At 69.7% G+C, this 53,833-nt stretch carries 53 protein-coding genes, 1 tRNA gene and 1 pseudogene; 25 read left to right on the forward strand and 30 right to left on the reverse strand.

The features are described from left to right. Positions 1 to 59: 59 nt before the first annotated feature. The 3 genes from QM638_RS13850 to QM638_RS13860 form a co-directional block, all read right to left on the reverse strand. The gene (locus tag QM638_RS13850) at positions 60 to 185 is read right to left on the reverse strand and encodes a hypothetical protein (protein WP_415142640.1); all 126 of its coding nucleotides are present in this window, start codon (positions 183 to 185) and stop codon (positions 60 to 62) included. Positions 186 to 490: 305 nt separating this feature from the next. Further along, positions 491 to 904: a PPOX class F420-dependent oxidoreductase gene (locus QM638_RS13855; protein WP_415142642.1), complete on the reverse strand. Its 414-nt coding sequence runs from the start codon at positions 902 to 904 to the stop codon at positions 491 to 493. Positions 905 to 1,110: 206 nt separating this feature from the next. Further along, entirely contained in the window at positions 1,111 to 2,148 is a 1,038-nt protein-coding gene (locus QM638_RS13860; RefSeq protein WP_415142644.1) for a metallophosphoesterase family protein, read from the reverse strand. Between the two features lie 112 nt (positions 2,149 to 2,260). On the opposite strand from QM638_RS13860, the gene QM638_RS13865 reads away from it, so the two are divergent. The 11 genes from QM638_RS13865 to QM638_RS13915 all read left to right on the forward strand — a co-directional run bounded on the left by QM638_RS13865 (position 2,261) and on the right by QM638_RS13915 (position 13,773). After that, complete coding sequence (locus QM638_RS13865) at positions 2,261 to 3,145, forward strand: MurR/RpiR family transcriptional regulator (protein WP_415142646.1); 885 nt, start codon at positions 2,261 to 2,263, stop codon at positions 3,143 to 3,145. Positions 3,146 to 3,319: 174 nt separating this feature from the next. Continuing rightward, complete coding sequence (locus QM638_RS13870) at positions 3,320 to 4,429, forward strand: ABC transporter ATP-binding protein (RefSeq protein ID WP_415142648.1); 1,110 nt, start codon at positions 3,320 to 3,322, stop codon at positions 4,427 to 4,429. Positions 4,430 to 4,482: 53 nt separating this feature from the next. Next, positions 4,483 to 5,883 (forward strand): ABC transporter substrate-binding protein, encoded by a 1,401-nt coding sequence (locus tag QM638_RS13875; protein ID WP_415142650.1) that lies wholly within the window; start codon positions 4,483 to 4,485, stop codon positions 5,881 to 5,883. 32 nt (positions 5,884 to 5,915) lie between these two features. Beyond that, complete coding sequence (locus QM638_RS13880; RefSeq protein WP_415142652.1) at positions 5,916 to 6,659, forward strand: tyrosine-protein phosphatase; 744 nt, start codon at positions 5,916 to 5,918, stop codon at positions 6,657 to 6,659. A gap of 26 nt (positions 6,660 to 6,685) precedes the next feature. Next, positions 6,686 to 7,594 carry a metallophosphoesterase gene (locus QM638_RS13885; RefSeq protein ID WP_415142655.1) on the forward strand — a complete coding sequence of 303 codons (909 nt, stop codon included), beginning with the start codon at positions 6,686 to 6,688 and terminating at the stop codon, positions 7,592 to 7,594. A gap of 37 nt (positions 7,595 to 7,631) precedes the next feature. Then, a complete protein-coding gene (locus QM638_RS13890; RefSeq protein ID WP_415142656.1) occupies positions 7,632 to 8,576 on the forward strand; it encodes a carbohydrate ABC transporter permease in 945 nt (314 codons plus the stop codon). Between the two features lie 12 nt (positions 8,577 to 8,588). Continuing rightward, on the forward strand, positions 8,589 to 9,521 hold the full coding sequence (locus tag QM638_RS13895) for a carbohydrate ABC transporter permease (protein WP_415142658.1): 933 nt from the start codon (positions 8,589 to 8,591) through the stop codon (positions 9,519 to 9,521). 804 nt (positions 9,522 to 10,325) lie between these two features. Then, positions 10,326 to 10,907: a helix-turn-helix domain-containing protein gene (locus QM638_RS13900; RefSeq protein ID WP_415142659.1), complete on the forward strand. Its 582-nt coding sequence runs from the start codon at positions 10,326 to 10,328 to the stop codon at positions 10,905 to 10,907. Further along, the gene (locus QM638_RS13905) at positions 10,904 to 12,187 is read left to right on the forward strand and encodes an MFS transporter (RefSeq protein ID WP_415142660.1); all 1,284 of its coding nucleotides are present in this window, start codon (positions 10,904 to 10,906) and stop codon (positions 12,185 to 12,187) included. The genes QM638_RS13900 and QM638_RS13905 overlap by 4 nt, the downstream gene beginning before the upstream one ends. A gap of 452 nt (positions 12,188 to 12,639) precedes the next feature. Further along, the gene (locus QM638_RS13910) at positions 12,640 to 13,359 is read left to right on the forward strand and encodes a hypothetical protein (protein WP_415142662.1); all 720 of its coding nucleotides are present in this window, start codon (positions 12,640 to 12,642) and stop codon (positions 13,357 to 13,359) included. Positions 13,360 to 13,371: 12 nt separating this feature from the next. Further along, positions 13,372 to 13,773, forward strand: a complete 402-nt coding sequence (locus QM638_RS13915) for a hypothetical protein (RefSeq protein WP_415142664.1) — start codon at positions 13,372 to 13,374, stop codon at positions 13,771 to 13,773. A 129-nt stretch (positions 13,774 to 13,902) separates the two neighbouring features. On the opposite strand, the gene QM638_RS13920 is transcribed toward QM638_RS13915, so the two are convergent. Next, positions 13,903 to 13,984: transfer RNA gene (locus tag QM638_RS13920), tRNA-Tyr, on the reverse strand. A gap of 111 nt (positions 13,985 to 14,095) precedes the next feature. Between QM638_RS13920 and QM638_RS13925 the strand changes: the two genes are divergently transcribed. From QM638_RS13925 to QM638_RS13940, 4 genes are all read left to right on the forward strand, one after another. Next, positions 14,096 to 14,587 carry a YajQ family cyclic di-GMP-binding protein gene (locus QM638_RS13925; protein ID WP_415142666.1) on the forward strand — a complete coding sequence of 164 codons (492 nt, stop codon included), beginning with the start codon at positions 14,096 to 14,098 and terminating at the stop codon, positions 14,585 to 14,587. Between the two features lie 36 nt (positions 14,588 to 14,623). Next, positions 14,624 to 14,875, forward strand: coding sequence for a hypothetical protein (locus QM638_RS13930; protein ID WP_415142667.1), 252 nt, complete (start codon positions 14,624 to 14,626; stop codon positions 14,873 to 14,875). Then, a complete protein-coding gene (locus QM638_RS13935; RefSeq protein WP_415142669.1) occupies positions 14,872 to 15,276 on the forward strand; it encodes a PIN domain-containing protein in 405 nt (134 codons plus the stop codon). The genes QM638_RS13930 and QM638_RS13935 overlap by 4 nt, the downstream gene beginning before the upstream one ends. Positions 15,277 to 15,432: 156 nt before the next feature. Further along, entirely contained in the window at positions 15,433 to 15,891 is a 459-nt protein-coding gene (locus QM638_RS13940; protein WP_415142671.1) for an RrF2 family transcriptional regulator, read from the forward strand. A 119-nt stretch (positions 15,892 to 16,010) separates the two neighbouring features. Here QM638_RS13940 and QM638_RS13945 read toward each other — a convergent pair whose 3' ends face one another. From QM638_RS13945 to QM638_RS13960, 4 genes are all read right to left on the reverse strand, one after another. After that, positions 16,011 to 17,006, reverse strand: coding sequence for a sulfate/molybdate ABC transporter ATP-binding protein (locus tag QM638_RS13945; RefSeq protein ID WP_415142673.1), 996 nt, complete (start codon positions 17,004 to 17,006; stop codon positions 16,011 to 16,013). Next, positions 17,003 to 17,854 (reverse strand): sulfate ABC transporter permease, encoded by an 852-nt coding sequence (locus QM638_RS13950; RefSeq protein ID WP_415142675.1) that lies wholly within the window; start codon positions 17,852 to 17,854, stop codon positions 17,003 to 17,005. Before QM638_RS13950 ends, QM638_RS13945 begins: the two co-directional genes overlap by 4 nt. Beyond that, positions 17,847 to 18,623 (reverse strand): sulfate ABC transporter permease subunit CysT, encoded by a 777-nt coding sequence (gene cysT, locus QM638_RS13955; protein WP_415142677.1) that lies wholly within the window; start codon positions 18,621 to 18,623, stop codon positions 17,847 to 17,849. Before cysT ends, QM638_RS13950 begins: the two co-directional genes overlap by 8 nt. 80 nt (positions 18,624 to 18,703) lie before the next feature. Further along, positions 18,704 to 19,726: a sulfate ABC transporter substrate-binding protein gene (locus tag QM638_RS13960; protein ID WP_415142679.1), complete on the reverse strand. Its 1,023-nt coding sequence runs from the start codon at positions 19,724 to 19,726 to the stop codon at positions 18,704 to 18,706. 257 nt (positions 19,727 to 19,983) lie between these two features. Here QM638_RS13960 and QM638_RS13965 point away from each other — a divergent pair, with 257 nt between their 5' ends. From QM638_RS13965 to QM638_RS13980, 4 genes are read left to right on the forward strand one after another with little or no spacing between them, the layout of a single operon-like run. Next, the gene (locus tag QM638_RS13965; RefSeq protein ID WP_415142681.1) at positions 19,984 to 21,894 is read left to right on the forward strand and encodes a 2-oxoacid:acceptor oxidoreductase subunit alpha; all 1,911 of its coding nucleotides are present in this window, start codon (positions 19,984 to 19,986) and stop codon (positions 21,892 to 21,894) included. Next, positions 21,891 to 22,934 carry a 2-oxoacid:ferredoxin oxidoreductase subunit beta gene (locus QM638_RS13970; RefSeq protein ID WP_415142683.1) on the forward strand — a complete coding sequence of 348 codons (1,044 nt, stop codon included), beginning with the start codon at positions 21,891 to 21,893 and terminating at the stop codon, positions 22,932 to 22,934. The genes QM638_RS13965 and QM638_RS13970 overlap by 4 nt, the downstream gene beginning before the upstream one ends. A gap of 10 nt (positions 22,935 to 22,944) precedes the next feature. Then, the gene (locus QM638_RS13975) at positions 22,945 to 25,689 is read left to right on the forward strand and encodes an FtsX-like permease family protein (protein ID WP_415142684.1); all 2,745 of its coding nucleotides are present in this window, start codon (positions 22,945 to 22,947) and stop codon (positions 25,687 to 25,689) included. A gap of 1 nt (position 25,690) precedes the next feature. Further along, on the forward strand, positions 25,691 to 26,413 hold the full coding sequence (locus tag QM638_RS13980) for an ABC transporter ATP-binding protein (RefSeq protein ID WP_415142686.1): 723 nt from the start codon (positions 25,691 to 25,693) through the stop codon (positions 26,411 to 26,413). Positions 26,414 to 26,598: 185 nt separating this feature from the next. Here QM638_RS13980 and QM638_RS13985 read toward each other — a convergent pair whose 3' ends face one another. Beyond that, positions 26,599 to 27,867, reverse strand: a complete 1,269-nt coding sequence (locus QM638_RS13985; protein WP_415142688.1) for an ROK family protein — start codon at positions 27,865 to 27,867, stop codon at positions 26,599 to 26,601. Positions 27,868 to 28,090: 223 nt separating this feature from the next. Between QM638_RS13985 and QM638_RS13990 the strand changes: the two genes are divergently transcribed. Next, entirely contained in the window at positions 28,091 to 29,068 is a 978-nt protein-coding gene (locus QM638_RS13990) for a TauD/TfdA dioxygenase family protein (protein WP_415142690.1), read from the forward strand. Positions 29,069 to 29,207: 139 nt separating this feature from the next. Here the strand turns inward: QM638_RS13990 and QM638_RS13995 are convergent, their stop codons facing one another. From QM638_RS13995 to QM638_RS14070, 16 genes are all read right to left on the reverse strand, one after another. Then, entirely contained in the window at positions 29,208 to 30,224 is a 1,017-nt protein-coding gene (locus QM638_RS13995) for a polyprenyl synthetase family protein (protein WP_415142692.1), read from the reverse strand. Beyond that, positions 30,221 to 31,783: an NADH-quinone oxidoreductase subunit NuoN gene (gene nuoN, locus QM638_RS14000; RefSeq protein WP_415142694.1), complete on the reverse strand. Its 1,563-nt coding sequence runs from the start codon at positions 31,781 to 31,783 to the stop codon at positions 30,221 to 30,223. Before nuoN ends, QM638_RS13995 begins: the two co-directional genes overlap by 4 nt. 2 nt (positions 31,784 to 31,785) lie before the next feature. After that, positions 31,786 to 33,291 (reverse strand): complex I subunit 4 family protein, encoded by a 1,506-nt coding sequence (locus QM638_RS14005; RefSeq protein ID WP_415142696.1) that lies wholly within the window; start codon positions 33,289 to 33,291, stop codon positions 31,786 to 31,788. A 106-nt stretch (positions 33,292 to 33,397) separates the two neighbouring features. Next, positions 33,398 to 35,305: an NADH-quinone oxidoreductase subunit L gene (nuoL, locus tag QM638_RS14010; RefSeq protein WP_415142737.1), complete on the reverse strand. Its 1,908-nt coding sequence runs from the start codon at positions 35,303 to 35,305 to the stop codon at positions 33,398 to 33,400. Next, the gene (nuoK, locus tag QM638_RS14015; RefSeq protein ID WP_415142698.1) at positions 35,302 to 35,604 is read right to left on the reverse strand and encodes an NADH-quinone oxidoreductase subunit NuoK; all 303 of its coding nucleotides are present in this window, start codon (positions 35,602 to 35,604) and stop codon (positions 35,302 to 35,304) included. The genes nuoL and nuoK overlap by 4 nt, the downstream gene beginning before the upstream one ends. Further along, on the reverse strand, positions 35,604 to 36,377 hold the full coding sequence (locus tag QM638_RS14020) for an NADH-quinone oxidoreductase subunit J (protein ID WP_415142700.1): 774 nt from the start codon (positions 36,375 to 36,377) through the stop codon (positions 35,604 to 35,606). Before QM638_RS14020 ends, nuoK begins: the two co-directional genes overlap by 1 nt. Continuing rightward, on the reverse strand, positions 36,377 to 36,994 hold the full coding sequence (gene nuoI / locus QM638_RS14025) for an NADH-quinone oxidoreductase subunit NuoI (RefSeq protein WP_415142702.1): 618 nt from the start codon (positions 36,992 to 36,994) through the stop codon (positions 36,377 to 36,379). The genes QM638_RS14020 and nuoI overlap by 1 nt, the downstream gene beginning before the upstream one ends. Then, positions 36,991 to 38,328 (reverse strand): NADH-quinone oxidoreductase subunit NuoH, encoded by a 1,338-nt coding sequence (nuoH, locus tag QM638_RS14030; protein WP_415142704.1) that lies wholly within the window; start codon positions 38,326 to 38,328, stop codon positions 36,991 to 36,993. Before nuoH ends, nuoI begins: the two co-directional genes overlap by 4 nt. Further along, positions 38,321 to 40,657, reverse strand: coding sequence for an NADH-quinone oxidoreductase subunit G (locus QM638_RS14035; RefSeq protein ID WP_415142706.1), 2,337 nt, complete (start codon positions 40,655 to 40,657; stop codon positions 38,321 to 38,323). The genes nuoH and QM638_RS14035 overlap by 8 nt, the downstream gene beginning before the upstream one ends. Before the next feature lie 147 nt (positions 40,658 to 40,804). Then, complete coding sequence (gene nuoF / locus QM638_RS14040; RefSeq protein WP_415142708.1) at positions 40,805 to 42,112, reverse strand: NADH-quinone oxidoreductase subunit NuoF; 1,308 nt, start codon at positions 42,110 to 42,112, stop codon at positions 40,805 to 40,807. Then, entirely contained in the window at positions 42,109 to 42,903 is a 795-nt protein-coding gene (gene nuoE / locus QM638_RS14045; protein WP_415142710.1) for an NADH-quinone oxidoreductase subunit NuoE, read from the reverse strand. Before nuoE ends, nuoF begins: the two co-directional genes overlap by 4 nt. A gap of 37 nt (positions 42,904 to 42,940) precedes the next feature. Then, positions 42,941 to 44,248, reverse strand: coding sequence for an NADH-quinone oxidoreductase subunit D (locus QM638_RS14050; protein ID WP_415142712.1), 1,308 nt, complete (start codon positions 44,246 to 44,248; stop codon positions 42,941 to 42,943). Then, entirely contained in the window at positions 44,245 to 44,946 is a 702-nt protein-coding gene (locus QM638_RS14055) for an NADH-quinone oxidoreductase subunit C (RefSeq protein WP_415142714.1), read from the reverse strand. Before QM638_RS14055 ends, QM638_RS14050 begins: the two co-directional genes overlap by 4 nt. Then, entirely contained in the window at positions 44,943 to 45,497 is a 555-nt protein-coding gene (locus tag QM638_RS14060) for a NuoB/complex I 20 kDa subunit family protein (RefSeq protein ID WP_415142715.1), read from the reverse strand. Before QM638_RS14060 ends, QM638_RS14055 begins: the two co-directional genes overlap by 4 nt. Before the next feature lie 127 nt (positions 45,498 to 45,624). Further along, the gene (locus QM638_RS14065) at positions 45,625 to 45,981 is read right to left on the reverse strand and encodes an NADH-quinone oxidoreductase subunit A (RefSeq protein WP_415142717.1); all 357 of its coding nucleotides are present in this window, start codon (positions 45,979 to 45,981) and stop codon (positions 45,625 to 45,627) included. Between the two features lie 94 nt (positions 45,982 to 46,075). Continuing rightward, positions 46,076 to 47,017, reverse strand: coding sequence for an EamA family transporter (locus QM638_RS14070; RefSeq protein ID WP_415142719.1), 942 nt, complete (start codon positions 47,015 to 47,017; stop codon positions 46,076 to 46,078). A 71-nt stretch (positions 47,018 to 47,088) separates the two neighbouring features. On the opposite strand from QM638_RS14070, the gene QM638_RS14075 reads away from it, so the two are divergent. Further along, entirely contained in the window at positions 47,089 to 47,982 is an 894-nt protein-coding gene (locus QM638_RS14075; protein ID WP_415142721.1) for a LysR family transcriptional regulator, read from the forward strand. 33 nt (positions 47,983 to 48,015) lie between these two features. On the opposite strand, the gene QM638_RS14080 is transcribed toward QM638_RS14075, so the two are convergent. Further along, positions 48,016 to 48,705 (reverse strand): demethylmenaquinone methyltransferase, encoded by a 690-nt coding sequence (locus tag QM638_RS14080; protein WP_415142723.1) that lies wholly within the window; start codon positions 48,703 to 48,705, stop codon positions 48,016 to 48,018. Positions 48,706 to 48,714: 9 nt separating this feature from the next. Next, entirely contained in the window at positions 48,715 to 49,308 is a 594-nt protein-coding gene (locus QM638_RS14085) for a hypothetical protein (RefSeq protein ID WP_415142724.1), read from the reverse strand. A 215-nt stretch (positions 49,309 to 49,523) separates the two neighbouring features. Between QM638_RS14085 and QM638_RS14090 the strand changes: the two genes are divergently transcribed. Then, complete coding sequence (locus QM638_RS14090; protein WP_415142726.1) at positions 49,524 to 50,804, forward strand: isochorismate synthase; 1,281 nt, start codon at positions 49,524 to 49,526, stop codon at positions 50,802 to 50,804. Position 50,805: 1 nt separating this feature from the next. Here the strand turns inward: QM638_RS14090 and QM638_RS14095 are convergent, their stop codons facing one another. Together QM638_RS14095 and QM638_RS14100 are read right to left on the reverse strand one after the other, a co-directional pair. After that, entirely contained in the window at positions 50,806 to 51,102 is a 297-nt protein-coding gene (locus QM638_RS14095; protein ID WP_415142728.1) for a YciI family protein, read from the reverse strand. Then, positions 51,102 to 51,749 (reverse strand): MBL fold metallo-hydrolase, encoded by a 648-nt coding sequence (locus QM638_RS14100; RefSeq protein WP_415142729.1) that lies wholly within the window; start codon positions 51,747 to 51,749, stop codon positions 51,102 to 51,104. The genes QM638_RS14095 and QM638_RS14100 overlap by 1 nt, the downstream gene beginning before the upstream one ends. Positions 51,750 to 51,825: 76 nt before the next feature. Here QM638_RS14100 and QM638_RS14105 point away from each other — a divergent pair, with 76 nt between their 5' ends. The 3 genes from QM638_RS14105 to QM638_RS14115 all read left to right on the forward strand — a co-directional run bounded on the left by QM638_RS14105 (position 51,826) and on the right by QM638_RS14115 (position 53,315). After that, positions 51,826 to 52,338 carry a DUF1697 domain-containing protein gene (locus QM638_RS14105; RefSeq protein WP_415142731.1) on the forward strand — a complete coding sequence of 171 codons (513 nt, stop codon included), beginning with the start codon at positions 51,826 to 51,828 and terminating at the stop codon, positions 52,336 to 52,338. Between the two features lie 123 nt (positions 52,339 to 52,461). After that, positions 52,462 to 52,833: an ArsR/SmtB family transcription factor gene (locus QM638_RS14110; RefSeq protein WP_415142733.1), complete on the forward strand. Its 372-nt coding sequence runs from the start codon at positions 52,462 to 52,464 to the stop codon at positions 52,831 to 52,833. Then, positions 52,830 to 53,315: an SRPBCC family protein gene (locus tag QM638_RS14115; protein ID WP_415142735.1), complete on the forward strand. Its 486-nt coding sequence runs from the start codon at positions 52,830 to 52,832 to the stop codon at positions 53,313 to 53,315. Before QM638_RS14110 ends, QM638_RS14115 begins: the two co-directional genes overlap by 4 nt. On the opposite strand, the pseudogene QM638_RS14120 reads toward QM638_RS14115, so the two are convergent. Further along, positions 53,300 to 53,833: pseudogene (locus QM638_RS14120) on the reverse strand (MFS transporter); the annotation flags it as partial. The gene QM638_RS14115 and the pseudogene QM638_RS14120 overlap by 16 nt on opposite strands.

The following is a 53,833-nucleotide window of genomic DNA, read 5'->3' on the forward strand; positions in this document are numbered from 1 at the left end:
CCGATCCCGACGACCGGCCGGTCGTCGCCACCACCCCGATCCGTCTAGCTCCGTCTAGCTCAGCAGCACCACTGGTGCTCAGCGGTGACGGCCGTCTGCGGAGCCGCGACGACGGCGCCGACCCCGGCGAGAGCGGCGAAGGTGGCGAAGATGGCGGCGGCGGCAAGCTTGGTGCGAGTGAACATGAGAGCTTCTCCTGAGGGGGGATGTGTGGCAAATTCAGGCAACAGCGTATGGCGAATTTGCCATCCCGTCAGGTCCCCAGGCGCAACTGCACGCTCAAACTGGCCCGAAGATTTACCTTGATTTGACTACGCGGGGGGTCAGATATGACGTAGAGTTCTGTCAACACCGCGAGGCAACCCCTCCCCCGGCTGACCGGTGTTGCGAGAGCGTGAGTTGTGCTCCCAGGCATGAATCCGCAAGACGAAGCCCCCGCCGGCCAGGCGGGGGCTTCGTCTTTCTGCTCGTGCTCACGGTCCATCCGGTGCTATCGATCGACCCGGTGGACGGTGCGATGCGGGGTGAGGTCGCGTCGAGCCTCCGGCGTCTGTCCGCCGAGACTGCTCCATGAGATCGTCGGGGTGATCTTCATGATCAGCGCCGGCCCGAACCGGGTGTCGCGCTCGACCAGTTCGACGGTTCCGTAGACGCGGAGGAAGCGCGGCGTCCACGGGCTCGTGGAGACCAGGTCGTCGATCACGAGGGCGACCTTGGTGTTGCCGGCCTGGATGTTGCGGGTCCGGCGGGTATGGGTCGGATCGAAGCCGCCGACGTAGAAGTGCGTTCCGTCGAACTCGAACCCGACCGGCACCACGTCGGGTTGGCCATCCGCGGACACGGTGGCCACCCGGGCCAGCCGCTGGGAGCGGATGTAGGCGACCTCATCATCAGTGAACGACATCGCGGGATCTCCCTTCGATGACGGCACCCGGGGCCTGGGCGCCTTGGTGACAGCGGTCGGCCATGCCGACCACTGCGGCCTCATGACCCGCCCGGCAGTCTCACCCGACGGGTCCGGCCCTCGGGGGAACCAGGACGGACCAGCGGGACATTCCCGATCCGAAGACGCCGAGCGACGTGCTCCGACCACTCCTCGGGCCGGTCGGCTCAGGGAGCAGGAGCCGGTGCGGCCGGAGCCGCCAGCCTGATCGGCCCAGCGAGTGGCTTGACGTAGTCGAAAGCGCCGCCCTCCGCACCGAAGATCCCCTCCAGCACCACGTTCGCGATCTTCACCCCGTTCCGGGTGAGGCTCACCAGGGTGACGTGGTCCCAGTTGCCGTCCTCCTTGTCGGTCACCCAAACGCCGCCGGTCGAGCCGAGACGGATCCAGTCGCGGCCGTCGATGACCTCGCGCTTGTAGTTGTGGCAGTGCCCGCCGAAGACGGTGTAGTCACGATCACCCAACGCGGCGCACAGGGCCGTGAACTCCTTGCTGTCCTTGTCCTGCCAGCAGGGGATGTGCATGAAGACGAAGGTGTGCCGGACGTCCTGGTTCGCCGCCAGGACCGTGCGGGCCCACGCGAGCTGCTCGTCGGAGAACCGCGCCCCCATCGGACCCTCGACATGGTCCCGCTGCGAGGCGACGAACTCTCGAGGATCCTCCTGCACCTTCTTGTGCATCTTGTCGAGCAGAGCGGTGAACTCCTCCGGCGACATGCCGTGGGTCATCTCCTCGATGCTCGGCGGCGGGTCCTGGGTGTCCAACACGACGAAGAGCGTGTCACGGTAGCGCCACGCGTAGTAGAGCGCGCCGTAGCGACGCAACCACTCCGCGCGCATGACCTCGTTGGACACGTCGTGGTTGCCCGGAGTACGGAACAGCGGGGCATCGAGCGAGGAGGTGATGTCCTCGAACTCACGCCACTGTCCCCAGATCTCGTTGATGTTCTCGGTGTAGCCCTCGATGGTGTCGCCGACCTGCACCACGAAGTCGGGGTTGAACAGGTTGGTCGCTTCGATGGCCCGCTCGAAGACACCCTCGCGCGCGAACCCGGTGCGATCGGACAGGAGCGCGAACGTGAACTCCTCGGGCCGATCGGGCGCTGTGGTCAGGTCGGTATAGGGCCGCTGATCGGGTAGCGGACTCACGGTGAAGAGCGGGTTGGCCGTCGAGGTCTCGACGTGGGCAGGCTGTGGGGTGGTCATGCCTCGGACGCTAGGTCGGCGCCGTGAACGCCACTTCCATTCCATGTGAACATCGACCCAAGGAACGCAGTTCCATACCGCGGCGGACAACAGCCCCTCTTAAGGTACGAGCATGAGCGCCGCACCCCCGCCCCTCACTCCGCCGCTGGGCGGAACAGTCAGCTATATCGAGGCCCATGTCCCGGCCCTGATCCCCAGCGAGCAGCGCGTCGCCCGAGCCTTCGCGGAGCGGCCCGGTGAGATGGCCCTGCTCTCGGTCGCGGAGGTCGCCGAGCGTGCCGACACCTCGCCCAGCACCGTGATCCGGGCGTGCCAGAGTCTCGGCTTCCGGGGGTTCCAGCATCTACGGTTGCTCCTGCTTCGCGACGCGACGAGCAAGTCGCCGAAGATCCGTGAGACCAGCGGCCCCTCCGCCAGTTGGCTGCCCGAGTTCTTCCAGGTCACCAGCTCCGAGCTGCAGAACTCCTTCGGCGCCCTCGACTATGCCAAGTTCGACGAGGTCGTGAAGGCCATCGTCGCCGCCAAGCGGGTCCTCGTCCTCGGCAATGGCGGCTCCGCACCTGCGGCCAGCGTCATCGCGCTCGGTCTCATCTCGGCCGGCAAGGGCTGCGAAGCACCTGCCGATGCCGTCGCCCAACAGCTGACGGCCGCGACCCTGCGCGAGGGCGATCTCTGCGTGGCCCTGAGCAGTAGCGGCACCAACCAGGTCACCATGCAGGCCGCGGAGGCGGCCACCGGCACGGATGCCACACTCATCGGCGTTGCCGGATACGCACGTAGCCCCCTGGACGAGATCAGCACGATCAGCCTGGTCGCGGGCGCCCCGTCACCGCGCTGGGGCAACATCGGTGCCAACCTGGCCCAGATCCTCGTCGCGAATGCGATCGTCCGAGCGGTCGACGGGGCCCTGGGCGGCCGGGTCCTCGACAGCATGCTGGACCGCGTCGCGGCGCTCCTCGACCCCCCGAGCACATCCGAGCCGACCTCGCCCGACTGAGCGGGCCGGCTCCTCCCGGGGCATCACCCGAGGCCGCCAGTACTTCCCTCCCTCGTCACCGAGGCGACCACACGAGGCCTCTGCTCGTTCACTGTGACTCGCTTCCATTCCTTCCGTAACGGCATTCCACAGAACCGATCACTTGTGGAACACAATTTCACGGAAGGAGTCGCTGTGAGTCGTATCGAGATCGTGGGCCTCAGCCAGCAGTTCAAGGGCCACCGTGCCGTCGACGACGTCGACCTCACCGTCGAGGACGGAGACTTCGTCGTACTGCTGGGTCCCAGCGGTTGCGGCAAGACCACGCTGCTGCGGATGATCGCCGGGCTCCTGGATCCCACCAGCGGACGGATCCGCATCGACGGCAAGGACGTCACCCACCTGCCGGCGAAGAAGCGCAACCTGGCCATGGTGTTCCAGAGCTACGCGCTGTATCCGCACCTCAGCGTCGAGAAGAACCTCGCCTTCCCGCTCAACGTGCTCAAGATGTCCCAGGAGAAGAAGCGGCAGCGCGTCCACGAGGCGGCCACGGCCCTCGGACTGGAGGACCTCCTCCAGCGCAAGCCTCGCGAGCTCTCCGGCGGTCAGCGCCAGCGCGTGGCCGTCGGGCGGGCGCTGGTCCGCGAGCCCGGCGCCTACCTCATGGACGAGCCGCTCTCCAACCTCGACGCACGGCTGCGGACCAACACTCGCCAGGAGCTCACCGAGCTCCACGACCGGCTGGCCGCCACCTTCGTCTACGTCACCCACGATCAGGTCGAGGCGATGACCATGGCGACCAAGATCGTCGTCCTCAACGCCGGTCGGGTCGAGCAGATCGGCACTCCCCAGCAGATCTACGACGCCCCCGCCTCGGTCTTCGTCGCCGGCTTCGTCGGCTCGCCGCCGATGAACCTCGTCGACGGCGAGCTCAGTGCCCACGACGGCTTCGTGCAGGCCGACGCGATCGGCACGACCGCACGACTGTGGCCCGGCAGCTGCGAGCGGCACCCGGCGACCATCGGCTTCCGCGCCGAGCATCTCCGCATCGCAGACGCGGCGACCGGTGGCCTCCGTGTCGACGGCCTGGTCCACCAGGTCGAGAACCTCGGCAGCGAGCAGATCGTCTACGTCAAGGTCGGTGAGCTCATGGTCGTGGCGACGTGCGGCCGCGAGGTGCCGGTCGTCCGCGGCGAGAGGTTCGTCGCCGGCGTCGCCGCGAAGAACCTGCACCTCTTCGACAGGGCCACCGGTCGCCGCATGGAGTGGGTCGAGGACCCGATTCCGCTACTCGCCGGCGCCTGAACCTCCCCTCTCCCCTTCATTCCTTCGCTGACGAGATCAAGGAACGCACACTCATGTACCTCTCCACGCGCTTCACCACCGCCGCGGCGATGGCCGTCGCGACCTGCCTCACGCTGGCGGCCTGCGGCGGCTCATCGGTCGGCACCGCCAGCTCTACCTCCAGTGCCCTGCCGACGCTCGGCACCGACGACAAGGTGACCATCACCTTCGAGTCCTACAACGTGGCCCAGGGCGGGACCTGGGCCGACACCGTCGACGAGTTGATCAGCGGCTTCGAGGCCGAGCACCCGAACGTCACGGTCAAGGCACAGGCCCCGGCGAACCTGACCGGTTCGAACACCGCGTACGCCGCGAACCTGCAGGCCGAGATCCTGGCCGGCCAGGCACCCGATGTCGCCCAGGAGACCTTCGACGCACTCGACTGGATGGCGACCCAAGGCGTTGTCGACCCGCTCCAGGACGTCGTCGGAACCCAGGCCATCAAGGAGGCGTTCAACGGGAAGGACCTCAGCACGACCTATCCCGGCACCTGGCCGATGAACCAGAAGGCCCGCACCCTCGCCGACGAGAACGGCAAGACCTACGGCATGCCGTACGTCTTCTCCACCCCGGTGCTCTGGTACAACAAGACCGCTCTGGACAAGCTCGGCATCACGATGCCCGCGGCGCCCACGTGGGATGACATCGAGACGATCGGCAAGAAGCTGGTCGCCGCGGGCCACAAGACCCCGGTCAGCATCCCCTGCACCGTCACCGGGGGCGACTGGTGCATGCAGGGCATCATCAAGTCGGCCGGCGGCCACATCGTCAGCTCGGACAAGAAGACCATCCAGTTCGGCGACCAGGGCTCCATCGACGCGGTGACCGAGATGCGCAAGCTGTACGACGAGGGCATCCTGCTCAACACCGACGTCACCACGATGACCACTGCCTTCGCCAAGGGTCAGTCGCTCATCCAGCTCAACACCTCGAACGCGCTGGCCACCTTCACCGCCGGCGCCCAGGCCGGCGGCTGGGACCTGGCCGCGACCAAGATGCCCGCCTTCTCCGGCAAGACGCCGGCGCCGACCAACTCCGGCTCGGCGCTGTTCCTGGTGCACCAGGACGACCCCGACCAGCAGAAGCAGGCCGCGGCCTGGGAGTTCATCAAGTACATCACCGGTCCCGACGGAGTCGACGCCATCACCAAGGGCATCGGCTACGTACCCATCCGCGACACCATGGCCAGCGCCGCCGACGGTCCGCTGCACAAGTGGTACACCGCCACGCCCGGGGCCGAGGTGAACGTGGCCCAACTGCAGCAGTTGCAGCCCTGGGACGCCTACCCCGGCGACAACTACTCGCAGATCAGCAAGCTCTTCTCCGACGCCGTACAGAACTCCGTCTATCTCGGCAAGGACCCGAAGAGCACGCTGACGCAGGCGCAGAGCGACGCCCAGGCGCTGGTCAAGTAGCGCGAGCACGACGAGCCGAGGATAAGCATCCGATGACCGACATGGAGATCTCCCCGAGCCGGCGACTGCCCGTGGAGGGGACCTACAACCTTCGCCAGCTCGGCGGACTACGAGCCGGCGAGCGGACGGTGCGCCCGGGCAAGTTCTATCGCTCCGACGCGCTGGCGAACCTCACCCCGACCGGCAAGAGGTCCATCGCCGACCTCGGCATCCGGCTCGTCGTCGATCTGCGGACCGACGAGGAGACCGCCGCCGAGCCGACCCGGCTGGCGGAGCCCACGATCGTGCGCGCCCCGATCTTCGACTCCGGGATGCCGACCGTCATGCCGGACGAGCCCCACACCCTGGACACGGTCTACGACGCCATGCTCGACCGTCACGGGGCGCGGCTCACCAACGCGGTGCGCCTCATCGCGCACTCGGGGCAGGACGCCGTGCTCGTCCACTGCACAGCGGGCAAGGACCGCACCGGTCTGGTCGTGGCACTGGCGCTGCTGGCGGTCGACGTGCACCGCGACGACGTCGTCCTCGACTACAGCCACACCGAGCGGCACCTCGCCGGCGCCTGGGTCGACGCTATGCTCGCCAAGATGCACGCGGCCGGCTACTCCGCCGACACCAGTCTCCTCGCCCTGGTGAGCGCCAGCCCAGCCAGCCTCCTCGAGCGCATCGTCGACCGCTGGGAGCGCGAGTGGGGCTCCCCGCTCGGCTTCCTCCGAGCCCACGGCTTCACCGCCGACGACCACGCGGCACTTCGTGCCGCGCTCCTCAACTGACCACCTCTCCAAGGAGAAGAGCCATCATGAGCACCGACTACCCCGAGGCCAAGCACTACCTGCTACACCTCTCCGACACCCACTTCGTCGCCCGCGGCACCCATGGCGGCATGCTGCACGACGTCGTCGACCCCCAGGCCAACCTCGAGAAGATGTTCGAGGGTTTCGAGCGATCGAACTCGATGCCGAAGGCCATCGTGCTGACCGGCGACATCGCCGACACCGGCGAGCCCGAGGCCTACCAGCGCGTGCGCGAGGTCGTGGAGAAGTCCGCGGCCGCCTACGGCGCCCGGGTCATCTGGTGCATGGGCAACCACGACAACCGTGAGGCCTTCTACGAGAACCTGCTCGGCGTCGAACCCAGCGACGCCCCCTACGACACGGTATGGGATCTGGACGGCCTGCGGCTGATCGTCCTCGACACGACCGTGCCCGGCCAGCACTGGGGCGAGCTGAGCGACGCTCAGCTGGCCTGGCTCGCCGACGTCCTGGCCATCCCCGCCGAGGACGGCTCCATCATCGCCCTGCACCATCCGCCTGTCTGGAGTCCGCTCGGGCTCATCCGGCTCTTCGAACTGCGCGACCAGGACAGGTTCGCCGACGTCATCCGAGGCACCGACGTACGCTCCATCCTCGGCGGCCACCTGCACTACTCGACCCACTCGACGTTCGCCGGCATCCCGGTCTCGGTCGCCTCGGCCACCTGTTACACCCAGGACCTCCAGGTCGAGTTCCCCGCCGCCCGCGGCCAGAACGGCGCCCAGTCCTACAACCTCGTGCACGTCTACGAGGACCGCGTCCTGCACTCGGTCGTCCCGATCGGCGACTACCCGACGGCGTACACGATGAGTGGGGAGAAGCTCACCGCCTTCCTGGCGATGACGCCCGCCGAACAGCTCGCCGCGGTGAACGCCTCCGTGCAGAACGAGCACTGACCGCTCACAGCTCGAGGACCGTTGGGAAGGCCCCCTCATGTCGTTCACCATCACGCCCGCGCCCGGCCACGACGCGCACGAGCCGACCGCTACGGTACGACGAAAGCTCACCATCGCGCCGTACCTGTACATCGTGCCCGCCATCGCGCTGCTGATCTTCTGGATCTACCGGCCACTGGTCGAGACGTTCCAGCTGTCCTTCTACCACTGGAACCTGCTCCCGACCGCGGCCAAGCAGTCCGCCGGGCTGTCGAACTACGGCGCCCTGTTCCATGACCGGGAGCTGGGCAGGGCGGTCGTCAACACGATCCTCTACGTCCTCGCCTTCCTGGTCTGCTCCGTCGTCCTCCCGCTGGCCATCGCACTGATGTCCCGGCAGGTCAACGGGCGCGCCAGGACCATCTACCAGGCGCTGATCTTCGTGCCCCTCCTGGTGACTCCGGTCGCCACCAGCGCGGTGTGGCGCTGGCTCTTCGACCCCTACGACGGCATCATCGTGGTCGTCCTGCGCAAGGGTGTCGGGATCGACATCGGCAGCGTCTTCCGCAGCGACCACGGTGCTCTCATCGCGATCATCATCATCGTCGGCTGGCAGATGCTCGGCTTCGGCGTCCTGGTGATGACGGCCGGCATGGCGGGGATCAGCCCCGACTACGCCGAGGCTGCATCGGTCGACGGTGCGGGTGCTGGCCGGATCCTGTGGCGCATCACCGTCCCGCTGCTCTCCCCCACCATCCTCTTCCTGGTCCTGATGACGATCCTGCTCTCCGCGCAGTGGACCTATCCGATGATCGACGTCCTCACCCAGGGCGGTCCGAACAACGCGACCACGAACATCTACTACCTGCTCTACGAGATCGCGTTCAACAACTTCGACGCGGGCATGGCGGGCGCGGCCGGGACGGTCTTCTTCCTGGTCTTCGGTGTGATCGCGGTCGGCCTCGTCAGGGTCGCCGACAAGCTCGCCTTCTACGACAACTGATCGAGGTATCCCATGTCGTTCACCATCACCGAGCCGCACCATCGGAGACTCTCCCCCACCGGCGACGACCGGGTCCCCGAGAGTGTCCGGCAGCCGAAGGACGCCGAGAGCATGCCGGCGAGCGTCCGGGTCCGGAACCCGATCGGCGCCCGCATCACCGGTCACGTGGTGCTCACAGTCGTCGCCTTCGTCAGCATCTTTCCCATCTACTGGCTCTTCGCGACCGCCCTGCGCCGTCCGCAGGACGCCACCCGCTCCACCCTCGTCCCCTGGCCGATCAGCCTCGAGAACTTCACCCACGTATGGCATCAGATCCCGATTGGGGGGATGCTCTATCACACCTTCACCATGGCGCTGTGTGTCTCAGCGTGCCAGCTGTTCGTGGCCGTCTTCGCCGCCTACGGCTTCGCCATGTGGGACTTCCCGGGCAAGAGCATCCTCTTCCTGGTCTTCCTGGGCTCGTGGCTGGTGCCCTTCCAGGTCACGATGATCCCCAACTACGTCACCATCGCCCACTGGCAACTGCTCGGCACACTCGCCGGTGTGGTGGTCCCGAACATGTGCTCCGCCTTCGCGGTCATGCTGATGCGCCAGCACATGCAGGCCTTCCCCCGTGAACTGGTCGACGCGGCCCACATGGACGGGCGCAGCCACTGGGGCGTGTTGTGGAAGGTCGTCATCCCCAACATGCGACCCGCGCTCGCCGCGCTCGGCATCATGCTGTTCATCGAGGCGTGGAACAACTACCTCTGGCCGACCCTCGTCCTGGCCAAGCAGCCCGACTCCCTCATCCAGGTCGGCATCCGCTCGTTCCTCGGCGAGGCCGGCGACGACTGGGGGGCCATGATGGCCGCCGCGGGCCTGGCCTGCATCCCCATCTTCGGGATCTACATCTTCTTGCAGCGCTACATCGTCGACGCCTTCGTCCGCTCCGGCCTGCGCTGATCGGCCCGACGACCCAGAAGTCGCAGCCGACGTTGGCACGCCCCGGGCGACATTCAGATCGAGTTGTCCATCTGAAGCGCTCGGCATCGAGGCCCGCGAGCACGAAGGGAGTCCACCGGGACTGATCTGCGGCACGCCAGCGCCCTCACTCCGCGCCAGACTCCTGTCCGGGCAAGACTTGTACTTGTAGAGGCCGCGGACCGGTAGAGAGCCGGGTCCCAGCCGGCCGAAGGTCGCCACCAATGATGACAGCTGGACTTCGACTCCACCCAGTAGAGCTCTTCGGCCGGCCAGCTGGTCCCAATACCGTCGACAGAGCCTCAGCCAAAGACGATAGCCACACGCAGCGCGATGGCCAGGTGGTTGTTCCGGGTGCCCAGCGGGTCGAGCAGGACGAAGTTGCGGGCCTCGGTGAGGAACCTGCTCGATGCCAGCGCGGCGATCTGTTGCCGGACGCTGGTTGGGCGTCGAAGTCGAAGTCCTCCAGCGTCTTGACGCCAGGGAACCCGGCGGCACGGATCCGCAGGTCGCCGCCGGAGGCGTTGCAGGCCGATGCCTCGCGTTCCAACACCGTAGCGAGGTAGTCCTCGTGGGTCCGGCCCGCATCGCGGGGCCGGCCGGCCAGCCGGGCGGCCGCCTCGATTATCCGCGGGGCCTGTAACGCCGCAGCAAGGTCGGCCGCACCCGGATGCCGCTGGCCCACAGCAAGGTAGGTGATCTGCTTGACCGCCTCCGGACTCGCCACAGTCGCGGAGGATGCCAAGAGCCTTTGCAAATATGTTTTGCAAAGGTAGGTTGGAGCGCGTGACCGCGTCCCGAAGCATGTTCGAGATGACCCAGCCGGCATTCGCGGCCCTGGCGCACCCGATCCGGAGCCGGCTAATGAGTGCGCTGCAGATGGACGGGCCGGCCACCGCCACGAGACTGGCGACGCGGATCGGGGAGTCCAGCGGTTCCACCAGCTACCATCTCCGTCAACTCGCGGCGGTCGGGCTGATCGAGGAGGACACCGAGCGTGGGACGCGGAGGGAGCGCTGGTGGAAGCCGGCCCACGAGGGCGCGACGTGGAGCAACGCAGACTTCCTCGGGGATCCGGTCGCGCACGAGGCCTCGATCGCGGCCAGACGAAACTACTACGCCTGGCAGGCCCGACTCCTCGAGCAGCGGCTGAGGGAAGAGTCGACCTGGGACAAGGCCTGGGTAGACGCCGCCGCTGACTCCGACGACGCGTTTTTCCTTACCCCTGCCCAGGCCACGGCGATGTCGCGCGAGATCTGGGACGTTGTCCAACGCTTCCGCGCTGAGCAGGATACCGAGGCCCCCGACAGCACTCGAGTCATCTGGTTGCAGCACCTGGTGCCTGTATTCGGGGAGGCGCCGCTGTGACCGAGCTCAACGCACGTCAGCTGCTGCGCCGGTTCCTGCTTATCACAGCCACCCGGTGGCTGCCGGTCGGCCTCCTGGCGCCCGTACTGATCCTCTTGCCACTCCACCGGGGACTCGGTCTGGCCGAGACGGGCACCGCGTACGCCGTACAGGGGTTCGTGGTGCTCGCGCTGGAGCTGCCGACGGGCGGGTTCGCGGACTCCCTGGGTCGGCGCCCGGTGATGCTGGTCGCGACGATGATTGGCACCCTCTCCTATTGCCTGTTCCTGGTTGCCGACTCATTCTGGCTACTGGTGACGTTCTCGGTCTTGCAAGGGTTGCAGCGGTCGCTTGACAGCGGAACCCTCGAAGCCTGGTACGTCGACGCCGTGCACAAGATCGACCCGGACGCGCGGCTGGAGGGCGGGATGAGCGCGCAGGGCGCGGCGGTTGGTGCGGGTGTCGCCGTGGGCGCCGTCTTGAGCGGCGCGCTGGTCGCCCTCGACCCCGTGCCGGCGATCGGTGCCTTCGTAGTGCCGGTCGTGATCGGGCTGGTCTTCCAAACTCTCAGCACGGTCGCGGTTGTGGCGTGGATGCAGGAGCACCGCTTGGCCCGGGTGTCCGGTCTTGTGGCGTCGGTCTGGGAGACGCCGCGCGCCATCGGAGACGGAATCGCCCTGCTCCGCGGATCCCGCGTCCTGCTGGCGCTACTGTGCGTCGAACTGTTCTGGGGCTTCGGCATGGTCACGTTCGACAGCCTCCTGCCCGTGCGCCTGTCCGAGGTGAGCGGCGGGACGCAGACCGCCGCCTCGATCACCGGTCCGGCGATGTCCGCGGCCTGGGCCGCGTCCGCGGTCGGCGCGGCCACCGCCTCGTGGTTCGCGCACCGGGCCGGGACCGCGCTCACGGCCGGCTTCCTGCGCGTGCTGCAGGGCGGGCTCGTGGTACTGCTGGGCGCTCTCGGCGGCGTGCCTGGAATCCTGACGGCGTACCTCGCCTGCTACGTCGTGCACGGCTCCTCGAACGCACTGCACAGCGCGCTGCTCCACCGCCAGGTGGGGCCGAGGACGCGCGCCACCGTGATCTCGCTCAACTCGATGTTTGCCCAGCCGGCCGGCTCGATCGGGCTGATCGTCCTGACCGGTGTGGCCGATCAGATCTCGACCAGCGCCGCCATGTTCGTCGGCGGAGCCATCCTCGCCGTCGCCGCCCCGCTCTACCTGCCGGCGTGGCGACAGGAACGCGCAGCGCGTACGGCGAGCCCGGAGCCTGTGGTCACATCCCGCGTGAGCGCCGTCTGAGTCGCGCCAGGTCTGACAGACGCTGCGTCGGGTCGGCGACCATCGCCGCCGCCACGGTGCGGAGGTCGTCGATCAAGCGATCGGTGATCGCTTCGTCGAACAGGCCCGCGTCGTAGATGAGCTACGGCCGCCTGATGGGCAGCCGTGGTTGTCTGGGCCCCCGAAACGAACACTCGAAGGGCAGTCGCTCAAGGACTGTGCCTTTCGGCACCCCTCAAAGTGACGGTCGTGGCAGTGTCATCGGCGCGGCACCGCTTCAGCGGACAGCAAATCTGCACCCTGCGCGCCCGCTCTGAGGACATGGGCGAAGCGCTCGAAGAGTCCGGCTTCGGCACCTATCGCTGATGATCCTCTGCGACACCGGCGTGCTCCCCCCGAAGTGAGAGCGAGCCTCGCGACCAGACCTGATGCGTCATGATTGGGTGGCGGAACGACGATGGGAGGTGGATGCGATGACCGTTCTGGAAGCCGAGGCGTCGGTCGACAAGTTTCACGCGCCCCTCTACACGCAGGCTGAGGCGGCGCGCTTCCTCGACTTGTCTGAGTCCACGTTCAGGAACTGGGCGCGGGGCTACCACGCCGTGATCGATGGGCGCGAGGTCGACGGTGCGCCGATCCTGAGCACGGTCGAGCGAGCGGGATCCCGCGGGCCGAACATCCCCTTCGTGGGGCTCGCCGAGGGCTACGCGCTGTCCGCTATCCGCAAGGCCGGCGTGCCGCTCCAGCGGATCAGGCCAGCGCTGGAGCGCCTCGGCGCCGAGATGAACATCCACCACGCCCTCGCCTCCCAGCGACTGTTCACCGATGGCGCCGAGGTGCTGTTCGACTACGCAGCACGCACCGGCGGCGATGAAGCCGAAGCAGTGCGCGAACTCGTCGTCGTCAGGGACGGTCAGCGAGTCTTCAACGAGGTCGTCGACGGATACCTGCAGCAGATCACGTTCGGCGCCGACGGCTTCGCCACCGCTGTTCCGTTGCCCGGTTTCCGCAAGGCGCAGCTCGTCGCCGACGTACGCCGCTCGTTCGGCCAGCCGATCTTCCGGCACGGCGGTGTGCGGCTGGAGGACGCGGTCTCCCTGTTCAAGGCCGAGCGCGACATCGAGGTGGTGTCCGAGGAGTACGGCATTCCGCGCGCGGAGCTTGAGGACGCCTTGGCCGTCCTCGTGAACTGAGCGCCACCGCCGATGCCGGGTCCCCACTTCTTCATCGACAGGAGCCTGGGCCGAAAGCAGGTTCCCGTGGCGCTGCGCGAGGCCGGGTGGGACCTCGTGACACTGGCCGAGCACTACGGGATCCCTGCCGACGAGGCCGTTGAAGACGTCACCTGGCTGGAACTTGCAGGCCACCAGCGGTGGCCCGTGCTGATGAAGGACGAACGGATCCGCTATCGGCCAGCAGAGCGCGCCGCCGTGATTGGCCACGGCGTCCGAGCCTTCTATCTGACCTCCGGCAACCTGTCCGGTCGCCAGATGGCCGACCTCTTCATCGCGAACCAAGCCGCCATCTTTAGCCGCGCCGCCGAGGACGGTCCCGCATTGTTCGCCGTGTCGCCCAGCGGGGTCCGCGAGATCCCCCTGGACGACTGATGCGCAAGAACGAGGACACAAATAGGGCACAGATCCCCGCAACGAGCCGGCTGCAGCCGCAACCACCCGGAGATGCGAAACGGCCCGCTCCCAGCGTTGTCGCTGGTCACGGGCCGTTCGTGCTGCGGGTGGCAGGTGAAGGATTCGAACCTTCGAAGGCAAAGCCGACGGATTTACAGTCCGCTCCCATTGGCCGCTCGGGCAACCTGCCGGGGACGTGCTCCCCCACTTGGTGGGATCGCAACAGAACGGAACAATAGCGCAAGCGACGCCGTGGGTTGAAACCCGCGACGCCCCGTACGCCGACCCCGAAGGAGCAGCCATGGCCGACTCATCATTCGACATCGTCAGCAAGATCGACCGGCAGGAGGTGGACAACGCGCTCGGTCAGGCCGCCCGGGAGGTGGCGACCCGATTCGACTTCAAGGGCACCGGCGCCACCATCGCGTGGCAGGGCGAGAACGCGATCGAGATCAGCGCCTCGGCCGACGACCGCGCCAGCGCGGTGCTCGACGTCTTCCAGGGCAAGCTGGTCAAGCGCGGCCAGAGCCTGAAGATCCTCGACGCCTCCGAGCCGCGCCAGTCCGGCCAGCAGAGCAAGATCTCCATCGCCCTCAAGGAGGGGATCAGCTCGGAGAACGCCAAGAAGATCTCCAAGCTCATCCGCGACGAAGGCCCCAAGGGCGTCAAGGCCCAGATCCAGGGCGACGAGCTGCGCGTCTCCTCTAAGAAGCGCGACGACCTCCAGGCGGTCATCGCCCTGGTCAAGGATCAGGACTACGACTTCGCCGTGCAGTTCACCAACTACCGCTGACTCGTGTAACACGACTCTCGCGTTACACTGGTCTGCGTGACGAACCTGACGATCTCCGTAGGCGCTGAGACGCTGAAGCGCGCCCGGATGCGTGCGCTCGAACGCGGTGAGTCCGTCAACCAGTTCCTGGCCGAGCAGCTACGTCGCTATGCCGAGTCCGACGACGTCCCAGAGCGCCAGCGATCGACGAATGAGGCACTGGCCGAGTTGGCCGGCAGGATCGACCGTGGATCGGGCGGACGAGCATGGTCACGGGCCGAGTTGTACGACGAGCGACGCGTCCGGTGAGGGCATTCGTCGACACGAACGTCCTGGCCTATCGCCTCGATCCGGACGAACCGGGCAAGCATCGGCGGGCCATCGAATGGCTTGAGGGCGAGGCGACGCTGGTCGTGAGCAGCCAAGTCCTCATCGAGCTCCACTCGGTGCTCACCCGGCGCTTCCACCAGCCTCGATCGCTGGCGAGCGAGGTACTCGAACGGATCGACTACGAGACGGTGCCTACCGACCGGACTCTCGTCCTGCGCGCCGCCCGCACCGCGAGCGAGCACCAACTCAGCATCTTCGATGCCCTGATCCTCGAGGCCGCCGTCAGCGCCGAGTGCACCGAACTGTGGTCCGAGGACCTCCGCGGGGGCAGCGTTCTGCGCGGAGTGCGCATCGTCAACCCGTTCGACGGTGTCGCCTGAGCTCGTCACAGAGCGCGGGACGCCCTGCTTCACCGAGCCCTGCCGGAGGCGCCCGGAGGACATCTGCCCCTGCTCCACCGGTCCGCACCGGTCCGCGACACGTGTGATTCCACCTAGATCGAGTGAGTGAGTCGATTCATCTGCGAAACTAGGCTTGTGCGAGTCTCAGCCAAGTCCGATTACGCCCTGCGCGCGCTCATCGAGATGGCCGCCCGCGAAGACGGGAAGGCGGTCAGCGCCGAAGAGCTCGGCCGCGCCCAAGACATCCCCCACGGCTTCCTGCAGGCGATCCTGGCCGACCTGCGGAAGGCCGGGATCGTGATCTCGCAACGCGGCCAGTCCGGGGGCTGGCGCCTGGCGCGGACCGCCGAGTCGGTCTCGGTCGCCGACGTGATCCGTGCGGTGGACGGCCCGCTGGTCTCGGTGTACGGGCTGCGCCCGGAGGCGGTGACCTACAACGATCGGGCCGACGTGCTGCAGCACGTCTGGATCGCGGCTCGCGACTCGCTGCGCAGCGTCTTCGAGGAGGTCTCGATCGCGCAGCTCGCCACCCGCACGCTGCCCGAGGAGGTCACCTCGCGGACCGCCAACGACGAGGCCTGGCAGCCGCACTGACCACGCCGACGCCCCCGAAGACGCTTCGTTCCCGACGCCGAGGTCGCCGACGCGATCGTGCGGCCCGGCCCCGGCTGCGCCGTTGAAGCCGAGGCCGAGCGCACGTGTCGCCCGCGGGGTCAGGCCGGCCGGCTCCCCGCCAGGTCGACCACCGGCTCGCCGACGCTGGTGGCACCGGCCAGCGGGGAGAGGTAGACGGTTCTCCCCTCCTCCAGGCCGAGCTGACGGGCATGGGTCCGGGTCATCTCCACGGTGACCACCTCGCCGCTGTCGGTCAGCACGGTGAGACGCACCTCGAAGCCGATGCGCAGCACCCGCGAGATGGTGCCCTCGATCCCGCCGGCGCTGATCGGCCGGTCCGAGAGCTCGATGTCGTGCGGCCGGATCAGCCGTCCGCCCAGCGTCGTGACGTCCCCGAGGAAGCCCATCACGAAGTCGTTGGCCGGCTCGTCGTAGAGCTGGTCGGGGGTGCCGACCTGCTCGACCCGGCCCTGGTTGATCACCACGATCTCGTCGGCGACCTCGAGGGCCTCCTCCTGGTCGTGGGTGACGAAGACCGTCGTGACGTGCACCTCGTCGTGCAGCCGCCGCAGCCAGTCGCGCAGCTCCTTGCGGACCTTCGCGTCCAGCGCGCCGAAGGGCTCGTCCAGCAGCAGCACCGACGGCTCGACCGCCAGCGCCCGGGCCAGCGCCATCCGCTGGCGCTGGCCGCCGGAGAGCTGCGAGGGCAGCCGGTGTGCGAACTGGTCGAGGTGCACCAGCCTGAGCAGCTCATCGACCTTCTGCCTGATCTCCTGCTTGGGCCGCTTGCGAATCTCCAGTCCGAAGGCGACGTTCTTGGCCACGCTCATGTGCCGGAAGACCGCGTAGTGCTGGAAGACGAAGCCCACGTTGCGCTTCTGCGGCGGCAGGTGGGTGGCGTCGGCGCCTTCGATGACGACCGAGCCTTCGTCCGCGGTGTCCAGCCCGGCGATGATCCGCAGCAACGTGGACTTGCCGCCACCCGACGGGCCGAGCAGGGCGGTCAGCTGTCCGGTCGGCAGCGAGACGTTGATGTCGTCAAGGGCGACGAAGTCGCCGAACCTCTTGGAGACTCCGGATACCTCGATACTCATCTCTTCTCCTGTGCATCCTTGGCGCGCAGCAGCGCGACGACGATCAGGCAGGCGATGGCGGCGAAGACCAGCATGAACGCGATCGCGTAGGCCTGATCGAGGTTGTTGTTCTGATAGGCGCTCTCCACCGAGGTGGTCGCCGTGGCGGTGTGGCCGATCACGTGGCCGGAGACGACCTTCACCGCACCGAACTCGCCCAGCGACCTCGCCAGGCTGAGTACGACGCCGTACGCGACCGCCCAGCGGATGCCGGGCAGGGTGATCCGCCAGAACGACTGCCAGGCGTTGGCGCCCAGGCTGCGGGCGGCCTGCTCCTGGTCGTCGCCGAGCTCCTCGAGCACCGGCACGACCTCCCGGATGACCAGCGGCAGCGCGACGAAACAGGTCGCCATCACGATGCCCGGGAAGGCGAAGACCACCTCGATGCCCCAGGACCGCAGCGTCGGTCCGAACCAGCCGTAGACCGGGCTGTAGACGAGCATCAGCGCGAGCCCGACCACGACCGGCGAGGCGGCCAGCGGCAGGTCGATCAGCCACGACAGGAGCCGCTTGCCGGGGAAGTCGTAGCGCACCAGCAGGATCGAGATGGTCAGCCCGAAGACCAGGTTGATCGCCACCGCGATCACCGCCGCCTCGACCGAGAGCCACAGCGCGTGCACCACATCGGGGTCGGCCAGGGCCTGCTGGATCGAGGAGAAGCCGTGCGCGAAGGTGTCCTTGAACAGGTACACGGTGGGCCAGATCACCAGCATGAACAGGTAGCCGACGACCAGGATCCGGATCCCCCAGGTGATCGCCCGGGAGCGTCCGGACACGGTGCGGCTCGGCGCATGCGTCGTACTAGCCACGTCGTGCCATCCTTCGCTGGAGCACGTCGAGGACGACGATGGTCAGCAGGGCGATCACCAGCAGGATGATCGCGATCGCCGCCGCGGCCGCGGTGTTGCCGCCCTCGATGTAGGTGTAGGTCTTGGTGGCGACCACGTCGACGCCACGAGCGTTCATGCTGATCAGCACGACCGAGCCGTACTCGCTGACCGCACGGGCGAAGGAGAGCGAGGCTCCCGCGGTGATCGCCGGCACCAGGGACGGCAACACGATCCGGCGGATCGTGGTCGCCCGGGAGGCGCCGAGGGACGCGGCCGCCTCCTCGACATCGGTCTCCAGCGACTCCAGCACCGGCTGGACGGTGCGTACGACGAACGGCAGGGTCACGAACGCGATGGCGAGGACGACCCCGACCTTGGTGCCCGAGACGTCGATGCCCAGCGGGCTGCCGTTGCCATAGAGCGCGAGCAGCACCAGGCCGGCGACGATCGTCGGCATCGCGAACGGGACGTCGATCAGCAGATCGAGCAGCGTCTTGCCCCAGAGCCGGTCACGGACCAGCACCCAGGCGATCAGGGTCCCCATCACCGCGTTGACGACGGTGACCAGGACCGCGGCGATCAGCGTCAGCCGCAACGCCGCCAGCGTGCTGGAGTTGGTGAGCACGTCGTGGAACGTCTCCCAGCCGCCTCCGCTCGCCTTGACCACGACGGCGGCGACCGGGATCAGCACCAGCAGGCTGAACCAGATCATCGTCAGGCCGAGACCGAGCCCCGCCGACCGCGTCAACCTCCGCCCGCCACGGGCACGGCGGCCCCGGCTCGGTCGAGCCGGTGCCGCCGTGTCGTCGGGAAGTGTCAGGGCCGACATCAGAACCCTGCGTCGCTCTGGATCTTGGTCAGGATGCCGTCGTCCTCGTCGAAGTACTTCGTGTTGGCCTTGTCCCAGCCGCCGAAGTTCTTGTCGATGGTGAGCAGCTTCTCGACCGTCGGGAACGGGTCACTGGGATCCATCGCACCCTTGACGGTGACGTCGCCGACCTTGCTCGCCACGTTGTCCAGCGGGCGGTAGCCGGTCGCGGCGTACTCCTTCTGGCCGGCGACGCTCTTCTGGAACGCCATCCAGTCGGTGGCGGCATCGGAGTGATCCTTCAGCAACGCGCAGGTGTTCTGGATCAGCAGGTCGCTGTCCGGGACGACGTAGTCGAAGTCGTCGCCGTCCTGACGCCCGAGGATCGCCTCGTTCTCGTAGGAGATCAACACGTCGCCCTTGCCACCGGTGAAGGTGCTGGTCGCCTCGCGGCCGCTGGCGGGCATCGCGATCACGTTGTCGTAGAACTTCTTCATGTAGGCCTGCGCCTCGGCGTCGCTGCCGCCGTCGGCGAGCACGGAGCCGTAGGCGGCCAGCAGGTTCCACTTCGCCGAGCCGGAGGAGGCGGGGTCGGGGGTGACGATCTGGACGCCGGACTTGGTCAGGTCGGACCAGGTCTTGATGTTCTTCGGATTGCCCTTGCGGACCACCAGGACCACGACCGACTGGGTGCACACCCCGTCGGTGGCGTTGTCCTTCCAGTCGCTGTCCACCAGGCCGGCGTCGACCAGTCGGGTGACGTCGGGCTCGAGCGAGAGGTGGACCTCGTCCGCCTGCTGGCCGGCCTCGACCGCCCGGGACTGGTCTCCCGAGGCGCCGTACGACTCCTTGAACGTCACGTCCTTGCCGGCGTCGGTTTGCTGGAAGGCCTTCTCCACTCCCTGGTTGGCCTCCTCCAGCACCGAGTAGCCCACGATGCTGACGGTCTTGGCGTCGCTCGCGCTCCCACCACCGCCACCACACGCGGTCAAGGCCAGCACCCCGACGACAGAAAGAGCCGCCGCAGCCTTGATCTTCAACATGTGTGTCCTCTTCTCTCCGGGTGACTCCCGCCCGAGCGGGCTCATCGCATTGTGATGAATCTCGTGCACTCTAGTCGAGTTAGGAGAGTCTATGCGAATTGTCGGCGTGTTGCGGCGAAACTCACGGAGTGGACCGGTCGCGGGCCACCTCGGTGGCGCTTCCGGTCGTCCGACAGCGGATACGTACGCCGATAGCGCCGCCGGCCGGACTAGGGTCGTGATCAGAGGCCGAGAGAACCCGAGAGACGAGGTGCCAGGTGCCCGACCAGGTGCAGCCGAAGACGACCCAGCGGTTGTCCGAGGTGGTGATCCGGTTCGCGGGTGACTCGGGCGACGGGATGCAGTTGACCGGCGACCGGTTCACCCAGGAGTCGGCGGTGTTCGGCAACGACCTGGTGACGCTGCCGAACTTCCCGGCCGAGATCCGGGCGCCGCAGGGGACGCTGCCGGGGGTGTCCTCGTTCCAGGTGCACATCGCCGATCACCAGGTGCTGACGCCCGGGGACGCACCCGACGTGTTGGTGGCGATGAACCCGGCGGCGTTGCGGGCGAACCTGGGTGACCTGCCCAAGGGGGCGGTGGTCATCGTGGACACCCACGACTTCACCGCGCGGAACCTGGCGAAGGCCGGATATGCGGAGAATCCGCTGGCCGGCGCGGAGGGGCAGCCCGATCCGCTGGCCGACTATCGGGTCCATCCGGTGGATCTGACCGGGATCACGGTGGCCGCGGTGGCCGAGTACGGGCTGTCGCGCAAGGATGCGGCCCGGGCGAAGAACATGTTCGCGCTGGGACTGGTCTCGTGGATGTACGGACGACCCACCGAGCCGACCATCGGGTTCCTGGAGCGGCGGTTCGCGAAGGCTCCGGAGATCCGGGACGCGAACATCGCCGCCTTCAAGGCGGGGTGGGCCTTCGGCGAGACCACCGAGTCGTTCGCCTCGTCGTACGAGATCGCGCCGGCACCGATGCCGGCCGGGGTGTATCGCAACATCACCGGGAACCTGGCATTGGCCTACGGGATCGTGGCGGCCGGCGTGCGCTCGGGCCTGCCGGTCTTCCTCGGCTCGTATCCGATCACCCCGGCCTCCGACATCCTGCACGAGCTGGCCAAGCACAAGTCAATGGGGGTGACCACCTTCCAGGCCGAGGACGAGATCGCCGGCATCGGCGCGGCGCTGGGGGCCTCCTACGCCGGGGCGCTGGGAGTGACGACGACCTCGGGGCCGGGGATCGCGTTGAAGTCCGAGGCGATCGGGTTGGCGGTGATGACCGAGCTGCCGTTGCTCGTCGTCGACGTGCAGCGCGGCGGGCCCTCGACCGGGTTGCCCACCAAGACCGAGCAGGCCGATCTGCTCCAGGCCATGTACGGCCGCAACGGGGAGGCACCGGTGCCGATCATCGCGCCGGCCTCGCCGGGCGACTGCTTCCACGCCGCCCTCGAGGCCGCCCGGATCGCCATCACCTACCGCACCCCGGTGATGCTGCTCTCCGACGGGTACCTGGCCAACGGCTCGGAGCCTTGGTCGATCCCGGAGATCGCCGACCTGCCGGCCATCAGGCCGGGCTTCGCCCGCGCCGAGACGAGCGGTGAGGGCAGCGAAGGCAGCGAGGCGTTCGCGCCGTACGCCCGCGACCCCGAGACGCTCGCCCGGCCCTGGGCACTGCCGGGCACGCCCGGGCTGGAGCACCGCATCGGGGGGCTGGAGAAGGCCGACGGCACCGGCAACATCTCCTACGACCCGGCCAACCACGATCTGATGGTCCGCACCCGCGCCGCCAAGGTGGCCCGGATCGCCGAGTCCCTGCCGCCGCTGGAGGTCGACGACCCCGCCGACCCCGCCGGCCGAGGCGCTCGGGTACTGGTGGTCGGGTGGGGCTCGACCTACGGGCCGATCGGTGCCGCGGTGCGCAGCGCGCGGGCCGACGGTCACCAGGTGGCCCGGGTCCACCTGCGCCACCTCAACCCGTTCCCCCGGGACCTGGGCGACATCCTCCGCCGGTACGACAAGATCCTGGTCCCCGAGATGAACCTGGGCCAGCTCTCCCGGCTGCTGCGCGCGGAGTACCTGGTCGACGCGGTCGGGTACAACGTCGTACGCGGCCTGCCGATCGCCTCCGCGGAGCTCGCCGACGCCATCGCGACCCTGGTCAAGGAGATCTCATGACGACCGACCAGCACACCCAGCACCCCACCGGCCCCACCGAGCTGGGGTTGCCCGCGCCGTGGTCGGGCACCGAGCTGGTGCCGGCCCACGACGGCGAGCAGCCGCAGTCCGCGAAGGCGTACACCAGCGACCAGGAGGTCCGCTGGTGCCCCGGCTGCGGCGACTACGCGGTCCTCAAGGCGGTGCAGAGCTTCCTGCCCGGCCTGGGACTGCGTCGGGAGAACATCGTGTTCGTCTCCGGCATCGGCTGCTCCTCCCGGTTCCCCTACTACCTCGACACCTACGGCATCCACTCCATCCACGGTCGCGCCCCCGCCATCGCCACCGGCATCGCGGTGGCCCGCCGGGACCTGTCGGTGTGGGTCGTCACCGGCGACGGCGACGCGCTCTCCATCGGCGGCAACCACCTCATCCACGCCCTGCGCCGCAACGTCAACATGACGATCCTGCTGTTCAACAACCGCATCTACGGCCTGACCAAGGGGCAGTACTCCCCCACCAGCGAGGAGGGCAAGGTCACCAAGTCCACCCCGGCCGGCTCGCTCGACCATCCCTTCAACCCCATCTCCCTGGCCATCGGCGCCGAGGGCACCTTCGTGGCCCGCACCATCGACTCCGACCGCAAGCACCTCACCGCGGTGCTGTCGGCCGCCGCGGCCCACCGGGGCACGAGCCTGGTCGAGATCTACCAGAACTGCCCCATCTTCAACGACGGCGCCTTCGACGACCTCAAGGGCCCCGACGCCGGCGACCGCCTGCTCCGCCTCGAGGCCGGCCTCGAGGTCACCGCCCAGACCCCCACCGGCCCACGCACCTGGCGGCACGACCCCACCAGCCAGGACCCCTCCGACCAGTTCGCCCTCTCCCGGCTCGACGCACCGGTCCCCATCGGCATCTTCCGCCAGGTCACCCGACCGACGTACGACGACCAGGCGCGCGCCCAGCTCGACCAGGCGCGCGCCACCGCCCCGCAGGACGACGCCCCGGAAGAGGCGTTGGACAGGCTGCTGCACGCCGGCGACACCTGGGTCACCGCCTGAGGCGGTCCTGATGTGGTCCCTGGCGTGGCGTCGGCTGCAGCATCGTGGCGCCCGAACGCTCGTCTTGGGGTTCGCGATCCTGGTGGCGGCGACGGGGTTCACGGTGCTGACGGCCTCGTCGAACGCGACGAGGTTGCAGACCATCGGCACGGTGCGCAAGGAGGCCTCCTCGACCTACGACATCTTGGTCCGCCCGTCGGGCTCGCGTTCCAAGCTGGAGGAGAGCGAGGGCGAGGTGCAGCCCGGGTTCCTCAACGGCATCTACGGGGGGATCACGATGGCGCAATGGCGCCAGATCCAGCACCTCAGCGGTGTCGAGGTCGCGGCCCCGATCGCCATGCTGGGCTACGCCTACCCGTCCTTCGTACTACCCATCGACACCCGCGGGGCATGGTCGAAGCACGGCGCCTCGGTAGCGCGGGTGGACGTCACCTGGTCCGGCGACAACGGGTTGACTCTCACCCACGCCACACCCGACTACGCGATCGTCACCGGCAAGGCGTTGGAAGACAACACCGGCGACAGCGTGTACGAGGGGTACTGGCACTACGTGGACTCGCACGGCGACGACCACAACATATGTCCCCACAATATGTTCTCGGAGGACCAGCGTCCGGAGTCCAAGGCGTCCTGGTTGGACTGCTTCTCCCGGACGCGGGGAGGCTTGAGCGACGTCTCGCTGTGGAAGCACAAGTACCGCGTCTACCACTATCTGGGTGTCGAGGTGCAGTTCTCGATGCCGTATGTGGTGGCTGCGGTGGACCCTGCCAGTGAGGATGCGCTGGTCGGGCTCGACGGTGCGCGCTCGTCGGGGAAGTCCCTGGTGGGTGCGACGACGAACTATCCCGGCGCCTGGGGGCGGCGCGGACTGCCGGTGCTGGCCTCCGACGACTTCGCGGTCTCCGAATCGGCGCGCGTGACCATCTCCACCCTGCCGGCGGCAGCCGCCCGAGCCGTGATGGCGGGGAAGAATGCAGCGGCTTTGAGTCATTACCGTGGACGGAGGTACTCCACGACGACGGTGTCCGCCAAGGACGCCCACCAGCTGCTGATGAAGGAGTTCCGCACCGCGAAGCCGCACATCTCGCCGGGCAGTCTGAGCAAGCAACTGCCGGGCGAGGTGACCCAGTTCGTCAAGGTCAGTCAACCGCGCTACCAGTCGACCTCGCGCGGACTGCGGGTCGAACTGTCGCCCTCCTCGGTGACCGGCACCTACAACAACCCGTTGTCGTCGGTCGCCGCCAGCGACGAGCCGGTGGCCCGCACGACCACACTCTCCCACGGACCCAGCACCGAGACGCAGCAGTACCGACCGGTCACCCTGCGGTTGCGTGGGACCTTCGATCCTGCCCATCTGACCCACATCAGCGACCTGACCGACAAGACGCTCGCCGGCTACGCCACCGCACTGAGCAAGGGCGCCGACGCGGCAAGCAGGAAGGCGCTGGGCGACCAGCCGCTCCATCCCTCCAACAATGCCGCCGGCCTGGTGCAGTCCGCACCCACCATGATCACCTCCCTCAGCGCCGCCAACGAGCTGATGCAGGGCTGGGACGGCTTCGACCAGTCGGCACCTATCTCCGCCATCCGCGTCCGGGTCGAGGGCGCCGGGATCTACGACGACGCGGCGCGAGAGCGCATCAGGCTCACCGCGCAACGCATCCAGGAGAAGACGGGGCTCGACGTCGACATCACCACCGGAGCCTCGACCACGACCCAGGCGGTCACCCTCCCCCAAGGCAAGCACGGCCGGCCAGAGCTGCACCTGACGCAGTCCTGGGTGAAGAAGGGCGTGGCGACGGCGATCCTCAAGGCGGTCGACAAGAAGTCCCTGGTCCTGTTCAGCCTGGTGCTCCTGGTCTCAGCGCTCTCCATCGCCAACGCCACCGTTGCGAGCGTCCGGGCACGCCGTACCGAGCTCGGTGTGCTGGCCTGCCTGGGATGGCGGCGATCCGACCAATTCCGCTCGGTCCTCTACGAGCTCGGGATGGTGGCCTGTGTCGCCGGCATCCTCAGCGTCGGGCTGGCACTGGGTCTGGGACAGATCGTCAACACACCGGTCTCCCTCAGCCGGGCGCTGCTCGCCCTGCCGGCGGCGCTCGCCGTCGCGCTCCTCGCCGGCGCCGCCCCCGCCCTGCTCGCCGCACAAGCCGACCCGATAGCCGCGGTCCGGCCCGTGGTGAGCGAGTTGCGCCGGCCGCATCGTGCCAAGCACATCGTCGGGCTCGCCGGGCTCAACCTCACGCTCACCAAGACCCGGGCCGCCCTCGCCGCCGCCGGCCTACTGATCGCGGTGGCCACCACCACCACGCTGGTGGCCATCATGCTCGGCTTCCAAGGCGCGGTGGTCGGCACCGTCCTCGGCGACACGGTCACCGTGCAGACCCGAACCGCCGACTACGCCGCCACCGCAGCCACCCTCCTACTGGCATGCCTGGGCGTCACCAACGTGATGTACCTCAACATCCGCGACCGCGGCATCGAGATCGCCACCCTGCGCGCCGTCGGCTGGAGCGAACACAACCTGGCAGCCCTGCTCACCGCCGAGGGCACCATGATCGGACTCCTGGGCACCGTGCCGGGCGTACTGCTCGGCCTCTGCGGAGCCATCCTCCTCGCCGGCACCCTCACTCCCACCATGCTCACCGGCGCGCTGCTCGCCTGGCTCCTCGGCACCGTCCTCGCCGGCCTGTCCGCGTACGCCGCCACCGTGCTGGTACGCCGACTGCCCACCGCCGACCTACTCACGGAGTGATATGACCACCCCCGACCAGCCAGATCGGCCCGACGAACCCGTGATCAGGGTTCGCGGCCTCCGCAAGGCGTTCCACACGATCGACGCCGACATCGTCGCCGCCGATGACATCGACCTCGACGTACACCGCGGCACCCTGACTGCGCTCACCGGCCCGTCCGGATCCGGCAAGTCGACGCTGCTCCATCTCATCGGGGCGCTGGACAGCCCCGACGCCGGCGAGATCACCGTCGACGGTGTCACCATCACCGACCTACCCGCCAAGCGGCTCCCCGGCTACAGGCTCAGCATCGGCTTCGTCTTCCAGAGCTTCCACCTGCTGCCCACCCTCTCCGTCATCGACAACGTCACAGTGCCGCTGCTGCCTCGAGGCATCAAGGATCACGACGTCCGGCGGGCCGAGGAGCTGATTCGCGCGGTCGGACTCGATGGACGCGAGAACCAGGCCGCCACCAAGCTTTCCGGTGGCCAGCAGCAGCGCGTCGCGATCGCCCGCGCACTCATCAACAAGCCCGCCATCGTGCTGGCCGACGAGCCCACCGGCAACCTCGACACCCACACCAGCGAAGAGATCATCCGCCTGCTGTTCGAGCTCCGCGACGACTACGGAGCCACGCTCCTCATCGCAACCCACGATCCCGACATCGCCAAGCGCTGCGACAACGTCGTCCACCTCCGAGACGGTCGACTGCTCCCCAGCCCTGGATCCGCCGATCAGGGTTAAGCGCTGAGCCTGCGCTGCGGGTCGGGCGCGGGCACCGCGTCGACGAGGCGCCTGGTGTACTCCTCGCGCGGGTGGACGAAGACGGAGGGACGTGTTCATCGCATGTTCCTCTTCAACGGTGATAGGGCCCGAGACGGCTCGGTGGTGACGGGCGGCGATCGGCGGCACCGATCGAGCGCACAGCCTCAGGCGGAGGCACGACGAGCGGCGAGCGGGCGCACCACCGCGGCAGGCCCGGCGTTCGTCCTGGACGCGGACAGGCGGTGCTCACCGCGACGACTCGGTGCGCCCGGGGCCACCGCCATCGGGTCCTCGATGACCGGCGCCAGCCCCGCCGTGCAGGCCACGATCGCGTCGGAGGCATCGGCCCAGCCGAACTCGACCGGCACCGCAACGGTCGCACTGAACTCGCGGTAGGCCGCGATGATGTCGTCGCGGACCTCGGCGCATGCGGTGAAGGCCCGGCCGATGAGGACGACCCGGTCGGTGATCGCATCGGGCGTCATCATGATGTCGCGGGCCAGCGCCGCGACGTGGCCGAGGGCGCGGGCACGGTGACGGAGCTCCGCGAGCACCACCGGGTCGCCGGCGGACTCGTAGACCGACGCGACCCGTGGGGCCTCGATCGCCCGCCGGTGGAACAGGTGGCGCGCCAACGCCTCGTCGCCGGCGAGCGCCGTCAGGCAGCCGCTCCTGCCGCACGAGCAGAGCGGACCGGAATCGGATGGGAACGGATGGGGGAAGTGCTCCAGGCTCAGCGAGCGATGGAGCTCGACCCGCTCGGTGCGGTCGACGGTGGTGGTGATCCCGAAGGAGTCGGCGCCGTAGACGTAGAGCGCCGTTCCGACCGCGCCGTTCGCACGGTGCAGGAAGTCGGCTGCGGCGGTCGCGGCGATGTGGTCGGCGGCCCGCACCGGCAGTCCGGTGACCTCACGCACCTCGGCGGCCACGTCGAAGGAGTCCAGGCCGAGCGACACCCAGTCCCCCACCACGCCGACGGAGACCGGTTCGCGGCTCGACAGCCGGCCGAGCAGCGTCGCGGCGGCCCGGCTGAGCTGCTCGAGGTCTGGCCGCCGGGCGACGGGATGACCGACGGTGCCGTGGGCGAGGACCGCGCCGGTGAGGTCGCTGAGCGCGACGGTGGCGCGCTCGGCGCCGAGATGGAACCCGATGACGGCGTGCCGCTCGGTGTCGACCTCGACCCTGACCCCGGGCCGGCCGGTGGCGCCGGGACGTACGGCGGCCTCCGACTCCCGCAGCAGACCGGCCTCCACCATCGCGGTGACGGTGCGCCCGACCGTGGCGATGCTCAACCCGGTCCTGACCGCGATGTCGTCGCGACTGGCGATCCGATGGGAACGCACGTGCTCGAAGACCTGCGCGGCCGAGGCACCGGTGGCGTGCCGCATCACGGTGAGGGTCGGTCGCAGCCGGCGATCGTTGGCGCGGGTCATGAGCACCCTTTCTGACCTCGCAACGGGCAGTCGGAGTCGGCGAAGAACGTCGTTTAAAGACAAGTAAGTAACGTGACTAACGATATGTCACGTCCTCGCCGGCTCGGCACTTCTGCTCACCGTGAGCAAGCGGTTGCGCGCACAAAAGTGCAGGAGAATACTCGAATTACTGGACATCCGGCGCCGCCGCCTGCCGTGGCCCCACAGTGAAAGGAAGGTCCCCATGACCATCAGCCTCGACCGCGAACAGGGCGTCGACGCCTCGAGCATCACCGTCACGAAGCTGACCCACAACATCGGCGCACTCGTCGAGGGGGTCAAGCTGTCGGGAGATCTACCTGCGGAGACGGTCGCCGCGATCCGGGCCGCGATCCTCGAGCACAAGGTCGTCTTCTTCCACGACCAGTTCCTCGACGACGACGCCCAGATCGCCTTCGGCGAGCGGCTCGGCCCGCTGACCACGGCCCATCCGACGGTCAACACCGGCAGTGCCCGGGTGCTCTCGCTCAAGGCGACCCGCGGGATGGCGGCCAACTCCTGGCACACCGATGTCACCTTCGTGGACCGGCCACCGGCGTTCTCGATCCTGCGCGGCGAGACGGTTCCCGCCTACGGCGGCCACACCGCGTGGGCCAACGGCGCGACGGCGTACGACGCCCTGCCCGACCAGCTCAAGGCGCTCGTCGACGGGCTCTGGGCGCTGCACACCAACGAGTTCGACTACGCGCAGTACACCTCGCAGATCAAGCAGGCCGGCGAGGCGCCCGGGCTGCAGGACACCCCCGACGGCTCCAGCAACATCTTCAAGAGGAGCGACTTCCAGTCCTCGCTCTACAAGACCGAGCACCCGGTCGTGCGGGTCCACCCGGAGACCGGCGAGCGAGTCCTGCAGCTCGGACACTTCATCAAGAGCTTCATCGGCTTCAACGACAAGGAGAGCCAGATCCTCTTCAACCTCCTGCAGGACCGGATGACCAAGCTGGAGAACACGATCCGCTGGGCCTGGACGCCGGGTGACATCGCCATCTGGGACAACCGCGCCACTCAGCACTACGGCGTGGCCGACTTCGGTCTCAACCTGCGGGAGGTGCGCCGGATCACCGTCCAGGGTGACGAGATGGTCGCCATCGACGGTCAGCGCAGCCGCCTGGTCCAGGGCTCCTCGGACGTCTACAACCACCTCGACGAGCTGATCCGCTGACCCCGGTTCCTCGACCCCGGGTCACCGACCCGGACGGCCCGTCTCCCGCACCCGGAGGCGGGCCACTTCTCTTCCGCCGCTCCTCGACGCGATCCGGAACGCCCCGGGAGCGCGATGGGCGGTCGGGAGACGACTCCGCTCAGGAGGTGCGGACCGCCACCACGTCGGCGAACGCCTCCAGGGCGTCGCGGACCGGACCGGCCGGAAGGGCGGTGAGCAGGTCCTTGGCCTGGTGCGCACGACCGACGACGTACCTCCGGGCCTCGTCCATCGCCGGGTGGGCGCGCAGCAGTGCGAGGCACTCGGCGTGCGCCGCGTCGTCGGTGGCCAGGTCGCTCTCGAGCAGTTCCAGCAACCGGGCGTCCGCCGGGTCGGTGGAGCGCTTGGCCAGCAGCACCGGCAGCGTCGGCACTCCCTCACGCAGGTCGGTGCCGGGGGTCTTGCCCGACTCGCCGGTCTCCGAGGCGATGTCGAGGATGTCGTCGGAGAGCTGGAACGCGGTGCCGACGATGTCGCCGTAGGCGGTCAGCGCTCGCTCGATCTCGGGCGAGGCGCCGGCGAAGCGCGCGCCGTAGAGCGCGGAGGTGGCGATCAGCGCGCCGGTCTTGCCGGCCACCACCTCGAGATGGTGGTCGACCGGGTCGACGCCCGGCTCGGGATCGATCCCCTCCAGGATCTGCCCCTCGACCAGCTGGGCGAAGGTCTTGGACTGGATCCGGACCGCGTCGCGGCCCAGCTCGGCGGTCAGCTCCGAGCTGCGGGCGAAGAGGAAGTCCCCGGTGAGGATGGCGACGTGGTTGTCCCAGCGGACATTGGCGGAGTCCGCCCCGCGCCGTACCAGCGCCTCGTCCATCACGTCGTCGTGGTAGAGCGAGGCCAGGTGGGTGAGCTCGACGACGCAGGCGGCGGTGCGGACCTCCTCGGCGTCGGGGTTCGGCCCGGCCTCGGCGGCCAGCAGCACCAGCAGCGGCCGGAACCGCTTCCCGCCCGCCTCCAGCAGGTGCCTGGCGGCCTCGGTGACGAAGGTGGACCGGCTGCTCGCATGCCTGGCCAGGAGCTCCTCGACCCGCGCCAACTGGACCTTGAGACGCCGCTCGAGCCCGGGGTCGGTGATGGGCAGTGCCAGGTCGCCGGCGGAGGTCGGTGTGGTGCTCACCCGATGAATCTTCCCGCATTCTCCAGCAGATCGAGAATGGGGCCCGGTACGACGCCGAGCACCAGCGTGGCGGCGGCGCTCACCGCGATCACCGAGGAGGTCAGCAGCGACGGGGTCACCACCTGGGCCGGTTCGACGTCCTCCGGCGGCTCGGCGAAGAAGAGCAGCAGGATCACCCGGACGTAGAAGAAGACCGCGATGATGCTGGAGGCGATGGCGAAGACCACCACCGGCCACTGGCCGGCGGCGAGCGCGGTGGCGAAGACCGCCCACTTGCCGATGAAGCCCGCGGTCAGCGGGATGCCCGCCATCGACAGCAGGAAGAGGCTGAAGACGGCCGCCACCACCGGCGTACGGCGCCCCAGGCCGGCCCACCGGGCCAGCGACCCGGCCTCGCCGGCGCTGCTGCGCACCAGCGCGACCACCGCGAAGGCGCCGAGCGAGGCGACGCCGTACGCGGTGAGGTAGAAGAGCACCGCCTGGGTGGAGGTGAAGGTGCCGTCCCCGTCGTGCTCGCCGACGCCGAGCAGCCCGGTGAGCACGAAGCCGGTGTGCGCGACCGCCGAGTAGGCGAGCATCCGCTTGACGTCCGACTGCACCACCGCGAAGGTCGCACCGAGCAGCATCGTCGCGATGGCCACCACGCCCAGCGCCGGGCGCCAGGTGTCCACGTCGCCGGGCAGCGCGACGTAGAAGAGCCGCAGCAGCGCGCCGAACGCGGCGATCTTGGTGGCCGCCGACATCCAGGCGGTGACCGGGGTCGGCGCGCCCTGGTAGACGTCCGGGGTCCAGCTGTGGAACGGCACCGCGCCGACCTTGAACAACAGGCCGACCGAGATCAGGCCGGTGCCGAGCAGCAGCAGTCCGTGGTTGCCGCCCTCGGCCACCCGGTCGGCGATCCCGGTGAACGACATCGTCCCGGCGTATCCGTAGATCAGCGCGATGCCGTAGAGCAGGAAGCCGGAGGAGAAGGCGCCGAGCAGGAAGTACTTCACCGCGGCCTCCTGGGAGAGCAGCCGGCGGCGACGGGCGAGACCGGTGAGCAGGTAGAGCGGGAGGCTGAGCACCTCCAGCGCGACGAACAGCATCAGCAGGTCGCCGGCGACCGCGAACAGCATCATCCCGCCGACCGCGAACAGCATCAGCGGGTAGACCTCGGTGTGGTCGAGACCGCGGCTCGCGGCGGCCCGCTCGGCGCTGGTGCCGGGCAGCGCCGCCGCCTGACCGGCGAAGACGCTCACCCCTCCTTCGAGGCGGCGCTCGGCGAAGAGCAGCACCCCGCCCAGCGAGACGACCAGGATCAGACCCCACAGGTAGACCCCCGGGCCGTCCACCACCACCGCGCCCTCGCCGGTGACGGTGCCCAGCGCCGAGCCGGCGCCGACCGCGATGGTGCCGGCCAGCGCGACGGCGAGGCCGGCCGCGGTGAGCACCACCTGGACCGGATGGCGCCGGTCGCGGGGCGCGAACGCCTCCACGAGCACACCCAGACAGGCCACGCCGAGCACCACGAGCACCGGCCACAGCACGGCGTAGGAGATGGCTGGCTGGTCGAACATGCTCACTTCCCCTTCGCCCACACGTAGGTGATCGACTCGTTGCCGACCACCTGGTCCGCCAGCGGGTTGGCGGCGTGGAAGAGCGGCCGGGGATAGAACCCGAAGACCACCAGCGCCACGATCAACGGGGCCAGGATGCCGACCTCGATCCGGGTCAGGTCCCGGGCCGGAGCCCGCGATCCGGCTGCCGACCCATCCGCCGGCGAGCCGCCGCCCGCCGGCTCGTCCGGACCGGTGAAGGTCCGCTGATAGGTCAGCAGGATGTAGATCGCCGCCAGCACCACCGCCGTCACGGCGATCGCGCCGACGAACCAGTGGTAGTCGAACGCGCTGATGATCACCAGGATCTCCGAGACGAACTGGGAGAGTCCGGGCAGGCCGGCGGTGGCCAGGCCCGCCACCAGGAACAGTCCGGCGAGCACCGGCGTGTGCTTCTCCATCCCGCGGATCGCGCTGATCGAGGCGGTGCCCTTGCGTTGGATCAGGAACGCCGCCGCCAGGAAGAGGGCGGCGGTGGCGACACCGTGGTTGACCATGTACAAGATGGCACCGGAGGTGCCCTCGGTGGTCAGCGCGAAGATCCCGAGCGTGATGAAGCCGAAATGGCTCAGGCTGGTCAGGCCGATCAGCCGCAGCAGGTCGTCCTGGCCGATCGCCAGCACCGCGCCGTACACGATCGAGACCAGCGCCAGCGCCACCACCACCGGGGTCGCCCACCGGCTGGCGTCGGGGACCAGGCCGAGACAGAACCGGATCATCCCGAAGGTGCCGATCTTGTCCAGCACGCAGACCAGCAGCACGCTGGTGGCCGGGCTGGCCTGCTCGGTGGTGTCGGCGAGCCAGGTGTGCAGCGGGAAGAGCGGCGCCTTGACCGCGAACGCGACGAACATCGCCACGAAGATCCATCGCTCCGCGGTGGTCGACAGGTCCAGGTCGGCCAGGTCGCCGAGCAGGTAGGACGGCGAGCCCTGGCGGGCGGAGACGACGAAGAACCCGATCACCGCGCCCAGCAGCACCAGGCCGCCGCCGAGCTGGTACATCAGGAACTTCAGCGCCGCCTGCGAGCGGCGCGGCCCGCCGGCCGCACCGGCCCGGCCCGAGCCCGGCGAGCCGATCATGAAGTACGCCGGGATCAGCGTCGCCTCGAAGAAGACGTAGAAGGTGAACAGGTCCTGGGCGCAGAAGACCACCAGCGCGAACGCCTCCAGGGCGAGCGCCCAGGAGAACCAGCGCTGGCCGTGATCGCGCCAGGCGGCCACCATCACCAGCGGCACCAGGCCGACGGTCAGGAGCACCATCAGCCGGCCGAGACCGTCCAGGCCGAGCGCCCAGTGCACGCCGAGGGCCGCGATCCAGGTGTGGTCCTCCGGGTCGGCCGCGGCGCAGGCCACGATGCCCATCACCAGGGTGAGCAGGGCGAAGGCCAGCGCGACCAGCCGCCGGCGGGCGGGGACGGCGGCGGCGACCAGCGCGCCGGCGAAGGGGATCCCACAGAGCAGGGTCAGCATCCGCGGCTCCCCTTCGCCATGTCGTTCACTGGATCGTTCGGGTGGTCCGTGTCGTTCGCCGTGTAACCCGGTTGGGGAGCACGGCATGCGCATTCGAGGAGGGCGTTCACCAGTTCACCGCCAGCAGCGCGAGTACGACGACCAGCGAGCCGCCGAGGATGGAGAGCGCATAGCTCCGGACGTAGCCGTTCTGCGCCTTGCGCAGCTCGCCGACGATCGCGGCGATCGCGACCGGGCCACCGGACAGGGTGCCGTCCACGCCGTACCTGTCGATGCCCAACGCGCCCCGGGTGAGCGCGAGCCCCGGTGGCACCACCACGTCCTCGACGTGCGGGACCGGCAGATACGGCGTCGGCTCCTGGGTGACCCGGCGGCGCCCGATCAGCGCCCAGGCGAGCCCGACCCCGGCCGCCACCACCAGCACCGCGAGCACCGAGAGCAGCCACGCCGGCATCCCGCCGTGGTGCTCGGGCGCCTCACCGACGACGGGGCCGAGCCAGTTCGCGATCCAGTCGCCGACCAGCAACAGCCCGCCGAGCGCGGAGAGCGCGGCCAGCACCACCAGCGGACCGGTCATCACCCTCGGCGACTCATGCGGATGTCCGGTCCTCCCCAACGGCGAGTGCTCCCAGCGCTGGTCGCCGAAGAAGGTGAGCAGCATCAGCCGGGTCATGTAGAAGCCGGTGACGCCGGCGCCGATCAGCGCCAGCAGACCGACGTACCAGTGCTCGTCGAAGGCGACCTCGAGGATCTTGTCCTTGGACCAGAACCCGGAGAACCCGGGGAAGCCGATGATGGCCAGGTAGCCCATCGCGAAGGTCACGAAGGTGACCGGCATGACCCGGCGCAGCGCGCCGTAGTGCAACATGTCCACGTCGTCGCCCATGCCATGCATCACCGACCCGGCGCCGAGGAACATGTTCGCCTTGAAGAAGCCGTGGGTCAGCAGATGGAAGATGGCGAACGGATAGCCGGCCGGGCCGAGCCCGGCGGCGAGCATCATGTAGCCGATCTGGCTCATCGTGGAGCCGGCCAGGACCTTCTTGATGTCGTCCTTGACGCAGCCGATGGCCGCCCCCCACAGCAGGGTGACCACCGCGACCACGACGACCGCCGTACGCGCGTCGGGGGCGAGGTCGAAGACGAATCCGGAGCGCACCACCAGGTAGACCCCGGCGGTCACCATGGTGGCGGCGTGGATGAGCGCCGAGACGGGCGTGGGACCCTCCATCGCGTCCAGCAGCCAGGCCTGCAGCGGCACCTGGGCGGACTTGCCGCAGGCTCCGATCAGCAGCAACACGCCGAGCGCGGTGAGCCGGGACTCGCCGATGTCGCCGACCGCCTGGCTGATGGCCGAGAACGAGGTGGTGCCGAAGGTGGTGAAGCAGAGCGCGATCGCCAGCGACAGTCCCATGTCGCCGACCCGGTTCATCACGAACGCCTTCTTCGCGGCCGCGGCCGCGCTGGGCTTGTGCTGCCAGAACCCGATCAGCAGGTAGGAGGCCAGGCCGACGCCCTCCCAGCCGAGGAAGAGGCCCAGGTAGTTCTCCGCCAGCACCAGCATCAGCATCGCGGCCACGAACAGGTTGAGGTAGGCGAAGAACCGGGTCCGGCGTTCGTCGTGGGCCATGTAGCCGACCGAGTAGAGGTGGATCAGACCGCCGACACCGGTGATGAGCAGCAGGAACAGCCCGGAGAGCTGGTCGAAGAGCAGGTCCATGCCGACATCGAGGCTGGGTGTCTGGATCCAGGTGTAGACGTGCTGCACGACCTGCCGGCCGGACTCGTCGCGGCCCAGCGCGGTCGCGAAGAGCACCACGCTGAGCACGAACGAGCAGCCGACCAGCGCGGTGGCGAGCCAGTGCCCGAACCGGTCGATGAGCCGGGGCGCGAACGGGCGGCCGACCAGCAGGATCGTGGCGCCGGCCAGCGGGAGTGCGATCACCAGCCAGAGCAGATCGAAGACCCCGGTGGCAGCGACCGGGTCGACCACCGCGAGCGTCGCCGGGCTCACCACTTCAGCTGCCTGGGCTCGTCGAGGGAGGTGGTGCCCCGGGTACGGAAGACGGTCATGATGATGGCCAGCCCGACCACCACCTCGGCGGCGGCGACCACCATCACGAAGAAGGCCATCACCTGGCCGTCGAGGTTGCCGTTCGCCTTGGCGAAGGCGACCAGTGCCAGGTTGGCCGCGTTGAGCATCAGCTCCACGCACATGAACACCACGATCGCGTTGCGCCGGACCAGCACCCCGACGCAGCCGATGGTGAACAGGATCGAGCTGAGCACGACGTACGGCGTGACGCTGTCCATCACTCCTCCTCCGTCCCGGGAGCGGTCGACGGGCCGCCCGAGTCCGGCAGGTCCGGCAGGTCCGGCAGGCCGCCCGACTCCCCCGGTCGTACGCCGCCCAGCAGAGCCGGCACCGAGGTCGGTGCCGGAGTGCCGTCGGGCAGCAGCGCCGGCACGTCGTTGGCGTTGTGCAGCGCGGTGGTGCCCGGCGGCGGCAGCGGGCCGAGGTGCGCGCCGGTGGCGGCGTAGGCCTGCACCCGCCGCCGGGCCAGGTCGGCCTGGGTCGGCTTCGGCGCCAGCCGCTCCTTGTGGGCCAGCACCATCGCCCCGATCGCCGCGGTGATCAGCAGCGCCGAGGTCGCCTCGAAGCCGAGCACGTAGCGGGAGAAGAGCAGGTCGGCGAGGTTCTCGATGTTGCCGCCCGCGTTCGCCGAGCCGAGCCCCTGCATGGTGCCGAGCGAGGCCTGCACCACGCCGACCACCAGCACCACCCCCAGGATCAGCCCGAACAGGCCGGCCAGCAGCCGCTGTCCGGCGATGGTCTCCTTGAGCGACTCGGTGGCGTCCACCCCGACCAGCATCAGCACGAAGAGGAAGAGCATCAGGATCGCGCCGGTGTAGACGACGATCTGCACCGCGAACAGGAACGGCGCGTCCAGGCTCGCGTAGAGCATCGCCAGCCCGATCATCACCACCGCCAGGCACAGCGCGGCGTGCACCGCCTTGGTGGAGAAGAGCAGTCCGAGTGCGGCCAGGGTGAGGATCGGCGCCAGGATGACGAACGTCGCCTCCATCAGTCCTCCCCTCTCCTCACCAGGGTCTCGGGGGCGTAGTAGTCCTGCTCGTCGTCCCCGAGCCGCATCGGATGCGGCGGCTGCTCCATGCCCTCCTCGAGCGGGGCGAGCAGGTCGGACTTCTCATAGATCAGCTTCTCCCGGGAGTCGTCGGCGAGCTCGTAGGAGTTCGTCATCGTCAGCGCGCGGGTGGGGCAGGCCTCGATGCACAGGCCGCACAGGATGCAGCGCAGGTAGTTGATCTGGTACACCCGGCCGTACCGCTCACCGGGCGAGAAGCGCTGGGAGTTGCCGTCGGCATCCGGCTCGTCGCTGTTGTCGGCGCCCTCGACATAGATCGCATCCGCCGGGCACGCCCAGGCGCACAGCTCGCAGCCCACGCACTTCTCCAGCCCGTCGGGGTGCCGGTTGAGCTGGTGCCGGCCGTGGAAACGGGCCGCGGTCGGCTCCTTCTGGCGCGGGTACTGCTCGGTGACGGGCTTCTTGAACTGGGTGGCGAAGGTGACCCCGAAACCCGCCACCGGGTCCCAGAACTGCTCCTTGAGACTGCGCGGCTCCGACTGATCGTCTCCACGGTCAGCGCGGGGATCGGGCTCCCCGCCGGTGATCTGGCTCATGACGCCTCCTGTCGGGTGGCGGGCTGTCGGGCGCCGGGCAGGACCTCGGCTCCGCCGCCGGGGCCGAAGGTGAGCGGCCGAGCCGCCCCGCGGACCGCGCCGCCGGCCGGCATCGCCGGGGTCGGGAAGGCGGTGCCGGGACCGTCGCCGGTCGGTGCGCTCGCCTCGGTGAGGAAGGCGCCGGCCTGCTTCAGCGGCGTGCGCAGCGCCGCACCGATGACGACCGCGCTCAGGCACACGCCGATGGCGAAGGTCGGCCAACGCGGGTCGAAGTCGCCCTGGATGCCCGCCATCCGCAGCACCGCGACCACCACGATCCAGACCAGGGAGCACGGCAGCAGCCGCTTCCAGCCCAGTGCCATGAACTGGTCGTAGCGCAGCCGGGGCAACGAGCCACGCAGCCAGATGAAGATCCAGATGAAGAAGAGCACCTTGCCGAAGAACCACAGCAGCGGCCAGTAGCCGGTCTCGGCGCCGGACCAGGCGCGATCGATCCAGAACGGCGCATGCCAGCCGCCCAGGAAGATGGTGGTCGCCAGCGCCGAGACGGTGGCCATGTTGATGTATTCGGCGAGGAAGAACAGGGCGAACTTCAGCGAGGAGTACTCGGTGTGGAAGCCGCCCACCAGCTCGCCCTCGGCCTCCGGCAGGTCGAACGGCGCCCGGTTGGTCTCGCCGACCATCGAGACGCAGTAGATGACGAAGCTGGGCAGCAGCAGCGCGCCGTACCACCAGTCCTGCTGGCCGGCGACGATCTCGCTGGTCGACAGGCTGCCGGAGTAGACCAGGACCGCCACCAGCGCGAGCCCCATCGAGACCTCGTAGGAGATCATCTGGGCGCTGGAGCGCAACCCGCCGAGCAGCGAGTACGTCGAGCCCGAGGCCCACCCACCGAGCACGATGCCGTAGATGCCGATGCTCGAGATGGCCATCACGAACAGCACCGCCACCGGCAGGTCGGTCAGCTGCAGCGGCGTGTGCTGCCCGAAGAGGTCCACGACCGGGCCGAACGGGATCACGCTGAAGGCCACGAACGCCGGCACGGTGGCGATCACCGGGGCGACCACGAAGACCACCCGGTCCGCCTTGGTCGGCGTGACGTCCTCCTTGAGCGCCAGCTTGACCCCGTCGGCGAGGCTCTGCAGCAGCCCGAACGGGCCGTGCATGTTGGGCCCGACGCGGTGCTGCATCCGCGCCACCACGCGCCGCTCCCACCAGATGTTGAACAGCGTCAGCAGGACCAGGACGACGAAGACCAGCAGGACCTTGATCACGACGATCCACCACGGGTCGTGCCCGAAGGCGGCGAGGTTCTCGCTGAGCTGCTCAGACATCGGCGGCCTCCACGTCGACGCGGGATCCGGGCGAGGCCAGGTCGGCGAGCACGCCGCGGCCGAAGCTGTTGCTCGGCAGCCACACCGTGCTCTCGGGCAGGTCGGCCGGCGCGGCCGGCAGCGTCCAGCTGCCGCGGTCGCCGATGACCGTCACCGTGGCGCCCAGGCGCTGGTAGTCGTCGGCGGCGAGGAGTACGACGGCCGGGCGGGCGGTCGCGGCCAGGGCCTTGTCTCCCCCCTGCAGCCGCCCGTTGTCGAGCATGAGCTTCCAGGTGGCGAGCCGGTAGGGACGAGGGGTCTCGATACGCTCGCTGGCGCTCGCTACTCGACCCACGCCCTCATCGCTGGCGCTCGCCGGCCGACCGACGCTCCCATCGCTGGCGCTCGCCGCCCGACCCACGCCCTGGCCACCGGCACCCGCCGGCCGACCGACGCTCTCCTCGCTGGTCGAGTAGCCCTCGCGAGGAACGAGCGCGGGCGTATCGAGACCGCGGGCCGCGGCGTACTCCTTGGTGATGTGGTCGAGGATCTGGGCGTCGGAGAACGAGGCGGGCCTGTCGAAGACCCGCTCGAAGTGCCGTGCGCGTCCCTCCCAGGTCAGGAAGGTCCCGGCCTTCTCGGCGACCGTGGCCACCGGCAGGATCACGTCCGCGGCTCGGGACACCTCGCTGGCGGAGAGCTCCAGGCTGACCACGAAGTCGGCCGCCGCCAGCGCCCGGCGGAAGGCCGCCGGATCGGCGGTGTCGTCGGGATCCACGCCGCCGACCAACAGACCGTCGATCTCCCCCGCGACGGTGGCCTCGACGATCTGGTCGGCGTCGCGGCCGTCGACCGGCAGCAGGCCGGCCTCGATCGCACCGCGGTCGCCGGCCCGCCGTGGGATCCAGGCGAGCCTGGCGCCGGTGCGCGCGGCGAGCGCGACCGCCGCCGGGAGCCCGCCCGGAGAGATGGCCAGCCGCTCGCCGGCCAGGATGATCGCGTCCGGTGGCAGCTCGATCCCGTCGAGCGCCGCCGCCTCCTCGCCAGGGGCCGTCCGGACCAGGGTGGCCGAGAGCTTGCCGCTGCCGCGGCTGAGGAACGGCGCGATCGTGGTGACGCTCAGCCCGCCGGCCACCGCCTTGCGCAGCCGCAGGAAGATCGTGCCGGCCTCGTCCTCCGGCTCGAAGCCGACCAGCAGGACCACCGTCGCGGTGTCCAGGTCGGCGTAGGTGACGCCCGTAGCCGCGCCGGCGACGTGCTCGGCCAGGAACCCGGTCTCCTCGGCCGACAGCGGCCGGGCCCGGAAGTCCCGGTCGGCGGTGTGCAGGACGTCGCGGGCGAAGCCGGCGTACGCCCGGGCGTCCTCGAGGGTGAGCCGACCGCCGGTCAGCACCGCCGTCCGCCCGGCCGCGGCCAGTCCGCGGGCGGCCAGGGCGAAGGCCTCCGGCCAGGCGGCCGGGCGGAGCTCGCCGTCCTCGCGGACCCAGGGGTGGGTGAGCCGGTCCGGCGCGACGGCGTACCGGAAGGCGTAGCGGTCCTTGTCGCTGATCCACTCCTCGTTGACCGCCGGGTCGTTGCCGGCCAACCGGCGCAGCACCTTGCCGCGGCGGTGGTCGATCCGGATGGCGGCCCCGCAGGCGTCGTGCTCGGCGATGCCGGGCGTGGAGACCAGATCGAAGGGGCGGGCCCGGAACCGGTACTCGGCGCTGGTCAGGGCGCCGACCGGACAGATCTGGATGGCGTTGCCGGAGAAGTACGACGAGAACGGGGCGTCCTCGGCGATGCCGATCTGCTGCTCGGCGCCGCGCTCGACCAGCGCGATGAACGGGTCGCCGGCGATCTCCGCGGCGAACCTGGTGCAGCGCTGGCACACGATGCAGCGCTCCCGGTCGAGCAGCACGTTGGCCGACAGGCTGATCGGCTTGGGGAAGGTCCGCTTGACCCCGCCGGAGTCGGCGAACCGGGACTCGCCCTGGCCGTGCGACATCGCCTGGTTCTGCAGCGGGCACTCTCCGCCCTTGTCGCAGACCGGGCAGTCGAGCGGATGGTTGACCAGCAGGAACTCCATGATCCCCTGCTGCGCCTTGACCGCGGTGGCGTTGGCGGTCTGCACCACCATGCCCTCGGCGACCGGGATGGTGCAGGAGGCCTGCGGCTTGGGGAACCCGCGGCCGTTGCCGGCGTCGGGGATGTCGACCAGGCACTGCCGGCAGGCGCCGACCGGCGCCAGCAGCGGGTGGTCGCAGAAGCGTGGGATCTCGATCCCCATCCGCTCGGCGGCCCGGATGACCAGGGTGCCCTCGGGCACGGTGACCTGCTCGCCGTCGATGGTGAGGGTGACATCACTCATCGGCTGCCTCCCGGCGGTTGGCTGGCCGGCGCCCGGTCCCGGCCTGGCCGGCGCCGGAGGGGTAACACGTCGTTCGGGCAGGTAGCAGCCTGCTGCAGCGGGCTGCTACCTGCCCGAACAGCGTGTTACCCCGATGAGAGCGACCCATCACGGCTGACTCCAAGCGGTCGAGGCGGCCGGGTCGAACGGGCAGCCGCCGTGCTCCAGGTGGGCCAGGTACTCCTCGCGGAAGTACCTGATCGAGCTGGTGATCGGACTGGTGGCGCCGTCGCCGAGCGCACAGAACGAGCGGCCCAGGATGTTGTCGCACTGGTCGAGCAGCAGGTCGAGATCGTCGGGGCTGCCCTGCCCCTTCTCCAGCCGCTCCAGCACCTGCACCAGCCACCAGGTGCCCTCCCGGCACGGGGTGCACTTGCCACACGACTCGTGCTTGTAGAACTCCGTCCAGCGCAGCACCGCGCGCACCACGCAGACGCTGTCGTCGAAGATCTGCAGCGCCCGGGTGCCGAGCATCGAGCCGGCCGCGGCGACGCCCTCGAAGTCGAGCGGCACGTCGAGCTGCTCGCCGGTGAACAGCGGGGTGCTGGACCCGCCGGGGGTCCAGAACTTCAGTTGGTGACCCTCGCGGATGCCGCCGGCGAGGTCGATCAGCTGGCGCAGGGTGATGCCGAGCGGCGCCTCGTACTGACCGGGGCGCCGTACGTGCCCGGAGAGCGAGAAGATGCCGAACCCGGCCGACTTCTCGGTGCCCATCGAGGAGAACCAGCTCGCCCCGTGGCGCACGATGCTGGGCACCGAGGCGATCGACTCGGCGTTGTTGATCACGGTCGGGCTGGCGTAGAGCCCGGCGACGGCGGGGAACGGCGGCCGCAGCCGCGGCTGTCCGCGGCGACCCTCGAGCGAGTCGAGCAGAGCCGTCTCCTCGCCGCAGATGTAGGCGCCGGCCCCGGCGTGGACGACGAGCTCGAGACGGTAGCCGGAGCCGTGGATGTCCTCCCCCAGGTGTCCCGCCGCATAGGCCTCGCGGACCGCGGCGCGCAGCCGGCGGACCACGTGCAGCACCTCGCCGCGGACGTAGATGAACGCGTGCTCGGCGCGGATCGCGTAGGAGCTGAGGATCACCCCCTCGATCAGGGTGTGCGGGCTGGCCATCATCAGCGGGATGTCCTTGCACGTGCCCGGCTCGGACTCGTCGGCGTTGACCACCAGGTAGCGCGGCTTGGGGCTCTCCGGGTCGTCGGGCGGCAGGAAGCCCCACTTCATCCCGGTCGGGAACCCGGCGCCGCCACGGCCGCGCAGACCGGCCTCCTTGACCATGGCGACGATGTCCTCGGGCGCGGAGGCGAACGCGGTGTCCAGCGCCGCGTACCCGCCCTGCGCGGTGTAGGCCTGGATCTTCCAGGCCTCCTCGTCAGCCCAGTTCGCGGTCAGCACCGGGGTGAGGGTGTCGGTCATGCCGGATCCCCCCTCGTCTCGTCGGCCCTGACCTCGTCTGACTGCGCCTCGTCCGCCACCGTCTCCGACTCGGCCCGGCGGGTGTCGGCCTCGGCGACCGCCTGCTCGGCGCTGTCCGCGCCCTTGACCGCGCCCTCGACGGCGCCGCCGGCGGTCGCCGGCGGCGCCGTCCAGCCGTGCTGCCTGGCGATCTCCAATCCGACCAGCGAGGCCGCGCCCGCCGCCGGGCCCTCGTCGGCCAGGCCGTCCTCGAAGCCGGCCAGCACCCGTTCGGCCTCGCGCCAGGAGGTGATCCGCGCGCCCCGGGAGGCCCGCACCTCGCGGCCGGCCCGCAGGTCGTCGACGAGTCGTACGGCGGACTCCGGGGTCTGGTTGTCGAAGAACTCCCAGTTGACCATCATCACCGGTGCGTAGTCGCAGGCGGCGTTGCACTCGACGTGCTCCAGGGTGATCTGGCCGTCCTCGGTGGTCTCGTCGTTGCCCACCTCGAGGTGCTCGCGGAGCCGGGCGAAGATGGCGTCGCCGCCCATCACCGCGCACAGCGTGTTGGTGCAGACCCCGACGTGGTGGGTGCCGACCGGGTGCTTGAAGTACATCGTGTAGAACGTCGCCACCCCGCTGACCTCGGCGGCGCTCAGCCCGAGCACGTCGGCGCAGGCCTGGATCCCCTCCCGGGTGATCCGGCCCTCCACCGACTGGACCAGGTGCAGCATCGGCAACAGCCCGCTGCGGGCCTGTGGATAGCGGTCGGCGATCTCGCGGAGCTCGTCGTGGACCTCGGGCGCCAACATCAGCCACGCTCCTCACGGGATCGGCGTGCGGTGTCGTTCATCGGTCGACGCCTCCCATCACCGGGTCGATCGAGGCGATCGCGACGATCACGTCGGCCACCATGCCGCCCTCGCTCATCACGCTGGTGGCCTGCAGGTTGGTGAACGACGGATCCCGGAAGTGGACCCGGTAGGGGCGGGTGCCGCCGTCGGAGACCACGTGCGCGCCCAGCTCCCCCCGCGGCGACTCGATGGCGGCGTACGCCTGGCCCGGCGGCACCCGGAAGCCCTCGGTGACCAGCTTGAAGTGATGGATGAGGGCCTCCATCGACTCGCCCATGATGTGCCGGATGTGGTCCAGCGAGTTGCCCTGGCCGTCCGTGCCCACCGAGAGCTGAGCGGGCCAGGCGATCTTCTTGTCCGCCACCATCACCGGCGCGCCCTCGAGATCGTGCAGTCGCGCCGCCGCCTGCTCCACGATCCGCAGCGACTCCCACATCTCCGCGAGCCTGACCCGGAACCGGCCGTAGGAGTCGGCCGTGTCCCAGGTGATGACGTCGAAGTCGTAGTCCTGGTATCCGCAGTAGGGCTGGGTCTTGCGCAGGTCCCAGGGGTAGCCGGTCGAGCGCAGGATCGGCCCGGTCAGCCCGAGCGCCAGGCAGCCCTCGAGGTCCAGGTGACCCACGCCCTCCAGGCGACCCCGGAAGATCGGGTTGGCGTTGCACAGGTCTGCGTACTCGGGCAGGCGCTTCTTCATCAGCGCGATGAACGAGTCGATCTCGTCCAGGGCGCCCTCGGGCAGGTCCTGGGCGACGCCGCCGGGCCGGATGAAGGCGTGGTTCATCCGCAGCCCGGTGATGGTCTCGAACAGGTCGAGGACCAGCTCGCGCTCGCGGAAGCCGATCGTCATCACCGTCAGCGCGCCGATCTCCATGCCACCCGTCGCGATGGCGACCAGATGGGAGGAGATCCGGTTGAGCTCCATCAACAGCACCCGCATCACCTGGGCCTTCTCCGGCACCTCCGCGCCGATGCCGAGCAGCTTCTCGGTGCCGAGCACGTAGGCGGTCTCGTTGAACAGCGGGGAGAGGTAGTCCATCCGGGTGACGAAGGTCGTCCCCTGGGTCCAGGTGCGGAACTCCAGGTTCTTCTCGATGCCGGTGTGCAGGTAGCCGATGCCGGCGCGGGCCTCGGTGACGGTCTCGCCCTCGAGCTCCAGGATCAGGCGGAGCACGCCGTGGGTGGAGGGGTGCTGCGGACCCATGTTGACCACGATCCGCTCGTCCTTGGCCTCGCGGATCTCGTCGGTCAGGTCGTCCCAGTCCTCACCGGTGACGGTGAAGACGCGGTCCTCGGTGGTGCTCACTGGTAGTTCCTCCGCTCGTCCGGCGGCGGGATGGTGGCGCCGTGGTACTCGACCGGGATGCCACCGAGGGGGTAGTCCTTGCGCTGCGGGTGGCCGGGCCAGTCGTCGGGCATCAGGATCCGGGTCAGCCCGGGGTGGCCGTCGAAGACGAGGCCGAACATGTCGTAGGCCTCGCGCTCGTGCCAGTCCAACGTCGGATAGACCGAGACCCCACTGGGCAGGTGCGGGTCGGCGTCGGGCGCGGCGGTCTCGACCCGGACGCGGCGGTTGTAGGTCATCGAGAGCAGGTGGTAGACCGCGTGCAGCTCGGCGCCCCGGTCGGCCGGGTAGTGCACCCCGTCGACGCCCGAGCAGAGCTCGAAGCGGAGGTCGTCGCGCAGCGTGCGCAGCGCCTCGATCAGCCGGTCGCGCGGGATCCGGAAGGTGATCTCGCCGCGGTGCAGCACGACCTGGGCGCCGTAGGGGGCCAGCGGTTCGGCCACCTCGTCGAACCAGCCGCCGTACGGCGGCGTGGCGATGTCGCGGGGATCGCTGCCGGGCTCCGGGGTCACTCGCACCAGCCCGCCGTAGCCGCTGGTGTCACCGGTGCCCTGGACGCCGAACATGCCCTGCTGACCCGGCCGACCCTGCTGACCCGGCCGACCCGACTGGCCGGGGACCTGGTCGGACCCGCTCGGCGGCGGAGGCGTCTGACTCATCGCAGCAGTCCTTGCTGGTCGATCAGCGGGAGCCGGCGCAGGCCCTCTCCCTCCTCCTCCAGCACGGCGGCCCGGGCGTCGCTGCCCAGCGGCATGTGCTGGATCTTGTCGTGCAGCTTGAGGATGGCGTCGATGAGCATCTCCGGGCGCGGCGGACAACCGGGCAGGTACATGTCGACCGGTACGACGTGGTCGACCCCCTGCACGATGGCGTAGTTGTTGAACATGCCACCGGAGCTGGCGCACACGCCCATCGCCAGCACCCACTTGGGGTTGGCCATCTGGTCGTAGATCTGGCGCAGCACCGGCGCCATCTTCTGGCTGACCCGGCCGGCGACGATCATCAGGTCCGCCTGCCGGGGACTGGCCCGGAAGACCTCCATGCCATAGCGGGACAGGTCATATCTCGGCCCGCCCGAGGTCATCATCTCGATCGCACAGCAGGCCAGGCCGAACGTCGCCGGCCACAGGCTGGCCTTGCGCATGTAGCCGGCCAGGCCCTCCACGGTGGTGAGCAGGACGCCGGAGGGGAGCTTCTCTTCCAAGCCCATCAGTCGGTCACCTCCCCGAGGTCTGAGTACGTCCGGGTGCGGGCGGGGCGGAGGAGCCACGGCGACCGTGGAGCGACGCGGGTCGCCGAGCGACCAGAACACAGGCGGCGTGCGCGCATCATGGCGATCAGTCCCAGTCCAGGCCGCCGCGTCGCCACACATAGGCGTAGGCGACGAAGACGGTGAGCAGGAAGAGACCCATCTCGGCCAGCCCGAACCAGCCCATCGCGTCGAACCGGATGGCCCAGGGGTAGAGGAAGATGATCTCGATGTCGAAGACGATGAAGAGCATCGCGGTGATGTAGTACTTCACCGGGAAGCGACCGCCGAGCGCCTGCGGGGTCGGCTCGATGCCGCATTCGTAGGAGTCGAGCTTGGCGCGGTTACGCCGTCGCGGGCCGGTCTGGCTGCTCATCACCACCGAGCCGACGGCGAAGACGGCCGCCAGGGCCGCGAGGACGAGGATGGGCACGTACAGATGCATCTCGCCTCCTTGGACCCATCGGACCTGGACCTCGGACTTTGTGAATCCGCTCACATACGGGTCAAGACTCATCCTGCCACTCCCTGACAGAGTGTCAAGCACGATCCGCGACGGCGTCGACGGATCTGCCCGCGCCGGTCGGCACCACGAGATCCTGGTCGGCCCCGGGCGTGTTCCGGCGCGCCGTACGACTCCCCCAGAGCACGCCGGCGACCACCGCCGCCGCACCCAGGATCTCGCCCGGCCCGAGGGACTCGCCGAGGACGACCCACGCCGTGCTCATCCCGACCACCGGCACCAGCATGGAGAACGGCGCCACCACGCCGGCCGAGTGCCGAGCCATCAGCCAGGCCCACAGTCCGGAGCCGACCAGGGTGCCGATCACGACGGTGTAGGCGAGCCCGGCCAGGGCCGGCAGTGCGTGTGGGTCGGACCAGCTGGTCAGCGACTCTGCGATCCGGTGCGGGCCCTCGATGAGCAGCGAGACCGCGAGCATCGGCAACGGCGGCACCACCGACATCCACAGCATCAGCCGCCACGGATCCTCGGCCTTGGCGCGGGCGTTGCACTGGTTGCCGATCGCCCAGCCCAGACCGCCCGCGAGGACCAGCAGGAAGGGCCCGAGCGCGGCCTGGTCGGCACGCCCGACCAGGGCCAGGCCCGCGGTGGCGATCAGCAACCCGGCCAACTGCCGGCCGCTCACTCGGTCACGGAAGACGATCGCGCCGAGCATGACGGTGAACGGCGCGGAGGACTGGAGCACCAGCGAGGCGAGACCCGCCGGCATCCCGACCGCCATGCCCCAGTAGAGGAAGACGAACTGGAGCGTGCCGAACCCGATCCCGTAGCCGATCAGCCAGCGCAGCTCGACCTGGGGGCGCGGCACCGCCACCAGCGTCGGCACGGCGATCAGGGCGAACCGCAGCGCCACCAGGAACATCGGCGGGAAGTAGGTGAGGGAGGCGTCGATGGCGAGGAAGTTCAGGCCCCAGCAGACGGCGACGCCGACGGCGATCAGGCGGTGGGTGGCGGGCACGGCTCCATCCTGGCGGAATCGATTGTGAAGGACCAGCGAATCTTTACGAACCATCCATGTAGCCTTCCTACATGGAAGCTCGTCATCTGCTGCTGCTGCGGGATCTCGCCGAGCGGGGCAGCGTCACCGCCGTCGCGGCTGCCACCCACCGCACCGCCTCGGCGGTCTCGCAACAGCTGCGGACCGCGAGCCGCGAGCTCGGCACGGTGCTCGTCGAGCCGGACGGACGCGGGCTGCGGCTGACCGAGGCCGGGCGGCTGCTCGCCGACGGCGGCGCCGAGGTCGCCGCCGCTCTGGAGCGGGTCCAGGCCCGCTGGGACGCGTTTCGCGGCGCTCCCAGCGGGCGGGTGCGACTGGCCTGTCTGCCGAGCGCGGCGGCGTTCCTGCTGCCCGAGGCGCTTCACACCCTCGGGGCCGAGGGGATCGACCTGGTCTGCACCGACGTCGACGTGGCCGAGGCCGCCTACGCCGGCCTGGTCGGCGACCACGACCTGGTGCTCGCGCACAGCCTGACCCGAGGCGCTCCGGCCGGCACCGAGGGACTGCTCACCCGGCGGATCGCCCGCGAGCCGCTCGACATCGCGATGCGGGCGGGCCACCCGTTGGCGGCCCGGGAGCGGCTGCGCCCGACGGACCTGATCGCCCCGGAGTGGTACGGCGTCCCGCTGGGCTATCCGTTCGATGCCGTCCGGCTCGCCGTGGAGGAGGCGACCGGCCGACGGGTCCGCGTGGTCCAGCGGCTGCGCGACAACCGGCTGATCGAGGCGCTGGTCACCGGCAGCGACCGGATCGCGGTCCTCCCCCGGTTCACCACCCCGACCGACGGCCGGCTCCAGCTGCGGCCGGTGGTCGGCATCGCCACCGCTCGCTACGTCTATGCGGTGGCCCGCCCGGACAAGGCCGAACGGCTCGCCGTACGACGGGCGCTGGAGGTGTTCGCCCAGGTCGGTGCCGCGGCCGGGTAGCCCGGTGGCCCGGCCGGCACCTCGGACCGGGCCTCAGGCGGTCGCCCGGTGCAGGGCGACGATGCCACCGGACAGGTTGCGCCACCGCGGTCCGGTCCAGCCGGCCGCGGACAGCAGGCCGGCCAGGCCGCGCTGGTCGGGCCAGGCCCGGATCGACTCGGCAAGGTAGACGTAGGCGTCCGGAGAGGACGAGACCGCGCGAGCGATCGGCGGCAGCGCGCGCATCAGATACTCCACGTACAGGGTGCGGAACGGCTTCCAGGTCGGGTGGCTGAACTCGCACACCACGATCCGGCCGCCGCGGCGAGTGACCCGGCGCAACTCACGCAGCCCCGCCGCCGGGTCGGCGATGTTGCGCAGCCCGAACGAGATGGTGACCGCGTCGAAGGTGCCGTCCCGGTAGGGCAGCCGGGTGCCGTCACCCGCCGTGAACGGCAGCTCCGGCCTGGCCCGCTTGCCCACCGCGAGCATGCCCAGGGAGAAGTCGGTCGGCACCACCACCGCGCCCGCGTCGGCGAACGGCTGCGAGGACGTGCCGGTGCCGGCCGCCAGGTCGAGCACCCGCTCCCCGGGCCGGGGGTCCACCGCGGCGATGACCGCCCGGCGCCAGCGCCGGTCCTGGCCCAGGGAGAGCACGTCGTTGGTGAGGTCGTAGCGACGCGCGACCGCGTCGAACATCCTCCGTACGTCGCCCGGCTGCTTGTCGAGCTCTGCGCGTGTCACGACAGGCGACTACGCGACCTTGTCCCAGACCTCGTCCACGATGCCGGCGAGCTCCGTCGTGGACGAGGTGCCCTGGGCATCGATGGTCAGGTCGGTGGAGCTGCGCCGGCACTCGACGCTGTTGCTGCCGGTCGAGGAGCTGGTGACCGTGTAGCAGACGACGTCGCCCTTCTTCTGGAACGTCCCGCCGGTGCCCGGCAGCCAGCCGCTGCCGCCGGCCCGCTGGGCCTGGACCAGGACCGTCTCGAGGTCGTCGTTGACGTAGACCCGGTAGGAGGTCGCCGCCCCGGTGGCGGTCTGCGTCTTCTTCCCCTCCTTGCGGACCAGGTCGCCGGCCTCGGACCGGAAGGAGGTGATGGTCGACTTCGAGACCTGGCCCGCCTTCTCGATGGCGGTGAAGGAGGAGGACAGGTCGGCGGCCTTGAAGTCCTTGCCCACGGCGTCGGGCAGGGTGATGGCCGTCTTCGAGAGCACCGAGGCGTCGGCGTCGTTGCCGAGCCAGCGCGGCAGGCCGACGGCGAAGACCACGAACAGGGCGAGCGCGATCACGCCGATGGTGATGCCGTTCTCCACGACGAAGGACTGCTGCTTCTCGTTGCTCACGTGCTCTCCTGCGGTTCGGGCCTGCTCGGCCGGCCGACGCGTCACTGCCACTCGTGCCGCGCCCGGGGCGACGCTACCCGGACAGGCTGAGAATCCGGCAACCGGGGCTCGCCGCGCAGGGCCGCCGGTCGCGCGGTCCGCGGCCGCAGAGTCGGCGCCCGAGTCGTTGACCACACCGGCGCCGTCGGCCACGCCGGGTCGCGTACTCTCGACGGGTGACCCACCCCGAGGTGAGCCTGGTGGCGCATACCACCCGCCTGGACCCCGCAGCCGCCACCGACCTGTTCGACCTCCTCCCCGAGGACCATCCGGTCACCTGGGTGCGACGCGGGGAGGGCCTGGTCGGCTGGGGGCAGGCGGCGGTGTGCCGCACGGCCGGCCCGGCGAGGTTCACCGACGCGAGCAAGTGGTGGACCGAGCTGGTCGCCCGCGCGGCGGTGAGCGACGAGGTCGACGAGCCGGGCAGCGGACTGGTGGCCTTCGGCTCCTTCGGGTTCGCCGACGCCCCGGGTGACTCGGTGCTGGTGGTGCCGGAGGTGATCGTCGGCCGCCGCGGCGACCGGGCCTGGCTGACGACCGTCGGCCCGGCGCCCACCCCGCCGCCGGCACTGACTCTGGCTCCGGCTCCACCATTGGCTCCGCGGCGGACGGCGACCGCCCCGCCGAGCGACGTGGTCTTCTCCGACGGCGCGGTCGACGGCGAGACCTGGATGTCGGTGGTGGCCGAGGCGGTCAGCCGGATCGAGTCCGGGGCGCTGGAGAAGGTGGTGCTCGCCCGCGAGCTGATCGCGACCGCGACCGCGCCGGTCGACGTACGTCACCCGCTGCGGCGGCTGGCGGCGGCCTACCCGATGTGCTGGACCTTCCACGTCGACCGGCTCTTCGGCGCGACCCCCGAGCTGCTGGTCCGCCGGGAGCGCGGCCTGGTCACCTCGCGGGTGCTGGCCGGCACCATCCAACGGACCGGAGACGACGAGCACGACCTCGCCCTGGCGGCCGCGCTGGCACGCTCCAGCAAGGACCTGGAGGAGCACGAGTACGCCGTCCGGTCGGTCGCCGACGCGCTGGAGCCGCACTGCTCCTCGATGAACGTGCCCGAGACGCCGTTCGTGCTGCACCTGCCGAACGTGATGCACCTGGCCACCGACGTCGCCGGGGTGGCCCGGGACGCGACCAGCTCACTCGACCTCGCGGCCGCGCTGCATCCCTCGGCCGCCGTCGGCGGCACTCCGCGCGAGGCCGCGGTGGCGCTGATCGCCGAGATCGAGGGCATGGATCGTGGCCGCTACGCCGGCCCGGTCGGCTGGGTCGACGCCGTCGGCGACGGCGAATGGGGCATCGCGCTCCGCTCGGCCGAGCTGGCCGCCGACGGTCGCACCGTCCGGCTCTTCGCCGGCTGCGGCGTGGTCGGCTCCTCCGATCCCACCCAGGAGCTGGCCGAGTCGCAGGCCAAGCTCGTGCCGGTCAGGGATGCGCTCGCCGGGCTCAACCCTTGACTCAACCGTTGAGCAGGCCCGCCTTGGTGCCCAGCACGACGTTCCAGGTGGTCACCGAGCGCTCGGCTATCACCCCGGCGATGCGGAACGGGTCCTCGTCGAGCACCGCCTCGATCTCGGCCGGCTCCCCCGCGAAGACGAGCAGCGCACCGCCGTCGTCGGTCGGCCCGGAGAGCAGCAGGTTGGGCTGGCGGCCGAGGAAGGCGCGATGCTCCGGGCGGACGCGGTTCTGCGTCTCGAGGTCGTCGTCGTAGCGGTAGGTGACGGCCACCGTCGACGTCGGGGGCAGGGTCGGCATCAGAGGTCCTCTCCGTCGGCGAGCCGGCGATAGCCGAGCTCGGCGGGAAGCAGTGCGGCGGCGTGCTGGTCGAAGGTGGCCGAGCCGGCCGGCGAGTAGACCCGGTCGTGGATGGCGATGTTCGTGCGCGCCCCCACCCGGCGGGCGAAGTCGATCAGCTCGCGCGAGGCCGCCCACGGCGCGCTGACCGGCAGGAAGAGCACGTCGAGCGCTCCGGCCGGCTCGCCGCCCACGCCGTCGAGGGCGTCGCCGGGGTGGAAGACCCGCATGCCGCCGGCCTCGATCAGATAGCCCGAGTTGTCGAAGTGCGGGAGCTCGGCATGGATGATCGCATGCTTCTGGTTGACCGCCCGCACGTCGAAGCCGGCCGCGGTGAACCGCTCCCCCGGCACGACGGTGGTGGTCATCTCGGCCACCTCGGGAGCCTCGGTGGCGATCTTGGCCGCCACCGCCGCGATGGTGAAGACGGGGGCGTCGATCGCCTTGACCAGGTCCGGGGAGTAGTGGTCGGCGTGCTCATGGGTGATGAGCACCGCGTCGACGCCCTCGGCCACCTCGGGACCGGCGAAGATGCCGGGGTCGACGAGCAGGGTGTGATCCCCCTCGGAGATCCGGACGCAGGCATGGCCGAACTTGGTGATCCGCACGGAGTCGACAATACGACTCGAGAATGCGGGCCGAGGCCGTGGGTCGAGCAGGGTCCGGCGCGATAGCGTCGGCCTCGTGACCAGCTTCGTGGCACTGCTCCGCGGCGTGAACGTCGGCGGCATCAAGGTGCCGATGGCCGACCTGCGCGAGCTCGCCGCCGGCCTCGGACTCGACGACGTGCGGACCGTGCTGGCCAGCGGCAACCTCCTCTTCACCCACGACGGTGCCGATGCGGTCGAGCTGCGCAGGATGCTCGAGGAGGCGCTGACCGAGCGGTTCTCGTACGCCGCGACGGTCTTCGTGCTGCCCCGCGACACCCTCGCCGCGCAGGCGGCCGCCTACCCGTATCGGCCACGCGAGGGTTGGCACGACTACCTGATGATCGTCGACGACGCCGAGGTGCTGGCCGAGCTGGTCGCCGTACCGACCGCTGCAGGGGAGCAGACCGCGGCCGGCGACGGCTGCCTGTACTGGCAGGTGGAGCGCGGTCTGACGCTGACCAGCCCGGTGGGCAAGGCGTCGGGCGTACGCCGGGTGGCGCAGCACGTCACGAATCGGAACCTGAACACCATCCGCAAGCTGGTGTGAGGGCACCGCCCGCCGCGGACGGTGCGCCCCCCCGGACCGTCCGCCAGCTTATTCAACCTTCTGGTTGACAAGGACCGCGGGGCGCCGTACGGTCTTACTCAACCGAATGGTTGAGGAATGGACATGACCGAGGACCGGCTCTCCCGAGCCTTCGCCGCGCTCGCCGACCCGACCAGGCGTGACCTGGTCGCCCGGCTCACCGATGGCGACGCCACCGTCGGTGAGCTGGCGGCGCCGTACGACGTCAGCCTGCAGGCCGTCTCCAAGCACCTCAAGGTGCTGCAGGAGGCCGGCCTGATCACCCGGAGCCGGGAGGCGCAGCGACGTCCGGTGCATCTCGAGGCGGAGGTCCTCGACCTGATGACCACCTGGATCGAGCGCTATCGCCAACGGGCCGAGGAACGGTTCAGCCGGCTCGATCGGGTGCTCGATCGGTTGCACGACGCGGACGGGGCCACCGGCGGGTCGGCCACCGGAGAGGAGAATGCATCATGACGAACCGGACGAGCATCGAGGCCGGCGAGGACGCCCCCACGATCACCATCACCCGGGAGTTCGACGCGCCACGCGAGCTGGTCTGGCGCGCGTCGACCGAGCCCGAACTGGTCACGCAGTGGATGGGCCCGCGCGAGGTCACCATGACGATCGGCCACTGGGACTGCCGGACCGGAGGCTCGTGGCGCTACACCGCGGGGCGCGCGGGCGATCCGGACTTCACCGCGTTCTACGGCAGCTTCCACGAGATCCGCCCGCCCGAGCGCGCCGTCCAGACGTTCACCTGGGTGGGTGCGCCGGACGGGGTCAGCCTGGAGACGATGACGCTCAGCGAGCTGCCGGGCGGGCGCACCCGCATGGTCGGGGTCTCGGTGGTGGAGTCCTTCGAGGTCCGCGACATGATCCTGGCCAGCGGGATGGAGAAGGGCGTGGTCGAGGGGTACGAGCAGTTGGACGAGGTGCTGGCTCAGCTCGACCGGTGAGCCTGGGCCGCGCCCGCCGCCCGGCGGCACAGGACGCCGAGGGCCACGACCAGCATCACCCCGGCGGCCACCAGGAGTGCGGACCGGAACCCGTCAAGGAAGGCGACCCGTGCCGAGTCGGCGACCGACGGGCCGAGGTGGAGCGCCAGCGCGGCCGACGCACGAGCCTGGCCGGCCACACCGGCGGGTACGCCGTGCAGCGCCAGATGAGCGCGGTAGACGGACTGCATCACGCTGCCCAGCACGGCGATCCCGAGAGCGCCGCCGAGCTCGCGCGCCAGGTCGTTCATCGCCGAGCCGACCCCCTGCTGCGCGCGGGCGAGCGACGTCGTGATGGCCGAGGTGGCCGGCGTCATCGCCAGTCCCATGCCGGCACCGAGCGGGATCAGGCCGACCAGCAACGGCCAGTAGGAGCTGTCCGCGTCCAGACGCGAGAGCCAGGCCATCGCGGCGGCGGCGAGCAGCAGGCCGACCGCCGAGGCGGCGCCGGTCCGGGCCGCGAGCCGGGGCGCGAGCAC

Source organism: Nocardioides sp. (assembly GCF_047606145.1).
GTDB lineage: Bacteria > Actinomycetota > Actinomycetes > Propionibacteriales > Nocardioidaceae > Nocardioides.

Coding starts and splice junctions, on each gene's coding strand:
- QM638_RS13970 (WP_415142683.1), top strand. CDS start 21,891: ATGACGACCGACCAGCACACCCAGCACCCCACCGGCCCCACCGAGCTG.
- QM638_RS13960 (WP_415142679.1), bottom strand. CDS start 19,726: ATGTTGAAGATCAAGGCTGCGGCGGCTCTTTCTGTCGTCGGGGTGCTG.
- nuoK (WP_415142698.1), bottom strand. CDS start 35,604: ATGGACAGCGTCACGCCGTACGTCGTGCTCAGCTCGATCCTGTTCACC.
- QM638_RS13875 (WP_415142650.1), top strand. CDS start 4,483: ATGTACCTCTCCACGCGCTTCACCACCGCCGCGGCGATGGCCGTCGCG.
- QM638_RS13925 (WP_415142666.1), top strand. CDS start 14,096: ATGGCCGACTCATCATTCGACATCGTCAGCAAGATCGACCGGCAGGAG.
- nuoE (WP_415142710.1), bottom strand. CDS start 42,903: ATGTTGGCGCCCGAGGTCCACGACGAGCTCCGCGAGATCGCCGACCGC.
- QM638_RS13885 (WP_415142655.1), top strand. CDS start 6,686: ATGAGCACCGACTACCCCGAGGCCAAGCACTACCTGCTACACCTCTCC.
- QM638_RS14060 (WP_415142715.1), bottom strand. CDS start 45,497: ATGGGCTTGGAAGAGAAGCTCCCCTCCGGCGTCCTGCTCACCACCGTG.
- QM638_RS14095 (WP_415142728.1), bottom strand. CDS start 51,102: ATGCCGACCCTGCCCCCGACGTCGACGGTGGCCGTCACCTACCGCTAC.
- QM638_RS13990 (WP_415142690.1), top strand. CDS start 28,091: ATGACCATCAGCCTCGACCGCGAACAGGGCGTCGACGCCTCGAGCATC.
- nuoI (WP_415142702.1), bottom strand. CDS start 36,994: ATGAGCCAGATCACCGGCGGGGAGCCCGATCCCCGCGCTGACCGTGGA.
- QM638_RS14020 (WP_415142700.1), bottom strand. CDS start 36,377: ATGGAGGCGACGTTCGTCATCCTGGCGCCGATCCTCACCCTGGCCGCA.
- QM638_RS13890 (WP_415142656.1), top strand. CDS start 7,632: ATGTCGTTCACCATCACGCCCGCGCCCGGCCACGACGCGCACGAGCCG.
- QM638_RS14035 (WP_415142706.1), bottom strand. CDS start 40,657: ATGAGTGATGTCACCCTCACCATCGACGGCGAGCAGGTCACCGTGCCC.
- QM638_RS13865 (WP_415142646.1), top strand. CDS start 2,261: ATGAGCGCCGCACCCCCGCCCCTCACTCCGCCGCTGGGCGGAACAGTC.
- QM638_RS14055 (WP_415142714.1), bottom strand. CDS start 44,946: ATGAGTCAGACGCCTCCGCCGCCGAGCGGGTCCGACCAGGTCCCCGGC.
- nuoH (WP_415142704.1), bottom strand. CDS start 38,328: ATGTCTGAGCAGCTCAGCGAGAACCTCGCCGCCTTCGGGCACGACCCG.
- QM638_RS13880 (WP_415142652.1), top strand. CDS start 5,916: ATGACCGACATGGAGATCTCCCCGAGCCGGCGACTGCCCGTGGAGGGG.
- QM638_RS13915 (WP_415142664.1), top strand. CDS start 13,372: ATGCCGGGTCCCCACTTCTTCATCGACAGGAGCCTGGGCCGAAAGCAG.
- QM638_RS13945 (WP_415142673.1), bottom strand. CDS start 17,006: ATGAGTATCGAGGTATCCGGAGTCTCCAAGAGGTTCGGCGACTTCGTC.
- QM638_RS13855 (WP_415142642.1), bottom strand. CDS start 904: ATGTCGTTCACTGATGATGAGGTCGCCTACATCCGCTCCCAGCGGCTG.
- QM638_RS13895 (WP_415142658.1), top strand. CDS start 8,589: ATGTCGTTCACCATCACCGAGCCGCACCATCGGAGACTCTCCCCCACC.
- QM638_RS14110 (WP_415142733.1), top strand. CDS start 52,462: ATGACCGAGGACCGGCTCTCCCGAGCCTTCGCCGCGCTCGCCGACCCG.
- QM638_RS13985 (WP_415142688.1), bottom strand. CDS start 27,867: ATGACCCGCGCCAACGATCGCCGGCTGCGACCGACCCTCACCGTGATG.
- QM638_RS14005 (WP_415142696.1), bottom strand. CDS start 33,291: ATGCTGACCCTGCTCTGTGGGATCCCCTTCGCCGGCGCGCTGGTCGCC.
- QM638_RS13850 (WP_415142640.1), bottom strand. CDS start 185: ATGTTCACTCGCACCAAGCTTGCCGCCGCCGCCATCTTCGCCACCTTC.
- QM638_RS13910 (WP_415142662.1), top strand. CDS start 12,640: ATGACCGTTCTGGAAGCCGAGGCGTCGGTCGACAAGTTTCACGCGCCC.
- QM638_RS14075 (WP_415142721.1), top strand. CDS start 47,089: ATGGAAGCTCGTCATCTGCTGCTGCTGCGGGATCTCGCCGAGCGGGGC.
- QM638_RS14115 (WP_415142735.1), top strand. CDS start 52,830: ATGACGAACCGGACGAGCATCGAGGCCGGCGAGGACGCCCCCACGATC.
- QM638_RS13980 (WP_415142686.1), top strand. CDS start 25,691: ATGACCACCCCCGACCAGCCAGATCGGCCCGACGAACCCGTGATCAGG.
- QM638_RS14065 (WP_415142717.1), bottom strand. CDS start 45,981: ATGCATCTGTACGTGCCCATCCTCGTCCTCGCGGCCCTGGCGGCCGTC.
- nuoF (WP_415142708.1), bottom strand. CDS start 42,112: ATGACCGACACCCTCACCCCGGTGCTGACCGCGAACTGGGCTGACGAG.
- QM638_RS13975 (WP_415142684.1), top strand. CDS start 22,945: ATGTGGTCCCTGGCGTGGCGTCGGCTGCAGCATCGTGGCGCCCGAACG.
- QM638_RS13860 (WP_415142644.1), bottom strand. CDS start 2,148: ATGACCACCCCACAGCCTGCCCACGTCGAGACCTCGACGGCCAACCCG.
- nuoN (WP_415142694.1), bottom strand. CDS start 31,783: ATGTTCGACCAGCCAGCCATCTCCTACGCCGTGCTGTGGCCGGTGCTC.